The sequence below is a fragment of the Streptomyces sp. T12 genome, assembly GCF_028736035.1.
Lineage (GTDB): Bacteria > Actinomycetota > Actinomycetes > Streptomycetales > Streptomycetaceae > Streptomyces.
In genome coordinates this window covers 4404774-4461903 of the sequence record NZ_CP117866.1, presented here as the reverse complement: position 1 = coordinate 4461903, position 57130 = coordinate 4404774, and the positions used below count along the sequence as shown (strand labels likewise).

Below are 57130 nucleotides of genomic sequence, written 5' to 3'. Positions count from 1 at the left end.
CGCGGGGCATCGCGTCGCGTACCACGCGGACATCCGCGAGCGCGGCGGCTTCGCGGAGTACACCTTGGCGGACGCCACTGTCCTGGCGCCGGTGCCGATCGGCCTCGATCCGACGGAAGCCGCTGCTCTGCCGTCGGCGGGCCTGACGGCCTATCAGGCGGTGGCGCGCCGTCTGCACGTCGCCGCGGGGGACACCGTTCTCGTCACCGGTGGTGCCGGGGGAGTCGGCGGCTTCGCGGTCCAGCTTGCCGCACTGACCGGAGCAAGGGTGTTCGCCACCGCGTCCGCCCCCAACACCGCGCATGTGAAGGGACTCGGCGCGGAAGCCGTCGTCGACCACCGCACCGAGGACATACCTTCTCGTGTCCGGGAGTTGACCGGCGGCCGGGGTGTGGACGCGGTGGTCGACACGGTGGGCCCGGACTCAGCCAATGCCTGCCTCGGTCTCCTGGTGCACGGTGGCGGCCTCGCCGCGATCGCGGGACGGCCGGACCTGAGCGTTGTGCCGCCGTTCTCGATGGCACCCTCCCTTCACGAGATCGCGCTGGGCGCCGCGTACACGGTGGGAGACGAACGATCCCGTAGGCAACTGTCGACGATGCTCACCGAGTTGCTCGGCATGGCCGCCGACGGACGGCTGGACCCGATGGTGACCCGAACCCTGCCCCTGGAAGACGTGCCGGCGGCGCTGACCGAACTGGCGGGCCGTCGGGTCCGGGGCAAGCTCGTCCAGGTATTCGCCTGACGTGCCGGGCGAGGCAAGGGACATGACGGTGCCGGCACCGGCGCACGGGACGCTGAAATCCACTAAGTGGATCAGAGCCTCCCGGCAGAGAGCGATCCTGCGCGCGACGTACGAAGTGCTCGCCGAGTCGGGTTATGAGGGTCTGCGCTACGAGGCAGTGGCGGCCCGCGCCCGTGCGAGCAAGGCCACGCTGTACCGTCACCGGCGTACCAAGGGCGAGCTCGTCACCGTCGCCGTTCGCGCCTCGCATGTGACGAGCCTTGCGGTGCCGGACACCGGCACACTGCGCGGCGACCTGGTGGCCTCCGTGGACGGTCTCGCCGAGCTGGCGTCCGGCCAGAAGGGTGCCGTGATCGCCGGTCTCTTCCTCGCGGTGCGCCATGACGCCGAACTGGCAGCAGGAATACGGCCGTTGGCGATGTTGGAGGAATCGCCCGGCCGAGTGATCTGCGCCCGGGCCGAGAAACGCGGCGAACTGCCACCCGGCCACGACGCCCGCCTGGTCGACGAGATCGTCCTGCCGCTGCTCACCGTGAAGCAATCATGTGAGGAGACACCGTGAAACCGACACCGCCCCCCTTCGATACCGAACTCGGCGCTGTTCTGCAGGCGATGGCAGCCCAGGGCAGCACATTTCCCGAGCTCACCGCGGAGGGGATCGCTGCCGCTCGCCAGATGCTGGGCGGCGCGGCCTCGGACGACGAACAGCTGAGTCACCACGGCTTCTTCGAGGTCGAGGACCGGGTCGTACCGGGACCTGAGGGCGCCCCCGACATCTCGCTCCTGATCTGCCGCCCCGCGGCAGTCGGCGGCCCGCGGCCCGTGATCTACCACGTCCACGGCGGAGGCATGGTGATCGGCAACAACCGGTCTGGTGTGGACATGATCGTGGACTGGGCACGGGAGCTGAATGCGGTGGTGGTGTCCGTCGCGTACCGGCTCGCACCGGAACACCCGCACCCCGCGCCGGTCGAGGACGTGTACGCCGGCCTGTCGTGGACGGCCGACCACGCGCGGGAGATCGGCGGTGACTCCCAGCGGATCGTCGTAGCGGGAGCCAGCGCGGGCGGTGGCCTGGCCGCCGCGCTCACGCTGCTGCTCAGGGATCGCAAGGGGCCGCAGCCCCGCGGACAGTTGCTCATGGGTCCGATGCTGGACGACCGCAACGACACACCGTCCGCCCACCAGATGCAGGGCCTTGGCATCTGGGACCGTACGGCCAACGAGTCCGGCTGGACAGCGCTGCTGGGCGGACAGCGTGGTGGCTCGGACGTGTCCCCTTACGCGGCGCCCGCCCGTACGGGGGATCTGTCCGGGCTGCCTCCGGCCTATCTCGACGTCGGCTCGGCGGAGACCTTCCGGGATGAGGTCGTCGAGTACGCCTCCCGCATCTGGCAGGTCGGCGGAGTGGCCGAACTGCATGTGTGGCCGGGTGGCTTCCACGGTTTCGAGGGCTTCGCCCCGCAGGCGGCCCTCGCCCGCACGGCCCTGGCCGCACGCCTGAACTGGCTGCGGCGGCTCCTTGCCGAGTGAGCGCGAGTCATCTGCGGCAACCACGCGGCCAACTCCTGCTGTGTCGGCTGCGACCGCGAAGCGGAAGTGATCTGTGATCCGACAGCCGTAAGGAATCCGTCCGCGTCTGCCGCTGACCTCCACCGTGACACCTGAGGGGACGGGAAGACCTGCGCGCGGTGCGTGATCAGTGCGCCTCGCCCTTGGCAACCAGGTGCTCTCGCAGCCACCGCTCCGTGTTGCTGACGTGCAGCAGTGCGGCCGCCTGGCTCAGGGGGGCGTCCCGGGCCGAGAGAGCGGCGAAGATGGCCTCGTGTTCCTCGAGCGTCCTGCCCGCGGCCCGGCTGTCGACCAGGCCGCGCCAGATACGGGCGCGCAGAGTACGGCCCGAGACGCCCTCCAGGAGGGTCAGCAGGGACTCGTTGCCCGTGGCCGAGACGACGGCGTGGTGGAAGGCCGCGTCGTGGGCGTTCAGCGCCTCGACGTCATCGCGGGCATCTCGCATGGCGTCGAGGTGCCTTTTCACCTGGGCCAGTTGTTCGTCGGAGATCCTCGTGGCGGCCAGCGCGGTGGCCGCCGGTTCGAGCAGCCGCCGCACCTCCATCAGGTCGAGCAGTGCTCCTGAGTCGCCCTGGAGGAGTTCCACCGCACCGCCGAGGCTCCCGAAGAGGAGGCTCGGCTGGAGGCTGGTGACGTAGGTGCCGTCACCCCGTCTGACCTCCAGCACCCGGGCGACGGCCAGCGCCTTCACCGCCTCCCGCGCCAGGTTGCGGGAGAGCCCCAGCTGGGCGGCCAGCTCCGGTTCCGGCGGCAGCTTGGAACCCGGCGGCAGGGCGCCGGTCTGGATCAGCTCACGGATCTGTTCTATGGCCTTGTCCGTCAGAGACACTGCGAACCCTCTCCATGCGTGTGCTCCTCGGGCACGTCCGACCTGATTAGGCCTCGCGCACGAAGGTCTTCCCAGAGACCCTCCGGGACACGGCGACCCTGGAGTTTCACGTTCCGTGCGACCTGTCCCGGGTTCCGCATACCGAGAGTGACGTTGATGATACTGGGGTGGGTGAAGGGGAACGCCATCGCCGCGGCGGGAAGGCTGGTGTCGTGGCGTGCGCAGACCTCGGCGATCGCGAGGGCTCGGGCGACGAGCTCGGGCGGGGCGTCCTGGTAGTCGTACTTCATGCCCTCGGCGGGCCGGTCACGGGAGAGCAGCCCGGAGTTGAACACCCCAACCGCCACGACGCTCTTGCCGTGTTCCAGCGCGGCGGGCAGGACGTCGTCCAGCGCCGATTGGTCGAGGAGGCTGTAGCGCCCGGCCAGCATCACCACGTCGGCGGCGGTCTCGCGCAGGAACCGGGCGAGCATCGCCGACTGGTTCATGCCGGCGCCGATCGCGCCGACCACGCCCTGGTCGCGCAGCTCCGCGAGCGCGGGCATCGCCTCGTCGGCCGCCTGCTGCCAGTGGTCGTCCGGGTCGTGCAGGTACACCACGTCCAGCCGGTCCAGGCCAGTGCGCTCCAGCGTGTCCGCGACCGAGCGGAGCACCCCGTCGCGGCTGAAGTCCCACTGGCGGCGCAGGTCGTCCCGTACGACGAAGCCCTCGCTGTCAACGCCCTGCGGGCGCTCGTTCGGGACCAGCAGGCGGCCCACCTTGGAGGAGACGGCGTACGCGTCCCGCGGACGGTCCCGCAGCGCCGCGCCAAGGCGTCGCTCCGACAGGCCCAGGCCGTAGTGGGGCGCGGTGTCGAAGTACCGGATGCCGGCCCCCCAGGCCTTGTCGACCGCGGCGGCCGCGTCGGCGGCGGGGGTGACCCGGTAGAGGTTGCCGATCACCGAGGCACCGAATCCGAGTTCGGTGAGTTCGACGCTTGTGTGGTGGATCTTCCGGAGTTGCAAGACGTTCTCCTGGGGGATGTTCGATCGGCGTACGGTCAGCGTCTGACGTGGGCGGAGCCACCCGCGACGAGCGCCTCGACCTCGGTGAGCGTGGCCATGGACACATCGCCGGGCGTGGTCATGGTGAGTGCGCCGTGGGCGGTGCCGTAGGCGAGGGCACGCTCCAGGCCGGCACCGGTCAGCAGGCCGTAGATCAGCCCGGCGGCGAATCCGTCGCCGGAGCCGATGCGGTCCAGGACGTGCAGCCCCGGCATCCGCGGGCCGCTGACGAAACCGGTCGCGGCGGACCAGGCGGCCGAGGACCAGTCGTTCACGCCGGCCGACGGCACGTTCCGCAAGGTCGTCGCCAGCACCCCCGCCCCGGGTGTCCGGCCGGCGACCTCCGACAGCGCGTCCGGGACCTCGTCGGCCTCGATGAGCACCGCACCGGGGTACTTCCCGGCCAGGCCCAGCGCCCCCACCACGACGTCGGCGTACCGGGCGAGCCGCAGATCGACCTCGCGCGCCCGCTCCGGTCCGCCTCGGTCGGCCCAGAGGCTGGGGCGGTAGTTGGGGTCGTAGGAGACGGTCACGCCATGGCGCCGGGCGGTGGCCATCGCCTCCTCGGCCACCTCCACCGTGGTGTCCGAGAGCCCGGCGAAGATGCCGCCGGTGTGGAACCAGCGGACGCCGGCGGTGAAGACCGCGTCCCAGTCGACGGCGCCGGGCCGCAACTGGGAGACCGCGGTGTTCGCGCGATCACTCACGCCCAGTGCTCCCCGGATGCCGAAGCCCCGCTCGACGAAGTTCAGCCCGTTGCGGGCGGTACGGCCGATGCCGTCACCAGGCACCCAGCTGATCAACGAGGTGTCGACCCCGCCCTGCAGGACGAGGTCCTCGGTGAGGTGTCCCACCGCGTTGTCCACCAGAGCCGTCACCACAGCCGTGCGCAGGCCGAAGCAGCGGCGCAGACCGCGTACGACGTTGTACTCGCCGCCGCCCTCCCACACCTGGAACGTCCGCGCGGTGCGGATCCGGCCCTCGCCCGGGTCGAAGCGGAGCATCACCTCGCCCAGGGCCACCACCTGCGGAGTCCGCCCACTCATGGCGCGCTCCTCTCCACGGCTTCGGCCGTCAGCTTCCGGATCTCCGCGAAGTCGCCCCGCTCCAGGTGTTCGGCGGTGGCCATCCAAGTGCCGCCGACGGCGACGACCGCCGGGTGGGAGAGGTAGCCGGACAGGTGCGCGGGGCGGATGCCGCCGGTCGGCACGAACCGCGCCCGCGGGAACGGAGCCGCCAGGGCCCGGAGCATCGACGTGCCCCCGAGTGGCTCGGCGGGGAACAGCTTGACCGTGTCCAGGCCGGCCCGCAGGGCGCGCATCAGCTCGGTTGCGGTGGCGATGCCCGGCACGACCGGCACCCCCAACTCACGGCATTTTTCCATGACTTCGGGATCGAAGCCGGGCGACACCACGAAGCGGGCACCGGCGCCCACGGCACGCTCCGCCTGCTCGGTGGTGAGCACGGTACCGGCTCCGACGACCAGTCCACCGTGCGCCGCCATCGCCTTCACGACCTGTTCGGCATCCGGGGTGCGGAAGGTGACCTCGGCGCACCGCGCCCCGCCCACCGCCAGGGCGTCGGCGAGCGGGGCGGCCATCGTGGCCGACGGCACGGTCAGCACCGGCAGGATGCGGGCGCCGGACAGGGCGGCGGCCAGGCTGGCGGTCATCGGCCGAGCCATCCGCCGTCGACGGGCAGGACGGTGCCGTGGACATACGCGGCAGCGTCGGAGGCAAGGAACACGGTGGCGCCCGCCAGGTCGTCGGCCGTGCCCCAGCGTCCGGCCGGGATGCGTTCCAGGATGGCCCGGCTGCGTGCCGGGTCGTCCTGCAGTGCCTGGGTGTTGTCGGTGGCGATGTAGCCGGGGGCGATGGCGTTGACGTTGACGCCGCGCGGGGCCCATTCGTTGGCCAGTGCCTTGGTCAGGCCGGCGATGCCGTGCTTGGCGGCCGTGTAGCCGGGGACGGTGATGCCGCCCTGGAAGCTGAGCAGAGACGCGGTGAAGATGACCTTTCCTCGGCCACGGGCCACCATGGTGGCGCCCACGGCCCTCGTCAGCGCGAACTGGGCTGTGAGGTTGACCTGGAGGACCAACGCCCAGTCGGTGTCGGTGTGTTCGACTGCCGCCGCGCGGCGGATGGTGCCCGCGTTGTTGACCAGGATGTCCACCGGACGCTCGCGGCCCGCGAGGTTCGCGCCCAGTGCCCGGACGGCCTCGGGGTCGGCGAAGTCGGTCCGGATCGCCTCGAAGGTACGGCCCGCGGCGGTGACGTCCTTCTCGACGTCGCTGCCGGACTCCTCCAGCGAGGCACTCACGCCGATGACGTCCGCGCCGGCCTCGGCGAGCGCGCGGGCCATGGCCCGGCCGATGCCGCGCCGGGCACCGGTCACGACGGCGAGCTTCCCGGTGAGGTCGAAGGCGGTCATACGGCGGCTCCCTGAGCGTCGTCGGTGCAGTCCACGAGGATCTTCATCACGTCCCCGCCGCCCTCCAGGGCTTCGAACGCGGCGGGTGCCTGGGTGAGCGGCACGACCTTGCTGATCAGCCGGTCGGCCGGGATCGTGCCGTCGGCGACCAGGGTGACCGCCCGCTCGAAGTCGGAGCGGTCGTACAACCGGGCGCCAACGAGGGTGAGTTCACGCCAGAAGAACCGGTGCAGGTTGATCTCGCGGGGGCGGGGATGGATGGCGACGAGGCACAACCGGCCGCGTACGCCGAGCACGTCGACCGCCGTGTCCACGCCGCCCGCCGCACCGGACACCTCGAAGGCGACGTCCGCGCCCGCGTCTTCGGTCCACTTCCGCACGAGCGCCGGCACGTCGTCGTCGGCCGGGTTCCAGACCGTCAGCCCCAACTCCTCGGCGAGCCGCCGTCGGTGGGCGCTCAGCTCGACCAGCCGCACCTCGGCGCCGGTGGCCTGGGAGACCAGCGCGATCAGCACGCCGACGGGCCCACCGCCGACCACGACGACCTTCTCGCCGCCTCGCACGCTGGCCCGGCCCACGTCGTGCACGGCGACCGCCGTGGGCTCGACGAGCGCGCCCCGGTCCAGCGGCAGCGAGTCCGGCAGCCGGACGAGCGTCGAGGCGGGCACGGTCCAGCGCTGCTGCATCGCGCCCGGGGAGTCGATGCCGATGAAGTCGAGGTGCTGGCAGATGTGCTGGTGGCCGGCTTGGCAGGCCGGGCAGGTGTCGTCCCAGCGCAGGGGCATCACGGTGACCGCGTCGCCGGGCCGCCAGTCCTCGACGCCGGGCCCGACGCGGACGACCCGGCCGGACATCTCGTGTCCCAGGACGGCGGGCGTGCTGACCCGGGCGTCCATGTCGCCGTGGAAGATGTGCAGGTCGGTGCCGCAGATGCCGACGTAGGCGGGGGCCAGTTCGACCTCGCCGGGGCCCGGGGGCGAAGCCTGTGAGGGCGCCGTGTCCAGGGTGCGGGCAGCGGTATAGCGAACGGCGAGAGTCATCGTGTTCCCAGGGTCCCTTCAGCGCGGACGCCGATGGTCAGCAGCAGGTTGGCGTAGGTTCGGGTGTCGGCGGTGACGATCGCCAGCGCCAGGTCGGGGGAGCGGGCGGCGTCGTAGAAGGCGAAGCGGCCGAGTGTTTCCACGGGGGCCGGTGCGAGCCGTGTGCGGTACTCGGTGATGGCCGGCGGCTCCGGTTCACCCTCGGGTGGCACCATCACGTGGGCCGACTCGACGGGGACGGCGCGCAGCAGGACGTCGAGCACGGTGGTGACGTCGAGCAGACCGGGGGACAGGTTGAGATGCACGGTCCTCGCCCGTGAACCGGTGGCGGTGCTCGCGGGGTAGTGGCCGTCGGCGAGCAGGACGCGGGCGCCGTGGCCGGCTCCGGCCAGGGATTCGAGGATTCCGGGGTGCAGCAGTTCGGTCAGGAGCACGGCGGTGTCCTTTCGCGTGTCGTCTCCGGTGGGCTGAGTCGGTAGAAGTCGGTCGCGGTGCCGGCGAGGATCGACCGGGTCTCTCTCTCGGAGCAGTCCGCCAGCAGTTTCTCGACGGTTTCCGCCCACCGGTTCCAGCCACCCGCGAGTGTGCAGACGGGCCAGTCGGAACCGAACATCAGCCGCTGCGGGCCGAACGCGGAGAGCAGTACGTTCCACACCGGCCGGATGTCGACGGTGGTCCACTTCTCCCACTCGGCCTCGGTGACCAGGCCCGACACCTTGCACCGCACCTGCGGATGTCCGGCGAGCTGCCGCACCTGTCGTTCCCAGTCGGCCAGGTCACCGCCGACGATGGGGGGCTTGCCGGCGTGGTCGAGGACCAGCGGCAGTTCGGGGAGGCGCTCGGCCAGGCGGACTGCCTGGCCGAGCTGGTGGCTGCGGACCAGGACGTCGTAACCGAGCCCGCGCTCGCCGACCGTCCGCAACCCCCGTTCGACGACAGGGCGTTGCAGCCACTCCGGGTCCTGTTCGCCCTGGACGACGTGCCGCACGGCGCGCAGGTACGAGCCTCCTGGTCCGGCACACAGTTCGTCGAGGATCTCCCCGATGGCGAGGCTGGTCAGGTCCACCCAGCCGACGACCGCGCCGACCAGCGGGTCCTTGTCGGCCAGGGTCAGGAGTTCGCGCGTCTCGGGCAGGGAGGTCAGGCACTGGACGACCACCGTGGTGTCCAGACGGTGGCCGGCGATCGGCCGGGTCGCGGCCGATCGCAGGCCAGCGGTGTCAAAGGTGCGGCGGATGGGCTCGTGGCCGGGATCCTCCAGCCAGGGCTGGGGGCGGTGGCCGAGATTCCACACATGGTGGTGGGAATCCACGAGTTCAGCGGTGTCAGACACGGGAGATCCAGACCGGGCCGTCGGGGTAGGTGTACTCCTTGAGCGACTCCGGGTGCATCTGGGCGCCCAGGCCGGGGAGTTCGGGTGCGAGGTAGTGGCCGTCGGCGATGCGAACCGGGTCGACGAAGTGCTCGTGCAGGTGGTCGACGTACTCGATGACCCGGTCCTCGAGCGTGCCGGAGACGGCGACGTAGTCGAACATCGACAGGTGCTGGACCATCTCGCACAGGCCGACTCCGCCCGCGTGCGGGCAGACCGGCACGCCGAACTTCGCGGCGAGCAGCAGGATCGCGATGTTCTCGTTGACGCCCCCGACCCGGGCGGAGTCGATCTGCACGATGTCCACCGCGCCGGCCTGCAACAGCTGCTTGAAGACGACCCGGTTGGCCACGTGTTCCCCGGTGGCGACCTTGACGGGGCTGACGGCCTTGCGGACCGCCGCATGGCCGAGGATGTCGTCGGGGGAGGTGGGTTCCTCGATCCAGTACGGTTCGTAGGGGGCCAGCGCGCGCATCCACTCGATGGCGGGCTGGACGTCCCATCTCTGGTTGGCGTCGACGGCGATGCGGATGCCGTCGCCGACCGTCTCGCGGGCGGTGCGCATCCGCCGTACGTCGTCCTCCAGGTCGGCGCCCACCTTCAGCTTGATCTGGGTGAAGCCGTCGGCAACGGCCTCGCGGGCGAGGCGGGCCAGCTTCTCGTCGGAGTAGCCGAGCCAGCCCGGTGTGGTGGTGTAGGCGGGGTAACCGCTCTCCAGCAGGCGGGTGATGCGCTGCTGGCGGCCGGGTTCGGCGCGGAGCAGGATGTCCAGCGCCTCCTCGGGGGTGAGGGCGTCGCTGAGCCAGCGGAAGTCGACCTGGGCGACCAGCTCTTCGGGCGACATCTCCGCGAGGAAGCGCCAGACGGGCTTGCCGGCGCGCTTGGCCGCCAGGTCCCAGGCGGCGTTGACGACCGCGCCGGTCGCCATGTGGATGGCGCCCTTCTCCGGTCCCAGCCAGCGCAGTTGGGGGTCGTGGACCAGGGTGCGGGAGAACGCGCCGAGGTCCGCGCAGACTTCCTCGACCGAGAGCCCTACCACATGCGGGGCGAGGGTCGCGATGGCGGCGGCCTGCGCGTCGTTGCCGCGGCCGGTGGTGAAGGCCAGGGCGTGGCCCTCCAGTCCGTCTCCGGCGTCGGTGCGCAGGACGACGTAAGCGGCCGAGTAGTCGGGCTCGGGGTTCATCGCGTCGGACCCGTCCAGGTGCTCGGACGTCGGGAAACGTACGTCGAGGACGTCCAGGGCGGTGATGCGGGCGGATGCGGGCACAGCGGAGGACATGGCAACTCCTGTGGGGGCAGAGGGCGGGAACGCCCCTGCGACGAGATGGGGAACGACGGGGAGTCCGGCGGCCGTGCGGGTGAGGCGGATCCGGCGGCGGCCGCCCGGAGTCACTCCTGGACCTTGCCGCCGGTGATGCGCGAGATGATCAGGGCGACAAGGATGATCAGGCCGTTGAGGGCGCCGATCCACTGGGCCGGGACTCCGGCGAGGGTGAGCACGTTCTGGATCATGAAGAGCAGCAGGATGCCGGTGAAGGCGCCGAACATGGTGCCCTTGCCGCCGTTGAGACTGATGCCGCCGATGACGGCCGCTGCGAACACGGTGAAGATGTAGCCGTTGCCCTGCGCCGACGCGACCGAGGCCAGGCGTCCGGACAGCAGCAGTCCGGCGAGAGCGGCGAGCAGGCTGCCGGCGACGATGACGATCCACAGCACCCGGTCGGTGCGGATGCCGGCCGCCTTCGCGGCGTCGACGTTGCCGCCGATGGCGTACAGGGAGCGGCCGAAGCTGGTCCAGCCCAGCACGACGATGGCAACGGCGAACAGCACCAGGCAGACCCAGATCGACGCGGGCATCCCGAACCATTGCGCGGTACCCAGGTAGAGCATGGACTCCGGCAGCTGGAAGAAGGTCTGGCCACCGGAGATTCCGGTGAGGATGCCGCGCAGCACGATCAGCATGCCGAGGGTGACGATGAAGCCGTTGAGCCCGAAGCGGATGATCAGCAGGGCGTTGACCACACCGATGAGCACGCCGACGGCGAGGGTGACGGGGACGGACCAGGCGCCGGGCAGCAGCCCCAGGCCGTGTCCGGCGCCGGTCGGCACGACCAGCCACGCCGCGACGCCGGGCGCTAGGCCCATGGTCGACTCAAGCGACAGGTCCATCTTCTTGACGATCAGGACCATCGTCTGGGCGAGGACCAGCAGGGCGATCTCGGACATGGTCTGCAGGACGTTGATGAGGTTGTCGGCCTGCAGGAAGACCGGGTTGACGATCTGTCCGACGATCGCGATGACCACGATCGCCGGTACCAGCGCGAGGTCGCGCAGCCGGGCCAGTGGGATCCGGCCGCCGATCAGACCGGGCTGCTTGACGGCCGCGGGGGCGGCGTCCGGCGGTGTGGTGTCCGCGAGGACGGTCTCAGGCATCGAGGTCGACTCCTTCCATGGCGGCCACCAGATCGTGGTCGTGCCAGCCGCGGGCGATTTCGTTGGTCACACGGCCCTGGAACATCACCAGAACCCGGTCGCACATGCGCAGGTCGTCGAGTTCGTCGGAGGCGATGAGCACTCCGGTGCCGGCGTCCGCGGTCTCCTCGACCTTGCCGAGGAGGAACTCCTTGGAGCGCACGTCCACGCCCGCGGTCGGGTTGATCAGGACCAGGAGCTTCGGGTCGTCGGCGAGGGCGCGGGCCATGACGACCTTCTGCTGGTTGCCTCCGGAGAGGGCGGAGACGGGCAGTTCGGGACCGGGGGTCTTGATCGCCAGCCGCTCGATCATCTCCCTGGCGAGTCCGTCGCGACGGCCGCGGCTCAGGAACCCGTTGGCCCCCAGCCGCTTGGGCACCGACAGCGTGGCGTTGTCCGCGATCGACATGTCGGGGACGAAACCCTGGTGGTGCCGATCCTGCGGGACGAACCCGGCGCCGGCGGCGAGCGCGGCGGGCACACTGCCGGAGCGGGGGCGGTTGCCGGCGATCTCCACCTCGCCGGTTTCCGCGGCCCTCAGTCCTACGACGGTCTCGGCGACCTCGGTACGTCCGCTGCCGGCGGCTCCGGCGAGTCCCACGATCTCCCCGGCGCTCACCTGGAAGGTGACGTCACCGTAGGTGCCGGCGCTCAGGCCGCGGACGCTCAGCGCGGCCGTGGCACCGGGGTCGAGTGTGCTCGCCCGATCCCCGCGCGGACCGGCCGCCGTCTCGCCGGTCATGGCGGCGACGAGCTCGGTGCGGGGCAGTTCAGCGACCGGCGCCGTCACGATGTGCCGGGCGTCGCGGAACACCGTCACCATGTCGCAGATCTCGTAGATCTCCTGAAGATGGTGGCTGATGAACAGGAAGGTGACGCCCTGGCGTTGCAGGTCGCGAATCCGGTCGAAGAGCCGCTGGATCGCGGCCCCGTCCAGCTGGGCGGTGGGTTCGTCGAGGATGATGAACCGCGCACCGAAGGACAACGCACGCGCGATCTCCACGAACTGCCGCTGCTCCACGCTGAGATCGCCCGCGGGCGTCTGCGGATCCACTTCGACCGACCACGTCGTCAGCAACTCCTGGGCCCGGCGGCGTACACCCTGCCAGCTGATGAGCCGGTTGCGTCCGTGGTCGTGCCGGTTCAGGAAGATGTTCTCGCCGACGGTCAGCGTGGGGATGATCGTCGACTTCTGGTAGACGCAGGCCACGCGCTGCCGCCAGGCGTCGCGGTCGCCGAGCCGGGGGACCGGCTCGCCTCCGAAGGTCACCGTCCCCTCGTCGGGGGCCTGGAGCCCGGTGAGGACGGACACCAGGGTCGACTTGCCGGCGCCGTTGCGGCCGACGAGCGCGTGGGTCTCGCCCGGCCTGATGACGATCCGGGCGCCGTTCAGGGCCACCGTCGGACCGAATCGCTTGACTATGCCCGTCGCCTCGACCACGGGCGGGCCCGCCGGGGCCCGCCCGCTGTCCACCGGGCCGGGCGCGGGGGTGACTGCTCGTTCCCCGTCGCTCATCTCAACCACCTTGTACTAGTCATGAGTTGATGACGCCGGTCAGCCGAGGTTGTTGCCCCACAGCGACGTGTCGTCGCTCTTCAGGCTGGGTACACCGCCGTAGGTGCCGCCGTCGGCGGTGACGAGCGGTGCGGAGAGCTGGTCCTCCAGCAGGCCGTCGCGGACCTGGATGATCGTGCTGTCGTGATCGGTCTTGCCGGGCTTGAACGTCTTCCCGTCGATCGCGGCCTTCAGGTAGTACAGGGCGTACTTGGCGTAGAGGTCGGCCGGCTGGGAGACGGTGGCGTCGATCTTGCCCTCGGCGATGTTCCTGAGTTCCTCGGGGATGCCGTCGTTGGAGACGACGAAGACGTGCTTCTTGTCCTTGGGGTCGACGAGAAGGCCCTTCTGCTTGAGGACCTGCAGCGTGCCGGACAGGGCGAAGCTGGACTGCATGTAGACGCCCTTGATGTCCGGGTGCTGGGTCAGGCGCGTCTGGAGCTTCTGGGCGGCGACGGCGCCGTCCCAGTTGGTGGCCTCACCGAAGACCTTGATGTCCGGGTAGTTCTTCTTCATGCAGTCGTTGAACGCCTCGGTGCGGTCACGGCCGTTGATGGAGTCGAGGCCGCCCTGGAGCATGACGACCTTGCCCTTGCCGCCGAGCTGGGTGCCGAGGTACTGGCACGCCTTCTCGCCGTACGCCCGGTTGTCGGCCCGGACCACCATGTAGACCTTGCCGGTGTCGGGCCGGGTGTCCACGGTGACGACCGGGATCTTCTTCGCTTCCAGCTGCGCCAGCGTCGGCGCGATCGCGGCCGTGTCCTGCGGGGCCATCGCCAGGCCCTTGACGCCCTGGCTGATGAAGGTCTGGGCGTTGGCGGTCAGCTTGGCGACGTCGTTCTGCGAGTTGGTGGTCTTCAGGTCGAGGCCCAGCTCCTTGGCGAACTGGGGGGAGTACTTGATGTACGAGTTCCAGAAGTCGGTGTCGGAACGCGGGTAGTCGACGCCGACCAGCGGCTTGTCGCTCGCCGTGGTCGAGGTCTGCGCGTCCCCGCCGCAGGCGGTGAGCAGCGCCAGTGCGGAGAGGGCGGCGGCGACTGAGCAGGCGGTGGTTCTGAGTCTCATCGGGTGTTCCTCGGGCTGAGCGGATGGATGACGGGCGACGCCGCGCTGTGCGGCGGGTGAGTGCCACTCCCGTCGAGAGATGGGATGTATGTAATCGATGCACGAGGGACGTGTCTAGGGTCTCAAGAGGGGCTTTTGTGAATGCCCAGGTCAGAAGACATTCCATTTAAGTCACGTGCCTTACTGGATCTTGATCCATCCCATCAATGATGCGGATCGTGACGTCGGCATTGCTGTGCGTGCGGGTCCCGGGAGTGCTGCACGCGGAGACATGGCATGTCTCGGGGCGAGCAAGTAGGACAAATCAGTATCGAAACCATCAAATGGCTTGCAAGGGACGGCTTTTCATCCCTTCGAACCGTTGACATCGGCCGGATACGTGCCCGACCTTCGTCCGTAACACCGGGCACCCGAGCCCCACGGCCACCGCGCCCCGGTGTGTCCTCTGCCTTCCCCTTGGACGAAGAGGGATCCTCCATGCATCTCAGAAGTCGTTTCCGCACGGTCGGTGCGCAGATCACCGCGCTGACCCTGGCCGCCACAGGCGGCATGGCCGTGCTGGCGACACCGGCCCACGCCGCGGACACCGTGATCGGGGTGACCCTGACGACGTCGGACCTCAGTCAGGCCCTGACCCCGCAGCCCGGCATCACCCTGGGTCCGGTGTCCTTGGGCGCCGTGAACCTCACGGTGGACGACTCGAAGACGTTCCAGACCATCGACGGTTTCGGTGCCTCCTTCACCGACACCTCCACCTACCTGCTGCAGAACAAGCTCGACGCGGCCACCCGGGACCGGGTGATGAGAGACCTGTTCAGCAGGGGCTCAGGCATCGGCCTGTCGCTGATGCGGGTACCGATGGGCTCCTCGGACTACACCGCGACCCCGCCCTCCAGCCCCGGCACCTACTCCTACGACGACAACGGCGGCGTCGCCGACCCGAACCTCACCAACTTCTCCACCGCGCACGACGACGCGTACGTCATCCCGGTCATCAAGCAGGCCCAGGCGCTCAACCCGCAGATGAAGCTCTTCGCCAACAACTGGAGTCCGCCGGCCTGGATGAAGACCACCAACACGATGCTGGGCGCGGGCAACGGCACCCTGAAGGCCGACATGTACGGCCCGCTCGCGAACTACTACGTGAAGTTCCTCCAGGAGTACAAGGCCAAGGGCGTCAAGGTCTGGGGCGTCACCCCGCAGAACGAGCCGACGATCTCGCCGCCCTCCTACTCGGCGATGCTGTGGCCCGCCGCCGACGAGGCACGCTTCATCGCCGACCACCTCGCCCCGGCGCTGAAGCAGGCCGGCCTGGACGACACGAAGATCCTGGGCGCCGACGCCGACCACGTGAACGTCAACTACGCCAACACGCTGATGGCCAACCAGGCAGCCCGCGACGCGACGTACGGCACCGCGTGGCACTGCTACCGCAATGACCTGCGCAACATGACCACCATCCACAACTCCTACCCCGACAAGAGGCTCTACGAGAGCGAGTGCTCCACCGGGCCGGGCATCGCGCCGATGAACGCCGCCCAGCTCACCCTGGAGTCCACCTTCAACTGGGCCAACGGCGTACTCCTGTGGAACCTGGCCCTGGACACCAACGGCGGCCCCAAGATGGGCGTCGGCTGCGAGAAGTGCACCGGACTGGTCACCATCGACCAGGCGACCGGCAAGCCCACCTACACCGACAACTACTACCAGCTCGGCCAGTTCTCGAAGTTCGTCGTCCCTGGTGCCACCCGCATCGGCTACAGCGACGGCGGCAACGTCTGGGCCCAGGCGTACAAGAACCCCGACGGCAGCGAAGTGCTGGTCGCCCACAACAACAACTCCAGCGCGACCACCTTCACCACCACGTGGAACGGAGACGGGTCCTTCCAGTACACCCTGCCCGCCGGTGCCACGGTGACCTTCACCAAGAGCGCCCAGAACGGCGCCGCGCAGCTCGTCGGGCAGGGCTCCAACCGGTGCCTCGACGACCGCGGCAACCCGGCCAACGGCGTGCAGCAGTACATCTGGGACTGCGGCTCCGGCAACACCAACCAGTCGTACCTCTACTCCGCCGACCGTGAGCTGCGGATCGCCGGGAAGTGCCTGGGCGCCTCGGGTAACGGTACGGCGAACGGCACCAAGGTCATCACCTGGGACTGCAACGGCCACACCAGCCAGAAGTGGACCTTCCACGCGGACGGCAGCGTCACCAACGACCAGTCCGGTCTCTGCCTCGACGTGACCGGCCACGGCACGGCGAACGGTTCCCCGGTGCAGCTGTGGAGCTGCACCGGCAACCCCAACCAGAAGTGGTCCGCGACCGCCCCCGGCTGACGGTTCCCGCGGGCGTGCCTGAGCAGGCGCGCCCGCACCCGTGCCCCTCCTTCCCCGCCCCGCACTCACGACCGCACCAACCAGCCGCCTTGGAGGCCCCCGGTGTCACACATCAACAGACGTCAGTTCCTGGCCGGTGCCACGGCCGTAGCGGCGGCGACCGTCGCCGGGGGCGTGTTCGGCGCCGGCACCGCCCAGGCCGCACCCACCACCTACACACCCACCTGGGACTCCGTCGACCAGCACCCGGCGGCCCCCGAGTGGTTCAAGGACGCCAAGTTCGGCATCTACTTCCACTGGGGCGTCTTCAGCGTGCCGGCGTTCGAGAGCGAGTGGTACCCGCGGCACATGTACCAGAACAACAGCAACGCGAACCAGCACCACGTGGCCACCTACGGCAGCCCGTCCGCGTGGCCGTACCACAACTTCATCAACGGGGCGAACGACCTGGCGGACAACCACAGGGAGTTCGCGCCGAAGCTGAAGTCGGCCGGCGGCAACTTCGATCCCGACGAGTGGGCGCAGCTGTTCGTGGACGCCGGGGCGAAGTACGCCGGGCCGGTCGCCGAGCACCACGACGGCTACTCGATGTGGGACAGCCAGGTCAATGAGTGGAACTCGGTGGACAAGGGCCCGGGGCTCGACCTGCTGGACCTGTTCACCGACGCCATCCGCGCCAAGAACCTGAAGCTGCTGGTGGCGATGCACCATGCCTACAACTTCACCGGCTTCTTCCAGTACGCGCCGACGCAGTCGGACCCGAGCCTGAAGAAGCTCTACGGCCAACTGGGCTCGGCCCAGGAGAACCAGCTCTGGTACGACAAGCTCAAGGAGGTCATCGACCGGGCGCAGCCGGACATCCTCTGGCAGGACTTCAAGATGGACGCGGTCGACGAGACACAGCGGCTGAACTTCCTGTCGTACTACTACAACCAGGCCAACGCGTGGGGCAAAGAGGTCGTCGCCACCTACAAGGACGGCTTCAACCCCAAGGGCGCCGTCTTCGACTACGAGCGCGGTGGCCCGGCCGACCTCACCGCGCCCTACTGGCTCACCGACGACAGTGTCTCCAGCACCAGCTGGTGCTACACCGAGGGCATCGGCTACTACACCGTCAAGCAGCTGCTGCACTCGTTCATCGACCGGGTCAGCAAGAACGGCAACGTGCTGCTGAACATCGCCCCCAAGGCCGACGGCACCATCCCCCAGGCACAGCGCGACCTGCTGCTCGGCATCGGCGACTACCTCCAGCGCTTCGGGGAGTCGGTCTACTCGACCCGCGCCTGGACCGCGTACGGCGAGGGCCCCACGAAGATGGGCGGCAGCACCTTCGCGGAACCGACGTCAGGCACCGCGCAGGACATCCGCTTCACTCGCAACAAGGCGAACAACGCCCTCTACGCCACCGTCCTGGGCTGGCCCGGCAGCTCCCTGACGATCAAGACGCTGAACTCCGGCAGGATCAACCTGTCCACGCTGACCTCGGTGAAGTTGCTCGACTCGACCGCCGGCACCTACATCAACCTCGCCACCCCGACCCAGAGCGCGTCCGGACTGCAGGTCACCCTGCCTTCCTCGGCACCCTTCTCCGCCGAGGCCTACGTCCTGAAGTTCACCTTCTCCGGCCAGATCCCCAGCCTGCGCCCGGTCGCGGGCGCCGTGGTGTTCGGGGACGTCGGCTACTCCGGGGACACCGCCGTGCTCGCCCTCGGCAGCTACACCGCCGACCAGCTCGCCCTCGCCGGGATCTCCCCGAACAGCATCTCCTCGCTGCGCCCCGCTCCGGGACACCAGATCGTCGCCTACTCCGGGGACAACTTCAGCGGCACGTCGTGGACGTTCGCGGCCGACAACGCCGACCTGCGGGTCACCGGCCAGAACGACAGCATCGAATCACTGAAGGTGATGTTCAACCCGTCGACGTGGTTCAGGATCACCAACGTCACCAGCGGCCTGGCCCTGGACAGCGGAGGGAACGTGGCCGGCGGGTCCAACCTCAAGCAGTGGACCTGGGACGGCAGCAACAACCTGCAGTGGCACGCGATCGACCTCGGTAACGGCTACTACAAGCTGGAGAACCGCACCAACGGCATGGTCGCCGACGGCTGGGGCGCGACCAGCAACGGCGCGGCGTGCAGACAACTGGAGTGGAACGGCCACACCAACCAGCAGTGGACGATCACCCACCGCGGCGACGGCCAGTACTCCATAGCCAACCGCACCACGGGACGGGTCCTCGACAGCGGCGGCAACGTGGCCTCGGGGTCCGTCACCAAGCAGTGGACCTGGAACAACAGCAACAACCTGCTGTGGACCATCACCGCACTATAAGCACACCGCCCCCCGTCGCTGCGGCTACGGGGGGCCCTCAGCCGAGGTGTCGGACCACTGCCTCGGCGACGGCCTTGGCGCTGCCGGGGTTCTGCCCGGTGATGAGGCGGCCGTCCTCGACGACGTGGATGCCGAAGGGCTGTTCCGCGATGCTGTAGAAGGCTCCGAGTTCCTTGAGCCGGTCCTCGAGGCTGTAGGGGACGGCGTGGTCCCGCTGGGCGAGTTCCTCCTCCCGCCAGGAGAAGCCGGTGACGTTCTTGCCCTTCACCAGGGGCTCGCCGTTGCTCAGTGTGACGTCGAGCAGACCGCACGGCCCGTGGCATACGGCCGAGACGATCCGGCCGGTCTCGTAGAACCGTGCGATGACGGTCTCCAGCGCCTGGCTCTGGTAGAAGTCGAACATCACGCCGTGACCGCCGGTGAGGTAGACGGCGTCGTAGTCGTCGACGCCGGTTTCGGACACGGCGACGGTGTCCTGGAGCTTGTCCATGAACTGGCGGTCGGTGTACCGCTTGTCGGTGCCGAGATCGCCGACGATGTCGTGGGTGAGGCTTTCCGGGTCGAGTGGCACGGGTCCGCCCTCGATGCTGGCGATGGTGAGGTCGAATCCGGCCTGTTCGGCGACGTCGTAGAAGTGCGTCAGTTCACCCAGCCAGAGTCCGGTGCGGTATCCGACCGTCTCGTACTCGCCGGTGCTGGTGACGATGACGAGGATGCGGTTCTTGCGGGACATGGGGCTCCTTTTGCTGATGATTGACGGTGACGGCAAGGCTCCTGGAAAACCTAGGAATGATTTCCAGGCATCCCCCAGTACCCCGGAAGTGAATCGGGACTGGGCGTGAAGTACTGGAGTACCACTGGTCCTCATCCCGAAGGTCCAGGACGTCCGGTGCCGAGTCGTTGCTCGGTCGGCCGTCCGCGGGTGAGGACGCCCTTTTCTGTTGCGGGTTCCTCAGCCCTGAAAGGATGCGGCCGGTGCCGGACAGGGCAGGGTGTGGAATCCATGACGGAACTGAGAACGACCCGGAATCCAGAGGCCCGCTTCGAAGCGCTGGCGCATGTGGTGGTGGAGCCGCTGCACCGGTATCTGGTGCGGCGGGCGGATGCCGACATGGTCGATGACGTCCTCTCGGAGACGCTGCTCGTGCTCTGGCGTCGTCTCGACGATGTGCCCGGGCTCGGGTCAGGCCCTGCGATCGATCCCGATGACGTGCTGCCCTGGTGCTATGGCGTGGCCCGCGGCTGTCTGGCCAACGCCCGCCGGGCGGACAGCCGCCGGCTCCGGCTGGTGGAGCGGCTGACCCGGACGCGCGAGGCACTCCCGACCGCACCACCTGACCACTCCGACCTGCACGCCGCACTCGACAAGCTCAGTGTGCTGGATCGCGAGGTGGTGCTCCTGTGGGCGTGGGAGGAGCTGGCGCCGCTCCAGATCGCGGAGGTGACCGGCATGACCTCCAACGCCGTGAGCATCCGGTTGCACCGGGCGAAGAAGAAGCTCGCCGGACTGCTCGAGCGAAAGAACAGCACACCGGCCGGACATGAGACGAGTGAAGGAAGGAGCAGTCGGTGAACGACGACGAGCTGCTGGCCCACCTGAAGGCCGTGGACCCGGCACTGACCTCGAACGCTCCGCTGCCGGACATCAACCGTCTTGTGGAGGTTGCGATCACCCACGACACCACCCACGACACCACGACCCGGCCGGCGCCCGGCGCCGCCACCGTCACACGTCTGTCGCCGCAGCGTCTCCCGGGCGCAGGCCGCCGTAGGCTCCTCATGCCGGCAGCGGCCGTCGCACTACTCGTGGGAGGCGGTATCACCTGGGGCGTCGCGACGAACCAAGGCCAGTCGCCCTCGGCCGGCCCGCTGGCCCTGACTGTCGAGGACCTCGACAGCGGGGCACCCTCATCCGCGTGCGCGGAGCCCACCGCCGACACCCTGCGCCGCAACGCGACCGCTTTCGAAGGCACGGTGACCTCCGAAGAGGGCGACCGGGTCGAGTTCCGTGTCGACCACTGGTATCGCGGCGGCGACACGACCACGACCACGGCCCGACTCGGCAACGACGAGGACTGGCCGGAAGGATGGGTGTTCGAGGTCGGTCAGCATTACCTCGTCACCGCCGAGAACGGCGTCGTGCCCGTGTGTGGCGGCACCATCCGGGCCACGGACCAGGGCAGGGACCTGTTCCGCCAGGCCTTCGAGAAGTGAGCGAATCCGGGTAGGCGCCTGCCGCCCGGCTCGCGGGGCGCAGCGGGCGCCGCCGCGACACCGCACCTCACCCTCGTACGTCGGCACATCACATCCGACGCGCGGCAGGAGCATCCGGCCACCGCGTGGCGGCACCAACTCATGGTCTGCATCACGAAGGCCGTACCTCTCGGCACGGGAAACGTCCCCGTCCGCCGAACAGCGATCAAGGAGACAGAACGATGACCAGCGCGATCAGCCCTGCCCGAAATGTGAAGAAGATCCTGCTGGCGACGGCTGCTCTCGCCGCTCTCGCCGTCGGATGCTCGCCGACGGCGCCGGACGACGCGAGCTCGAAGTCCCAGTCGGGCAAGGCGGTTTCGAAGACCAAGTCGGAGAACTCGGCACAGCTGGCCCCCGCTGCCTGCGCGGAACCGCTCGACGTGGAGTTCCACGGCCGCGTCTACAGGGCGGTCGAGAACGTCGATTTCAGGATCGGGAACAAGGTGGGCAAGGCCGTCTCGGTCATGTGCGACGACACGGACCGGAAGAGCGACGCTCTCGTCCCTCAGCCGGAATCGCCCGCCTATGAGATCGACGGTGTCGACCCCGGCATCGCCATCGCGGTCGACGACATGTTCTTCGTGGTCAATTCCGGCAAGAAGCTGCCCGCCAGGGTTCAGAAGCTCATCGACGACGCGACCGCGGAGACCGAGACGGAAACGCCGATGATTGAAAACGCGTGCGCGGAGGAGGTGGAATTCGCTGGCAAGGTCTACACGGGCATCACCGGCCACCGCGACTTCAAGGCCGGGAACAAGGTGGGCAAGGCTGTCCACGTCGCCTGCGTCGACACACCCGACGACTACAACGACGGCCTGGTCCCGCAGTCGGAATCGCCCGCGTACAAGATCCCCGGTGTCGAAGCCGGCATCGCCATCGCGGTCGTCGATTCCTCGGACACCATGCAGATCTACGTGGCCGACCTCGACAAGCCCTTGCCCGCCGTGATCCAGAAGCTCACCAACGCCTCGTAACTTCCCCCACAGCTGCCGGATCCTGCCCCTGCGGGTCGGCGACCCGCCGTCGCCCAGGGGGAGGCCCTCCGACGCGACCGTCGCCCGGACCGAGGCGCGTGACGACTCAGGTGATCAAGAAGGGCGACAAGTCCGTCGTGGTCGCCCACCAGTGCTGCGGAGCGACGTTGCGAGACGGCGCTACGAGGTGGTCTTCGCCGGCTCCGACGGCTTGGCCGCCCCATGCGCCGATACCGGGCCGGACTCCTGGCGGGGCAGGAAGGCGGCGAGCGCGCAGCACAGCAGGGCAGCGGCGGCGCCGATGAGCAGGACGGTCCTGAAACCGTTCTCCGACGGGAGGGCGTGACCGGCGAAGTCGGTGGTCATCTGTGCCAGGAGCACGCCGATGACCGCACTGGAGGTCGAGGTCCCCAGCGAACGCATCAGCGTGTTGAGGCTGTTGGCCGCGGCGGTCTCCGACACGGGTACGGCGCTCATGATGAGCGCGGGCATCGAGCCGTACGCCAGCCCCACGCCCGCGCCGACGATACAGCCGACCACGACCAGCTGCCAGATCTCGGCCATCAGCACGACGCCGGTCGCGTATCCGGCCGCGACGACGGAGGCGCCGATGATCAGTGTGACCTTGGGGCCGCGCGCCTTGGTGATACGAGCGGAGAACGGCGCCGTCGCCATCATCACCAGCCCCATCGGGGCCATGACCAGACCGACCGTCAGCAAGTCCCGGCCCATGCCGTAGCCGGTCTGCTCGGGCAGTTGCAGCAGCTGCGGCATGACCAGGGACAGCGCGAACAGCGAGAACCCGATGGCGATGGACGCCAGGTTGGTGAACAGCACCTGACGACGGGCGGTGATGCGCAGGTCGACCAGCGGCGCGCGGGTGCGCAGCTCGTACCGTCCCCACAGGAGCAGCACGACCGCCGAGGCGGCGAACAGACCGAGCGTGGTACCGCTGCTCCAGCCCCAGTCGGCACCCTTGGACACGGCAAGGAGCAGACAGACCAGCCCGGCCGAGAGGCCGGCCGCGCCCATGAGGTCGAAGCGGCCGCCTGTGCGGACCTCGGACTCGGGGACCATCGTCACGACGAGTACCACGGAGAGGACGCCGAGGACCGCGGAGGTCCAGAACAGCAGGTGCCAGTCGAAGTGATCGGCGATCAGGGCCGCCGCGGGCAGCCCCAGAGCACCGCCGATGCCGAGGGACGCGCTCATCAGGGCGGTCGCGCCGGGCAGGCGCTCGGCGGGCAGTTCGTCGCGCATGATGCTGATGCCGAGCGAGACGGCGCCGGCGGACAGACCTTGCAGAACCCTGCCGATGATCATCGGGGTGAGTGAGTTGCTGAGGCCGCAGACCACCGAGCCGGCCACGAGGAGGGCGAGGCTGATCAGCAGCATGCGCCGCTTGCCGTACATGTCACCGAGCCGTCCCATGACCGGGGTGGCGACGGCGCCGGCGAGCAGTGTCGAGGTGATGGCCCATGCGGTGTCCGCCGCGGAGGCGTCGAGGAGTGCCGGAAGCTCGGGGATCAGGGGGATCACAAGGGACTGCATCAGCGAGACCGCGATCCCGCTGAAGGCCAGGACCGCCACGACGGCGTTCGCGCGCGGAGCGGCGGACGCCGTCGTGGCGGCTGGCCTGGATGATGCTGCGGACATGGGGGGCCTCTCGGGTGGGGCGATGGGCAGGGACATGCGAACTCGGGGAAGTGACACGGCGCATGGGTGAGGCGGCGCTCCCCGGGGAAGACGGGGGAGCGCCGCCGGACGCCGGGCGGCGGCCCGGCTGCGGCCGCAGGAGTGCGCGGCTACTCCTTCAGACGGATGGCTGCCGCCGGACAGATCGCCGCGGCCTCCCGCACGCCCTCGTGCAGCTCGGCGGCGGGGGTCTCGGTCAGCAGGATGGCGATGCCGTCCTCGTCACGCTGGTCGAAGACCTCGGGTGCGGCCACGACGCACTGTCCGGCGGCGACGCACTTGGGCTCGTCGAATTCGATGTGCATGGTTCTCTCTCCTTGTGTGTGTGGGGGTCAGGGCTGGTCCCAGGCGACCGGCAGGCGCTCCGGACCGCGGGTGAGCACTCCGGACTTCCAGACGACGTCCGCCTCGGACTCGTGGAACCGCAGGCCCGGGAAGCGGGTCAGCAGGGTGTGCAGGGCCACCTGCAGTTCCACCCGGGCGAGCGGGGAGCCCAGGCAGTGGTGTGCGCCGTGTCCGAAGGCGACGTGCGCGGCCTCACGGCGCTCCAGGTCGAGTTGGTGGGGGCAGGTGAACACGGACTCGTCCCGGTTGGCCGAGTGCAGGGCGACCATCACGGGCTCGCCGGCCCGTACCGTCACCCCGCCGACCTCGACGTCCTCCAGGGCGTAGCGGGCGAAGGTGGTGCCGATGGTCAGCGGGACGAAGCGCAGGAGTTCCTCCACCGCCTGCGGGATCAGGTCCAGGTCGGTGCGCAGGGCGGCGAGCTGTTCGGGGTGGGTGAGCAGCACGTACACGAAGTTGGTGATCTGGGTGGCGGTGGTCTCGAAGCCGCCGACGAGGATGCCGGAGAGCATGGTCTGCAGCTCCCCCTCGGAGAGCCGGTCGTCCTCGTCCCGCGCGGCGACGAGATCGCCGATCAGGTCGTCGCGGGGATTCTCGCGGTGCTCGGCGATCAGACCGGCCATGTACGCGGTCAGGCTCTCCCGGTGCTTCGCCGCCTCCTCCGCCGTGTACTTGGTGGTGGAGATGAACGCCTCGGCCCAGACATGGAACTTCTCCCGGTCCTCGAAGGGCACCCCGAGCAGGGCGCTGATCACGCTGATCGGCAACGGCAGCGCGAAGTCGGTGACCAGGTCGGCGGGGGCACCCTTGGCGAGCATGCCGTCGGCCAGATCGGCGGCGATCCGCTCGGCACGGGGCCGCCAGTCCTCGACCCGCTTGACGGTGAACGCCTTGGCCGCGAGCCGGCGCAGGCGCGAGTGCTCCGGCGGGTCCATGATCATGAGCGCGTCCGGCGGCGTGGGGAAGGGCCTGAAGCGCGGCTCGTCATGCCTCAGGCTTTCGTTCCGGCTGAAGCGAGGGTCGGCGAGGACCAACCGCGCGTCCTCGTGGCGGGTGGCCAGCCAGGCGGGCTCGCCGTAGGGGAGCTGGACCCGGCTCAGTGGCCGCTCCTTCCGCAGGTCGGAGTACAGAGGGCTGAGATCGAGCTTCTCGGCTGCGAACGGGTACGTGGCTGGCTGGTTGGCCGGCATGGACGACTCCTTGGTGGGGGCAAGGCAAGGGCACTCGCTTTAACTGAGATGATGCTATCGGTTATACGGGTCGGTGTACGAACTCAATAGATAGTGGACTATTGGTTGGTAAGGTGGGGCGGTGACTGCTGAAACTCCGCGTCGACTGCGCGCCGACGCCGCCCGCAACTCCGAGAAGATCCTCCGGGCCGCGCGCGAGCTCTACGCCGAGAGCGGCCCCGACGCCTCGCTGGAGGAGATCGCCCGCCGCGCCGGTGTGGGCATCGCGACGCTGTACCGACGGTTTCCCAACAAGGAGGAACTCGTCCGTGCGGCGCTGGACCAGAAGGTCGGCGAGGAGATGTCGCCCGCGATCAGCCGGGCACTCGAGGACAGCGATCCCCTGCGGGGGCTCGTGACCCTGTGGGAGGCCGCGGTCTCCTTCGCGGCCCGGGAACAAGGCCTCCTCGGCGCGGTGCGCAATGCGGGCTCCCTGGCGTCGGAAATCTCCGAACCCTTCTACGAGGCACTGATCCTGGTCACGCGACGGGCCCAGATCGCGGGACGGGTGCGCGCCGACATCGTTCCCGACGATCTCCACCGGATCACGGTGATGCTGCTGAGCGTCCTGACCACGGTGGATCCCGACGGCGACGGCTGGAAGCGTTACATCACCCTGGTGCTCGACGGCCTCGCCCCTGCGCAGCCGACCGTGCTCAAGGCGCCGGAGCCGCTCCGGCAGTGGCCGAAGCGGGGTGCCCGGCCTGCCTGACCGCGCGGTCGCTCTCACTCCCGCAGGCTCGATCCACCGCAGACCGACCACGTCTGGCCGTTGACCCACGCTCCGTCGTCGGAGAGCAGCAGGGCCACCGTGGCCGCGATGTCGGCCGGCCTGCCGACCCGGGTACTGCGGACATCCTGTCCCGGCTGCGGCGCGGGAGCACCGTTGCGTTGCAGGGACTCGGTCACGACCCGTCCGGGTGCCACGGCGTTGCACCGAATCCCCTCCCGGCCCCAACGCGAGGCGATGTGCCGGGTCAGTGCGTTGACCCCGGCCTTCGAGGTGGAGTAAGCGGGCAGCACGGGCAGGCCGGACCACGCACCCCCGGAGGAGCAGTTCACGATCGAGCCCCCGCCCGCGGCGAGCAGATGCGGGATGGCCGCCCGGCAGGCCAGGGTGTAGCCGAGCAGGTTCACCTCGAAGGTACGGCGCCAGAGCTCCACATCCATGCCGAGCAGATCGGTGTCCCGGTCGGGCACCGCGTCCGGAACATTGGCACCCACGTTGAAAAGGCCGTCCAGACCGCCGAGTTCGGCCACGGCACGATCGATCAGCGCCTGCACGGAGCTCTCGTCGGCCAGGTCGAAGCGCACGGCCACGGCGGTCCCTCCGCCCTCGGCGACGCGCCGCGCCGTCGCCTGCGCACCGGAGAGGTTCAGGTCGCCGATCACCACCGACGCGCCCTCCTCGGCGAGCCGTTCGGCCGTGGCGGCGCCGATCCCGGTGGCGCCGCCGGCGATGACGATCCGCTTGCCACGCAGGCCCTTCATGTCCGTCTCCTTGATGTGTGGTGAGCGACGAGCCGTCGTCTGATCGGCCCTGTGAGCAGGGCGGGCGAAGTCCACCGCGCATCGGGCCGCGCCCGAAGGGGAGCGGGGCGGCAGCGCATGCGGTTCCGCGGGGCCGGCTGTCGGGGGTGGCGGCGACCGCCGGCCCCGCGGTGCGCCGCCAGACCTCCCAAGGTGGCGGCGCTGGGGGCGCCTCCGCTGTGGAGGGCGCCCGTATGTAGGTCCCTCGCCTACCAGGTGACCGGCAGTTCGTGGACGCCGAAGGCGGCCATGGTGCCCCGGAACGGGACCTCCTCCAGGGGCACGGCCAGGCGGAGGCCGGGCAGCCTGCGCAGCAGCCGGGGCAGCGCCTCCGTCAGTTCCACACGGGCCAGGTTCTGGCCGAGGCACTGGTGGATGCCGTAGCCGAAGGCGATGTGGCCGCGGGTGCTGCGGGTGATGTCGAGGGTCCCGGCGTTGTCCATGAACGACGGGTCGTGGTTGGCGGCGGGCAGGTTGACGGCGATGATGTCCCCCGCCTTGACCTCCTGGCCGCCGATGACGAGGTCCTCGTGGGCGGCGCGCCAGATCATGTCCTGGGCGATCGAGAGGTAACGCAGCAGTTCCTCGATGGCGTTCGCGACCACCTTGGGGTCGTCGCTGTCCCGGACCAGGGCCGCCTGTTCCGGATGCTCCAGCAGGGTCAGCGTGCCCAGGCCGATCATGTTGGCGGTGGTCTCGTGGCCTGCGATGAGCAGGACGAGGCCGTTCATGGCCACGTCCTCCGGCTTGAGCTCCCCCGTCTCGACGCGCTCGGCGATCAGCCGGCTGATCAGGTCGTCGCCGGGCTCGCGCTGCTTGCGCTGCACGAGCTCCATCAGGAATCCGAACAGCGCGGCACTCGCCTGGCTCTTCTCCTCCGGTGTGACGTCCGGCTGGTTGATCGTGATGCTGTGCTTCTGGAAGAACTCGTGGTCCTCGTAGGGCACCCCGAGCAGCAGGGAGATGACCAGGGACGGCATCGGAAGCGCGAAGGCCGAGACGAGGTCGGCCGAGTCGCCCTTGGCGGTCATCTCGTCGATGAATCGGTCGACCATCGCCCGTACCTGGGGGCGCATCGCCTCCACGCGCTTGACCGTGAAGTCCTTGGTCATCATGAGGCGGATCCGGGCGTGCTCGGGGTCGTCCATGCGTGGGAACGCGGGCACCTGCATCTGGTCCGCGCCCGGGTGCATCCGGGGGTAGCGGACGGTGTCGGCGCTGATCCGCTGGTCGGACAGGACGAACTTGACGTCCTCGTGGCGGGTGACCACCCAGGCGGTCTCGCCGTTCCACAGCCGGACCTTCTGCAGCCCGTCGCCCAGGCGCCACTGCTCGTACTCGGACGGCAGATCGAGCGGACAGCGCGCGGAACGTGCGGCGGGGTAGGCCGGCAGATCGCGGTTGCCGGTCGGATCGGTGGCTGTGCTCATGGGTCCTCCAGTGGGGGTGTGGGGGGTGTGGGTACAGGGCGTTCGCGGACGTGGCGTCATGCCGCGGGGGCGCCGATGACGGCTTCCGTCCAGGCGGTACCGGCCGCGACGAGCGAGCGCCAGGCGCGTACGTCCTTGGGCGGCAGCCCCGCGGCGAGCACGCCGGTCAGCAGCTCGCCCCGGCGGTAGGCGACGAGGAGACGCCGTGCGTCATCGGCCTGCAGGACGAGCGCCTCGTCGTGGCCGCGCAGGTGGCCGTACGCGTGGATCTTGACGTCGTACTGGTCGGACCAGAAGTACGGCACCGGCGCGAACGGCCGCCGCTGGTCGGGGGTGAGGATGTTGCGGGCGACGGCCATGGCCTGCTCGGCGGCGTTCGTGCGGTGTTCGATGCGCATCGACGTGCCGAAGAACGGGTTGTGCCAGCGGGCCACGTCGCCGACTCCGTGGACGTCGGGCGCGGCGGCGCAGTACTCGTCGCACAGCAGCCCGTCCTGGAGGGCCAGTCCGCTGCCGTCCAGCCACTCGGTGTTGGGCAGGGAGCCGATGGACACGAGGACGTCGTCGGCGGGCAGGACGCTGCCGTCGGACAGCAGGACACCGGTGACCCGGCCGGCGGCGCTCTGGATCTCGTGGACCGAGGTACCGGTGCGCACGTCCACGCCGTGGGCCTGGTGTATCCGGGTCAGGAACCGTCCGGTCTCGTCGCCGACGGCCTGGCCCATGGGGACCGTGCCCGCCTCCAGGAGCGTCACCGCGATGCCCAGCGCGCGGGCCGTGGCGGCCACTTCCGCCCCGATGAACCCGCCTCCGACGATCACCAGGCGCCGGTCCGGGCGCAGCCGTTCCTTCAGTGCCAGCGCGTCCTCGACGGTGCGCAGCACGTGCACACCGGACACGCCGTCACAGCCCGGCAGGCGGCGGGGACGGACACCGGTGGCGACGACCAGCGCGTCGTACGGCACCAGGCCGCCGTCGGCCAGCCGCACCTGGCGGGAGTTCCGGTCCAGCCCGACGGCGGTCGCGCCCAGGCGCAGGTCCAGGCCGAGGGCGTCGATGTCCGCCGCGGGACGCAGCGTCAGACGGTCGGGCTGCCAGTCGCCCTTGAGGAGTTGCTTCGACAGGGGCGGACGGTCGTAGGGGGCGTAGGGCTCGTCGCCCACGAGCGTGATCGCACCCTCGTAGCGCCCCCGGCGCAGTGCCTCCGCCGTGGCCAGTCCGCCCGCCGACGCGCCGACGACCACGATCCGGTTCACGAGGCGGCCCCGCGGCCGGGTGCGCCGATGCCGGCTGTCAGTTGCATCAGATGTCTCCTTTGCTGAGCCGTTGCGATGCCCGCTCGACTCCTCGAACTGATAGCCACTCTCACCTAGTGCGGGTCACGGGACAACATACTTGAGAAGTAAGTGCCATTGGATTCGTCATCCCTAGGTCGCATCCGGGAGAACGAACCGAAAATAGCCACGTGAAGTGCGGTTTTTGCTCGTTGACGCCCGCTTCCACCAAGCGATAGCTTCCAATCGCTTGAGTCGTTTCACGCTCTCGACGTCATGACGTGCGCCCCTGCGCCCCATGGCGTTCCGCCCCGCCCCTCTCGTGGGCGGAGGCCAGTTCACTCCCGGAAAGAGGCGAAGCATGACTGAGGCGTATCGGAACCTGATCGGCGGAACCCTGCGTCCACCCGCATCGGGGCGATGGCTCGACGTGGAGAACCCGGCGACCGGCGAGGTCTGGGCGCGGATCCCCGCGAGCGGCCAGGCGGACGTGGACGCCGCGGTCACGGCCGCGAAGGAGGCCTACCCCGGCTGGTCGGCGTTGTCGGCGGTGGTCCGCAACTTCTATCTGCAGCAGGTGGCAAAGGTCTTCATCGAAAACGGTGAGGAACTGGCCCGGCTGGAAACCCGCGACAACGGCCGTCTCCTCGGCGAGAACATCCAACGCGCCGGAATCGGCATGGCGTTCGTATGGAACCAGGCCGCGGGCCGGACGCTGGAGGGGGTCACCGGCGACAGCGTCGTACTGGACCCGACCAGCCTCGGCTTCACCCGGCGTGAGCCCTACGGCGTCGTCGCCGCCATCGTCCCCTGGAACGCTCCGCTGGCGATGCTGTCCAACAAGGCGGCCATGGCGCTCGCGGCCGGCAACACCGTGGTCGTCAAACCCCCGGAGCAGGCGAGCGTGTCATCACTGCGCTTCGCCGAACTCGTCGCCGAAGCGCTGCCGCCCGGGGTCCTGAACATCGTCTCCGGCACCGGCGAGGAGACCGGCGACCCCCTCGTCCGGCACCGGGACGTCCGGAAGATCACCATGACCGGGTCGACGGAGACCGGCCGGGCCATCCAGCGGGCGGCGGCCGACACCCTCACCCCGAGCATCTTCGAACTCGGCGGGAAATCCCCCAACATCGTCTTCGCCGACGCCGACCTCGACGCCGCCGCGCAGGGCGTGACGGTCGAGTCCGTCTTCACCGGCAACGCGGGACAGGTGTGTGTGGCCGGCTCCCGGATCCTCGTCCAGCGGCCGGTCCTCGACGAGATGCTGAAGCGCATCCGCGCGGTCGCCGAGGGAATCGTCCTCGGCGACCCGGCCGACGACACCACCACCATGGGCCCCCTCATCTCCCGGGAGCAGTACGACCGCGTCGTCGGTTACCTCAAGTCCGGTGCGGAGGAAGCGGAGTTGGTCTTCGGCGGCCGGCACGGCCCGGACCTGGTCCCCGAACTGCCCGGCGGCCACTGGGTCGAACCCACCCTCTTCACCACTACCGACAACTCGCTGCGCATCTGCCAGGAGGAGATCTTCGGCCCCGTCGCCGTGGTCCTCCCCTTCGACACCGACGACGAGGCCGTCGCCCTCGCCAACGACAGCCGTTACGGCCTGGCTTCCGGGGTGTGGACCCGTGACCTGGCCCGCGCCCACCGCTTCGTCCGCGACCTCGACGCGGGCAACGTGTGGGTCAACGCCTACCGCCAGACGCGGTACGAGCTGCCGTTCAGCGGCGTGAAGGACAGCGGCTACGGCCACGACGCCGTCCTGGAGTTCACCCGGGAGAAGGCCGCCGTCATCAAGGCCTGACACTCCGGCACGCATCCGTACCACACCTGCCGACCAGCCCGTCGGCAGGTCCGCCCCAACCACCACCATGAAGGAGAAGTCACATGGGTGACATGGACGGCAAGGTCGCAGTGATCACCGGAGCCGGCGCCGGCATGGCCAAAGCCTGCGCGGAGCTGTTCGTCCAGCACGGAGCCAAGGTCGTCGCCGCCGACATCAGCGGAAAGGAGAAGGACACCGCGGCGGAGCTCGGCGAGGCGGTCGTACCCGTCCACTGCGACGTCTCGCAGGAGGACCAGGTCGTCGCGATGTTCGAGACGGCGGTACGCGAGTTCGGCCGCGTGGACGCCGTACTGAACGTGGCGGGCATCGCCGACGGAGCACCGCTCGCGGACTCCAGCCTGGAGATGTACGACCGGATCATGGCCGTGGACCTCAAGGGCGTGTTCCTGGGCACCAAGCACGGAATCCGTACGATGCGCGCCACCGGCGGCGGCTCGATAGTCAACTGGGCCTCGCTGGCCGCCCTGGCCACCTCCGGCGCCTATGCCGGCGTCTACTCGGCCGCCAAGGCCGGCGTCATCGCACTGACCCGGTCAGCGGCGACCGAGTACGCCACCGACGGCATCCGGGCCAACTCGCTCTGCCCCGGCATCATCCTCACCGACATGGGCCAGAACGCGGTCCAGGCGGCACCGGAGAAGCTCCAGAAGCCGGCGATGCAACGCGGCGGCACCCCGCAGGAGGTCGCCGAACTGGCTCTCTTCCTCGCCTCGGAACGCTCCTCGTACCTCACGGGGCTCGCCATTCCGATCGACGGCGGCTGGGGCGCGCTGCTCCGCTGACCGCACACCACATGCTCCCGGGGAGTTCTCCGGGCCCCGTGGCCTGCGCCGCGGGCTCCCGGAGAACTCCCCGGACCTCTCCGAAACGCAGAGGAGTACCTCTGAGATGTTCGGCAGCGACATGGGCGGCACCCAGGCGGAACTCAGTGGCAGCGTGCCGCTGGCCGCACTGCTGGGGCTGCCAGCCGGAACAGCGGCCGGCTTCGTCGGCAGTCTGCTGCACGGCCTTGACGGCGGGAAGACACACCGATTCCGTACGGCACCGCGCCCCCTGGAGACCTCACTTGGCGACCGCTGACCGACCTTCCCCGCCCCGGCCGTGCGGGAACCGCTGAGCCGTGCGGTCGGCAGCGGGCCAGGCCGCTACGTTCCGCGCGCTTCTGCCCCCTCACGCGGACCCTCACGCAGACCCTCGCACCGAACCGCGCACCTCCGTGCCGCCACCGGCACATGCCTGGGCCGCCCGCGCGGCTCACTGCCGAACCCCCCCACTGCCCCCCCACTGCCCCCCCCCACACTCAAGGAGATCCCATGAAACGACGCCGACTACTGGCCCTCGTCCTCGGCACCTGCCTGGCCGTCCCGGCTGCGGCGGCGATGGCGACGGGGACGACGCCCGCCCCAGCGGGCGAGGAACGCTCCTCGCGCATCACCGACGTCCAGGTGACACGCAAGGAGTCGCTGGGCACCTTCGGCGGCCGGCCCTACGAGCGGCTGGCCGGCACCGTCTCCGGGCTCGTGTCGGGGAAGGAACACGTGGCGGGGCTCGACTCCGTCGCCGGGACCGACGGGGACCACACCTACACCTCGGGCTTCGAGCTGATCCGCCCGGTCGGGCAGGACGACCGCAGCGAGGTCGTGGTGGAGGCGGAGAACCGGGGAATGCCCCTGCTGCTCCACGGCTACAACTCGATGCAGGACGCTCCGCCCACAGGAGCCCCGCAGGACGTTTCGTACTCGCCGGGCATGGGCGACGGCTTCCTGTTCGACGAAGGTCGCTCCTACGCCCGGGTGCAGTGGCAGACCGGCATCTCACCGGGAGTGCCGGAATCGGCCCAGGGCGTCGGCCAGGTCATCGTCCGTGACTTCGGGCGACTGCTGCGCACCGGATGGCTCGACGGTGCCGACTCGCCGCTCGGTGCGTACGAGCACCGGTTGCTCGTGGGGCTGAGCCAGGCCAGCTGGTTCGTCACCAGCTTCGTTGCCGAGGGCTTCAACGACGCCGGCGGACGCGTCTTCCAGGGCGCCTACGCCCAGGACGGCGCCGGCAACCAGCTCGCGATCAACGGCGTCGCAGCGGCGGACGGCGAGCCCCAGGTGCCGTATGTGAGGCCGGACGGTGTGCCGCTCACCCCTGAACAGGTGCTGCGTCGGCCGGCGACGGACCCCGTCTTCGTAGACGTGGCGGCCTACACGGACTACTACCGGCTCCGGGCCGGCATTTCCCGGCAGGCCGACCCGGTCCACAACTACTACCGGTACGACTGGCCGGCCGCCCACAACCCGGTGCTCAGCGCCGCCTCGGCGGACATCGCGTTCCAGCAGTTCGGCTGCAACAACGGCAACCCCATCCCGCTCAATCCCCTGCACAGCCAACCGTACGGTCGGGCCCTGCTCGTGGCGTTGGAGCGCCGCCTCGGCATCGGCGGCCCGCGCGGGACGATGCCGCCCGAGCAGCTGGTCACGGCCGGCGCACGTCCCGCCGATCCGGCGCTCCTCAACGGCCTGCCCGGCCGGGAGGTGACGGTGCCTCAGACGAACGCCGACGGTTTCCCGATCGGCGGAGTGCGCTTCCCCGCAGCCGACCTGCCGCTCGGCTCACCGATCCCGCCCGCGGTGGCACCGGTCTCCACCGCGAGCATCACCGCGGTATGCGGTAACTACGGCGGCTGGCAGCCCTACACGGCGGAGGAACTGCGCCGACGTTACGGTTCGCTCGACGACTACCTCAGTGCCTACGACGCCCGGGTCACCAGCCTGATCGGGAGCGGACTGCTCCTCGAAAGGGACCGCAAGACCCTGCTCGACCGGGCTGCCCACGAATGGTCGAAGGCCCCGACAAAGTCGTGACCGTCGGGACCTGCCCCGCCCGCCGGATGCCCCCTACGCGCAGGACTCCTAAGCCGCGCGTAGCCGGGGGGCCCGGCGGGCGTGGGCGGACCCCGGCTGCTGCGAGGAGCCGGTGATGCCCCGTCAGACGGCCGACCAGCCGTTGTCCACCGGGAGGATCACACCGTTGATGTTGCTCGCGGCGGCGGAGGCCAGGAAGACGATGGCGGCGGCCTGTTCGTCCGCGGTCGCCGCGCGTCCGATGTTGCCCCTGTACGTGCTGAGCACGCGCGGCCCGAGCGACTCGATGTCCAGGTCGGCCGTGATACCCGTCTTCGTGCCGCCGGGCGCGATCGCGTTGGTCCGGACGCCCAGGTCGCGGTACGTCACCGCGAGGGACTTGGTCAGGCCGGCGATCCCGTGTTTGGAGGCGGTGTACGCGGCACCGGCCGCGCTGCCCCGCAGGGACGCCTCGGAGGCGGTGAACACGATCGCGCCGTCGCCCGCCGCCAGCAGGTGAGGCAGAGCGGCGCGGGTCATGAGGAAGGGCGCGGTGAGGTTGATCCGCAGGACGCGCTCCCACTCGTCGTCGCCGGTGTCGGCCACGGCGGACATCCGGTCCATGATCCCGGCGTTGTTGACCAGGACGTCGATACCGCCGCAGGCGTCCACGGCCGTGGTGACGACACGGTCGACGACCTCCTGGTCGCTGAGATCGCCGACCGCGGTCACCGCGGTGCCGCCCGCCGTCGCTATGGCGTCGGCCGCTTCCCCGGCGCCGTCGCCGTTGATGTCGGCGAGGACGACACGGGCACCCTGTGCGGCGAAGAGCAGGGCGGCGGCTCGGCCGATGCCCGAACCGGCGCCGGTGACGATCACGGACTTGCCGGACAGGCCTGTGGTGCTGTTCATGGGTGGGTGCTCCCTGGGGGTGTCGACGACGGCGGGGCCGGGACCGGCTCACGGACCGTGCGTCGAGACTAGGGAGAACGAAGCCGCGCCCTGAGCTACCACAGGACCCAAAACCGCCGGATCGATGAGTACCGGGGTACTGCTCCGCTTCGTCCGAAAGGTGGTCGCACAGCGTGCCGCGCCAGGTGCGCCGAGGCCCTGGCCATGGGTGGGCGCTGCCGTGCCAGCGTTCTCCGCGTGCTTCGGGAGGAGGGCGACCAGTACCGGAGGAGGAGGCGACGGCACCGGATTCGCTTCCCGGGTGCCGTGGGCGGCTCGATTTTCGCGCCTAGCTTGATGGCCGGGTCACGCAGACCCACTCCGTTCTCGTCATCCATCCCGTTGTTTTCCCAGGTGGGAGTAACTCCTGTGGCCACCTTCCTCTACAGACTCGGCCGGTTCGCGTTCAGGCGACGACGCCTCGTGGTGATGCTGTGGATCGCCGTACTGGCGGTCGTCGGCATCGGCTCCGCGAGCGTGTCCGGCACGACGTCGGACCAGTTCACGATCCCGGGCACCCAGTCGCAGAAGGCGCTGGACCTGCTCGACAAGGAGTTCCCGCAGGCGTCCGCTTCCGGCGCGACCGCCCGCGTCGTCGTCGAAGCCCCCAAAGGGCAGAAGCTGACGTCCGGGGCCAACAAGACCGAGGTCAAGTCGCTCGTCGCCGACCTCAGGAAGGCCCCCCAGGTGGCGAGCGTCACCGACCCCTACACCAGCCGTCTGATCAGCAAGGACGGCACCATCACCTACGCCCAGGTCACCTACGAGGTCGCCCAGGCGGACGTAACCAGCGAGGCGCGTGACGCCCTGCACGCCGTCGCCGACAAGGGGGAGAAGGCGGGCCTCGCCATCAGCCTGGGCGGCAACGCCGTCAACGAGAAGGAGGGCGCGAAGGCCGCCGAGCTGATCGGGCTCGCGGTGGCCGCCGTGGCGCTGGTGATCACGTTCGGGTCCCTGCTCGCCGCCGGTCTGCCGCTCCTGACCGCGCTCCTGGGCGTCATCATCGCGATCCTCTCGATCACCATCGCGACCGCGATCTGGGACATGAGCTCCTCCGCGTCGACGCTCGCGCTGATGCTGGGCCTGGCGGTCGCCATCGACTACGCCCTGTTCATCGTCTCCCGCTACCGCAGCGAGATCAGGGCGGGCCACGATCCGGAGGACGCCTGTGGCCGAGCCCTGGGGACGGCCGGCTCGGCGGTCGTCTTCGCCGGCCTGACCGTGGTCATCGCGCTGGCGGGACTCAGCGTCGTCGGCATCCGGCTGCTGACGGACCTGGGCCTGGCGGCGTCATTCGCGGTCGTCGTGGCCGTGGTCGTCGCCCTGACCCTGCTGCCCGCGGTGCTGGGCTTCGCCGGGACGCGCATCATGAAGGGCAACCTCCAGACCAAGCGCATGCGAGCGCTGGAGCGCGGCGAGGGCGAGCCGATGGGCGTGCGCTGGGTACAGCACGTCATCCGCCACCCGTGGCGGGCGCTCGTGGTCTCGGTCGCGGTCCTCGGTGTGCTGGCCATCCCGGCCCTGTCGATGCGCCTGGGCATGCCCGACGACAGCACGGCTCCCGCGGGCAGCACCCAGCGGGTCGCCTACGACACGCTGAGCAAGGGATTCGGCCCGGGCTACAACGGCCCGCTCACGGTCGTCGTCGACGCCCGGGACAGCAAGGCCCCGAAGGCCGCCGCCGAGCAGACGGCCGCCGCGCTGGGCAAGCTGCCCGACGTCGCCTCCCTGAGCCCGGCCGTGTTCAACACCTCGGGTGACGTGGCCCTCATCCGGGCCGTCCCGAAGGGCTCCCCGAACAGCCAGGAGACGGTGGACCTGGTCGGGAAGATCCGTGACACCACCGCCCCTACCGTGCTGAAGGACACGGGCGCGGAAGTCGTGATCACCGGCACGACGGCCCTGAACATCGACGTCTCCGACAAGCTCGGCGACGCTCTCGTGCCCTACCTCCTGGTGGTCGTCGGCCTCGCGCTGATCCTGCTCCTGCTCGTCTTCCGCTCGATCCTGGTGCCCGTCAAGGCGACACTGGGCTTCCTGCTCAGTGTGGTGGCGACCCTGGGTGTCCTGGTCGCGGTCTTCCAGTGGGGCTGGCTCAAGGACGTCTTCGGCGTCGACACCACCGCGCCTATCGTGAGCGTGATGCCGATCTTCATGATCGGCGTGGTCTTCGGCCTCGCCATGGACTACCAGGTCTTCCTCGTCACCCGGATGCGGGAGGAGTACGTCCACGGTGCCGACCCCACCGAAGCGGTGGTCGCCGGCTTCCGGCACGGTGCCCGCGTGGTGACCGCCGCGGCAATCATCATGATCTCCGTCTTCGCCGGATTCCTGCTCGCCGACGCCGCACTGATCAAGTCGATCGGCCTCGGGCTCGCCTCGGCCGTCCTCTTCGACGCCTTCGTCGTCCGCATGACGATCGTGCCCGCGGTCATGGCCCTGCTGGGCCGCCGGGCCTGGGCCCTGCCTCAGCGGCTGGACCGCATCCTGCCCAACGTGGACGTCGAGGGCGAGAAACTGCGGCACGTTCTGGACGGGCCGACCGCGAAGACAGGGCCGGACGGGGAAGCCGGGCCGGGAAACGATCAGGACAGGCCGCTCGCGCCCGCCCGTGGAGGCCTGGACTGACCAGCGCGCCGCCTACAGTGGGCCGGCACACGTGATCCCACAGCGTGGGAGCCGCCCCTCCAGTCGCCGTCCGTCGGCCCTCACTCCCCCCAGGGGCTGACGGACGGTCCGCCCGTACCTCGGAGACGCCTCGTGACCTCGGCATCGAAGGACTCTCTCGTCGACCCCGGCACTCTGCTGGGCGGCTCGGAACACCGTACGGTCGTCCGGCTCCTGACCCTACTGGCCTCGGTAGGGCGGGCGGACCAGAGGCATCCCCACGTCAGGAGGTGGGGCATGCCGATCCTGTGTGCCGCGCTCGGCGTCCAGCCCCTGCTCGAGTACGACGGCCCCGGGCCCGCTGTCCCCGTCTCACTGGTTCTGCTGGCCGGGATCACCGTCCCCCTGCTGTGGCGCCAGAGCCGTCCCGTCCCGGTGTTCGCCGTCGTCACGGCCTTCTCCCTGGCGGAGGCCGCATGCGGAGTGCTGACCAACGCACACTTCCTCGCCCAACTGATCATGCTGTACAACCTGGCCCGCTTCGCCACTCCCGTCGCGTTGGCCGGGGCCGTGTCGGTCGTGGTGCCTCAGACGCTGGTCACCGTCCTCGCGTTCTCGTCCGACGTACAGCTCCAGCGCATCACCACCGCCCTGGCGCTGGCCGTGATGCTGGTGCTCGGCATGATCGCGATGGCCGGACTGGGGCTGGGCGGCCGGGTCGCGCGCCTGTATATCACCGCTCTGCAGGACCGGGCCGTGCGGCTGGAGGTGGAGCGGGACCAGCGGGTCCGGCTCGCGGAAGCGGCGGAACGGGCCCGCATCTCCCGGGAGATGCACGACATCCTCGGACACACCCTCGCCGTCATGGTCGGTCTCGCCGACGGTGCGGCCGGGCTGGCCGAGGCCAAGCCCAAGCGGGGCGCCGAGACGCTGCAGCTCATCGCCGACAGCGGGCGTGGTGCGCTGGCGGACCTGCGCCGGCTCCTCGGTACCCTCCGCGAGAACGCAACCGCGTCCTGCGACTCCCCGCTGGCGCCCCAGCCCGCCCTGACCGACCTCGACGCCCTCCTGGAGAGGGTCCGGGCCGCCGGCCCCACCGTGACCCTGACCACCGAGGGGGATCTCGCCGCCCTCCCTGCAGGACTGCAGCTCACCGTCTACCGCATCGTGCAGGAAGCCCTGACCAACACCCTCAAGCACGCGGCTCTTACCACGACGATCGACGTGGCCGTCGTGGCGACCTCCGCGACGGTGCGTGTCGCTGTCGAGGACAGCGGTCCGCCACACACGCCACGCAAGCGCCCCCGGGACGACAAGGGGCAGGGGCTCCTCGGTATGCGCGAGCGCGCCGCGCTCTACCAAGGGACGGTGTTCACCGGCCCGAACGCCCGGGGCGGCTGGAGCGTCCGGGCGCAGCTGCACCTCCTCCCGCCCACCAACCCGCCTACGCCTACGGAGAAGCACCCGGCATGACCACTGTCCTCATCGTCGACGACCAGGCGCTGCAACGCCTCGGCTTCAGCATGCTCATGGAACAGCACCCCGACCTCAGCGTGGTCGGCGAGGCCACACACGGCGCCGAAGCGGTACGCATGACGGCCGAACTCCACCCGGACGTCGTCCTGATGGACGTACGCATGCCCGGAATGGACGGCATCGAGGCGACCCGACGCATCGTCACCTCCGGTGGCCGCTCCCGCGTGCTGGTCATGACCACCTTCGACCTGGACGAGTACGCCTACGACGCCCTGCGCGCCGGAGCCAGCGGCTTCCTCCTCAAGGACGCCCTGCCCGAGGAGCTCGTCGCCGGTATCCGCGCGGTCGCCGCCGGGGACGCCGTCATCTCACCGGGTCTGACCCGCAAGCTCATCGACGCGTTCACCACGCGCCTGCCCGGCCACACCGCCGATCAGACACGACAGCTGGAAGCCCTCACCGAACGCGAGATCGAGGTCCTCACTGCGGTCGCCACCGGCTGCAGCAACGCCGAGGTCGCCGAACAGCTGCACCTGGCCGAGACCACCGTGAAGTCCCATGTCAGCCGCATCCTGGCCAAGATCGGTGCGCGGGACCGGGTCCAGGCGGTCATCTTCGCCTACGACGTGGGGCTCGTGAGGCCGGCATGAGCGGCCAGACGGTGTGGAGGCACGAAGCAGGATCCGGACAGCGGTCATCGGAGTCGGCCACGTGGGAGTGGAGAAGAACGAAGTGAGCACGCACATTCAGGAGCCTGGTAGAGCCCGTCCGGGAGCGGTGCGGGGACGGCGGGGGCCGCTGCACAGGGCGCGTCCGGTGATCAGGACCACGGGCGCGCCCATGAACAGGCCGGGGCCGACAGAACGGCTCCGAACGGAACGCCGATACGACCCACTCCCAGAGATCGCCCGACGCGTGGCCGTGGGGAGCGCGCTGGTACTCCTCGTCAGCGGTGTCGTCTCCGTGGTGGTGTGGTTCTGCGTCGCGTTCGAGACCGTCGTGACGCCGGTTCTGCTCGCGCTGCTCGGTGCGGCCCTGCTCGGCCCGCTGTATCGGCGGCTGATCGCGATGAGGATCAACAAATCGCTCGCCGCCGGGCTGACCTGTGCCGCCGTCGTCGTGGTCATGGGCGGGGCGGCGTACATCGTGGTGACCGCCCTCATCGACACGGGGGACCAGATCGTCTCCTCGCTGCGCGACGCAGCCGGGTCGATCGAGGAGAGGTTCGCGGTGGCGGGGACGTCCCTGGACGATCTCGCCGCGAACGCGAAGGACCTGCTGTCGAAGTTCGGTGGCACCGCCGTATCCGGCCTGCTGAGCGGCGTGAGCGTGGTCGTCGAGATGGCCGCGACGGGCACACTCGCGATCCTGCTGATGTTCTTCTTCCTGCGTGACTCCGACCGGGCCGTCGCCGCACTGCACTCGCTCGCCCCTCGGGGCTCCGGTGAGAGCCTTGAGGTGATGGCCCGTCGCGCCTTCCAGGCGATCGAGGGCTTCATGCGCGGCACCACGATCGTCGCGTTCGTCGACGCCGTCTGCATCACTGTCGGTCTGCTCGTCCTGGACGTGCCGGGGGCGGTCGGGCTCGGGGCGCTGGTGTTCATCGGCGCGTACATCCCGTACCTCGGTGCGCTCCTGTCCGGCGCGGTCGCCGTCCTGGTCGCCTTCGCCGACGGTGGTTTCGGTACCGCGATGTGGGTCCTGGGCATCGTCTTCGTGGTGCAGCTCCTCGAGGGCAACGTGCTCCAGCCGATGATCCAGAGCCGCACGCTGCAGATGCACCCCGCGGTGATTCTGGTGGCCCTCACAGCCGGCGCCTCGGTCGCCGGGGTCCTCGGCATGCTTCTCTCCGTGCCCATGACCGCGGCCGTGTTCGGAGTGGTGTCGGAGCTGCGGGGCCGCTACCAGCAAGAAGGCAGGGGTACGGAAGAAGCGGCGGTCAAGACTCTCGTCGACCCCGGAACCGATCCGGGAAAGCCGCGACGGCGCTCACGCAGGCTCAGGGGCGCGGTGTCCGAAGCCTGACCCGCCGACACGAGTGGGGTACCAGCCAGAAGCGGTCGGCTGGTACCCCACTCGTCTGTTCCGGTCGGGCGGTACGCGATCAGTCGGGGTACACCGCCTGGCGCATGTGCTGGGCCATCAAACCGTAGACGCTTCGGGCTGTTTCGGCGTCGTTCTGGTCGTAGCCGTGGTCGGCGCCGGGCACGTCGCAGTGGTCGTGGAGCGATCCGGCCCTGCGCAGTCGCTCGGCGTAGCGGGTGCCTTCCGCACGCAGGAGGTCGTGCTCGGGCGTGATGACGAAGGCGGGGGCGATACCGGTCAGGTCGGCGGTGTCGGAGGGATGGGCGGGGGAGACCAGCGGATCGCCGCGCAGGCTGAGGTCCGGTACGTAGGAGGTGTCGAAGACATCCGCCATCCACGGGCGCAGCAGCGGTTTGGCGATGACCGAGCGCTTGTCCCTGGCAGAGGTGACGAGGTCCAAGGGGGGATAGTGCAGGATCTGCAGAGCGATGGAGGGGCCTCCTTTCTCCAGTGCCTGGCGGGCCACCGCAGCCGCGAGGGCTCCTCCGGCGCTCTGGCCTCCCACGGTGAGAAGGCTGCCGTCCCAGCCGTGTTCCGCGCCGTGTTCGGCGACCCACGCGACGACCTCGTACGCCTGGTGAGGCGGCGCCGGAAAGGGGTGCTGCGGCGCGACGACGTAGTCCACGTTCACCACCACCGCACCCGCCTCGGCCGCGAGGAATCGGCACAGCGGGTCGTCCAACTCGACAGGCGGCAGGACGAAGCCGCCACCGTGGAAGTTCACATGGACCGGCGGCAACGGCGCGTCGGCGGGACGGTCGGGTACGTACACGACAGCGCGGGCCGGGGCGACGGAGGTCGGGACGGTCAGCTCAAGGGTGTTCCGCGGGTACTCCGGATAGCGCTTGTACAGGGAGGACGCGACATGCCGGTCCGCCAGCAGGGCATTCAGACGCTGCATCACTTTGGCGGCGGGAAAGGCGAGCGCCGGCCGGGCCAGGAGAGACATGACAGCTCCGTTCGGTGAGATCGCGCGCCGGGCTCACCGCTTCGAGAGGGCCGCCGCTGCGCAACGCCCAGGCTAGTGACCCCGTGCGCGAGGAGCAGAGCACCAAAGCAGCGAACAGGACCGGGCCGACTGGTACTTGAGGAGGAGGCGTGTTCCTCCTCAAGTACGGATGCGGGCCACGTGCGCGGGGAGTGTCCCTTCGGAGGAGGACGACCACTACCGCGGTAGGGGCCGTCGTCCCCGATTTGGGTTCTCCAGTGCCGCGCGCTGTCGAGACGACGCCCTTAACGTGACATACGGGCGGCTCAACGGCCCCCTGCGCACTTCTTCCGCCACCGTCCGCCGGCCCTCTTCACCCGGGGACGGCGGACGGTCCGCAAGCACCCCGGAGACGCGTTCTGTGACCAACACCCCCTCGCGGGTCCGTCCGGTGGAACCCGGCAGCCTTCTGTGCGGCCCGGAGCATCGCACGGTCGCGCGGCTTCTGGCCCTGCTGATCTCGATGCAGAGGGCCAACCAGAGGCACCCCCGCGTCAGGCTGTGGGCGGCGCCACTGATGTGCCTGCTTCTCGGCGTCCCGGGTCTTGTGGACAGTGCCGCCGGGGACGGGCCCGATTTCCCCACGGCTCTCATGGTGCTGATGGGATTCACCGTCCCGCTGCTCGCGCGGCAGCGCCATCCGGTTGCGGTCTTCGCCGTCATCACGGTCTTTTCCCTGGCGGAGGCCGTGTCCGGGCTTCTCACCAACGCTCATTTCCTCGCGCAACTGATCATGCTGTACAACCTCGCCCGGTTCGCCCCACCGGTTCATTTGGCCGTCGCGGTCGCGATCACCGTCCCCCAGACCATCGTGACGATCATGACCTTCGCGCAGGACACCCAGATGTCACGGATCGACAGCCCGCTGGCGGTGACAATCGACCTGGTGCTCTGCATTCTCGCCATCGCCGGTCTGGGACTGGCCGGCCGGGTGGCGCGCTCGTACATCATCGCCCTGGAGGACCAGGCGGCGCGTCTGCAGGTGGAACGCGATCAGCGGGCTCGTCTCGCGGAGGCCACGGAACGGGCACGTATCTCCCGGGAGATGCACGACATCCTCGGACACACCCTCGCCGTCGTGGTCGGTCTGGCCGACGGTGCGGCGGGGCTGGCCGAGACCAATCCGAAGAAGAGCGGGGAAACACTGCGGATCATCGCGGACAGCGGGCGCGGCGCCCTGGCCGACCTGCGTCGGCTCCTCACCGCGATTCGTGAGGAGGGACGCCATGAGGCGCCCTTTCACCCCCAGCCGGGTACGGGCGATCTCGGGGCTCTGCTGGAGCGGACCCGTGCGGCCGGCCCCGACGCCCGTCTCGAAACCGCCGGGGACCTGACCGGCCTGCCCGCAGGACTGCAACTCGCTGTGTACCGCATAGTCCAGGAAGCCCTGACGAACACCCTCAAGCACGCCGCCTCCGACACCGCGGTCCGTGTCGCCGTGATAGCGGAGCAGGACGCCGTGCACGTCACCGTCGAGGACACGGGTCCGCCCGCCCTCGAACGGGCTCGTTCCTCGGAAGGCGGTGGACAGGGGCTTCTCGGCATGCGGGAACGCGCCGCGCTCTACCAGGGGACGGTCACCGCCGGTCCGAACTCCGCCGGCGGCTGGAGCGTTCGCGCCGTCCTGCATTCGACGCCGCCGGTGAAGGCGGGCCTGGACGCACACCAGGCATGATGCCTGGCCGGCTTGGCGGCACGAGCGCCTGCCGTCCTCGCGCCTCGGTCGGTGCCGACGGTCAGAACATGGTGTTGTCGTTCTTGGAGGTCGCTGGGATGAGCTGGAGGACGTCCCAGTGCTCGACGATCCTGCCGGCCGCGTCGAAACGGAAGATGTCGATGCCGGCGTACTCCTCGGCGGGCCAGGTCTGGTGGCAGTGCAGGATCACGTGGTCGCCTTCTGCGAAGGCGCGCTTGACCTCCACCCGCTTGCCCGGGTACTCGGCGGCCATCCGCTCGAAGTAGTCGATGAACGCCTGCTTGCCGTCGCCGACGTGGGGATTGTGCTGGATGTAGGTGTCGCCGACGTACCGGTCGATGGCCTCGGCGGGACGGCACTGGTTGAACATCAGGTCGTAGAACGCCTTGGCCGTGGCCTTGTTGGTCTGCGGGTCGCTCACGGTGTCTCCGTAGTGTCGGGTGTCAGGTGCGGCGAAGTGAGTGCGTCGAGCAGGTCGTCGGCCCCGACCGGGACGGGCAGAGCCCGGCCGGCGAGGTCGGCGGGGGTTTCGGGGTGAGTGGGGTTGACGCGTACGAGACGTGAGTGGGAGAAGCGGCGGGTCAGGTGTTCACCAGGCCATCGAATCACGCCCGGGGTGTTGAATCCGGCGCCGAGTTCCAGGATGAGCAGGCGAGTGTCGGCGGGTGCCGTTCCCAGCCAGTGCTGGAGGCGACGGCCCGCCGGGAGGTAGGGGGCGTCGACGAACTCGGGGCCGGTACGGACGTTGATCTCGACCTCCCCGCCGCAGTTCGGGCAGCGGGGCAGGGCGCTCGGGTCCATTACAGCACCGGTGGCCGGGTCGTACGCGGCGAGGAGCCGCTCGACGAGGGGGCGGCTGTCCCAGGTGGTGGGTGTGCACGGGGTGACGCACTGGTAGCGGCCGTAGTCGCCCTGCGGTGTGAAGACCCGGTCGGCGGCGAAGCCGCCCCGCGCGAAGAGGGCATCCACGTTGGATGTCATCACCCAGTGGTCCTTGTTGCCGACGAAGGAGCGCAGACGCTGGTAGAGGGGGTTGGGGTCCGGGGAGAAGCGGATGTCGTCGACGTGGACGGCCCAGTAGCCCCACAGCAGGGCGGGCGGCAGGGGGACGCCGACCAGGTAGCGGGAGCGCAGGCCGAGGCGGTGCAGGGCGGGGAAGAGCTCCTTGAAGCGGTCCTCGTCGCCGTAGTCGTATCCGGCGGCGGCGCTGAGTCCGGCCCCGGCGGTGATCAGGACCCGGTCGGCCTCGGTGAGCCAGGTGCGTATCGTGTCGGCGGCGGCTGCCATCTCGAAGGCGGGGTGGTTCATCGGGGTCGGGTTCTTTCGGTCAGGGCGTGGAGGTAGGCGGCGAGGTCGTGGTCCGTGTACACGTTGAAGATCACGCGGTCGAACCGTTCCGGGTGGAGGTCGAGCCAGTCGGCCACGGTGTCCAGGGCGATGCGGGCGGCCGGTGTCCTGGGGTAGCCGAAGACGCCGGTACTGATGCCGCAGAACGCGACGCTGTGGATGCCGTCCACTTCGGCCGCGAGGTCGAGGCAGGCACGGTAGGAGGACGCCAGTGCCTGCTGGTGGAGCGGGCGCACGGGGCCGTCGACGATCGGGCCGACGGTGTGCAGGACGTAGCGGGCGGGCAAGTGGTAGCCCCGGGTGATCTTGGCCGTGCCGGTCGGCTCCGGGTAACCCTGCAGGGACATGATTGTGTGGCAGTCGGCACGCAGGCCGGGGCCGGCGGCGGCGTGGATGGCGTTGTCGATGCACGGGTGCATAGGGGCGAAACAGCCGAGCAGGGCGCTGTTGGCGGCGTTCACGACGGCGTCCGCGCCGAGGGCGGTGATGTCGCCCTGCCACAGCACCGTCCGGTCGGCGGCCCGGTACGTGGTGTGGGGAAGCGTGTCGCGGACGGTGGGCAGCGAGGTGGCGTCGACGGTGTCGCGTGCCAGGCGTTCGCCGGCCAGCAGCGTCTCCAGCACACGGGCGGCCCCGGTGGGCAGCGGGCCTGGCTCCCGGACTGTCAGCACGGCGCGCAGGAGCTGCCGGGCGGCGGCATCGTCGATCCGGTCCGCCGCACCGGGGCGCAGCCCTGCCCTCAACGCCACCGGGTCGTCGGCCAGCAGGCCGAGCGCCTCGCGGACCAGGTCGGCGGGCCGATCCCCTGGGACATGACCGACGTCGGACCGGAAAGGCTCGTCGAGAGCGATGGCGGGGCTGTAGGCGGCGAGCGGCAGCGGGGTCGCGTACACGGTGGTCCTCCCGGCGGGTGGGCGCACGCCGCCGTGCCCTCACCCGCGGGCTGGTGGGGGCACGGTGGCGTGTGAGGGCAGCCTTCAGGCGGGTTCGAGGGTTCCGGTGTGGAGTTCGGCGACTCGGCCGTTGTCCGTCTCGTAGGTCCAGAAGGCGTGGATGGTTCGGGTGTTGAGGTTCATGAGGTGGGTGACCGTCATGCCGGAGGCTTCGACCCAGCCGACGATGAACAGGCCGGGGGCCACCTCGGCGGTGTGGAGGGTGACGGTCTCCTCGGCGCCCTTGGCCGGGCCCTCCAGGGTCTCGTAGCGCAGGCTGATGCCGTCAGCCGAGTAGGTGTTCCGGAAGACAACGCCGTTGTCGACGCGGAAGACGAACGTCTTCCCCGCATAGGTCAGGCCACTCAACGTATCTCTCCTTGCTGGTGCCGTGGTGTGTCAGAACAGGCCGTTGGAGTGCGGGAGTTCGGCGGGCACGGGAACTACGACGTCCCAGTGCTCGACGATCTTGCCGCCCTGGACGCGGAAGAGGTCGTAGTAGGCGACGGGGACGCCGAACTCGCCCTCGGACTGGAGCAGGACGAAGTCGCCCTCGGCGATGACCTTGTGGACGGTCTTGTAGACGAGGTTCTTGCCCTGTTCGGCCCACTGCGCGGCGGCGGCGCCGAAGCCGTCGAGTCCGTCGGCTGCTTCCGGGTTGTGCTGGTGGTAGGTCTCGGTCGAGATGTAGTCGGTCAGGACCGAGTAGTCGGCGCCCTTGAGGACCTTCTCGGCGAACTCCGCCACCAGGGCGCGGTTGGCCTCGGTCCTGTCAAGGTCGGCGGGCTCGGTGGGGCCGTCAGTCTGGGAGCGGCCGGAGGCGGTGTCCTCGACCAGTGGGGTGAGGGCGTCCCAGTGCTCGGCGAGCTTGCCGTCGGCGTCGACGCGGAAGATGTCGAAGGCGACCAGCGGGTCCGGGCCGAAGCCGTGGTACGTGCCGTGCAGGGCGACCAGGTCGCCGTCGGCGATCACCCGGGCACCCTCGTACCGGAAGCCCTCCGGCAGGCCGGCGACCAGCTGACGCAGGGCCTCGGGGCCGTCGGCGGCCAGCGCGCTGTGCTGGGTGTAGCCGGCAGCGACCCAGCGGTCCACCGCGCTCGGGTCCTTCTGGCCGAACAGCTCGCCGGCTGCGGTCAGGACGGTGTTCCTGGCGTTGCTCATGATGGTTCTCCTCAAGAGGACAGGTTGTGGATGGAGGCCTGGGGGACGGCCGCAGCCAGACGCTGGTCGAGGGCGGCGGTCAGGGAAGCGGCCGTGGAGGCCGCGCCGCCCATCTGGTCGGCACCGTGTGCGGTGTGCAGCAGCAGCGCCGGGTAGGAGGTGACGCCGAGGCGGCGCAGCGCAAGGAAGGCGGCGCGAGCCTCCCCCCGGCCGGCCGGGGCGCTGTACGCCGAGGTGACGGCGTCCGCGTCCAGGCCGAACTCGTCGGCTATGTCCCGGTAGACGTCCACGTCGGACAGGCTGCGGCCATCGACGAACCACGCCCGCTGTATGGCCTCGGCCGCTTCCAGTTCGCTGACTCCGGGCTGGTCGCGCAGCGCTGCCAGCCCCGCCGCCGCGGCGGCGGAGTCGAGCACGGTCGTCCCACGCGACAGCGCACGCTCGTAGCCCACGCCGAAGGCGGCTCCCGTCAGCTGCGTGATGCGGCCGCGTTCGGCCGACAGGTGCGGATAGGCCGCCACCGGCAGCGCCCGGGCACCGGTGTAGAGGCCGGCCGACACGACGCTGAGCCGGATGCGGTGTGCGTTGTCCTCGGCGAAGGCCCGCACAGTGGGGCCGAAGCCGTAGCACCAGGCGCAGTACGCGTCGAAGGCGTACGTCAACGAGGCCCGTTCCGCCGAAGGCATCACACTCCTCCTCTCTTACCGCTTTCCGACATCGATCGATGTCGGTGAGGCGCCGACAACCCCAAGTTATGGTCGTCGAACGGGCCGAATCGGATACGCTGGCGACTAGTGATGGTCAAAAACCGACATGATGCCGTCCGAGGAATCCCGGCGGTCTCCTTCGCGGCGCCCGCCGGCACCCCCGCCGGTGTCGAAGTACTGTCCCTGGCCGACCTGCGCCACCGCGTGCCGGGCGAGCGGCTCACGGCCCCCCAGCGCCCGGACTTCCATCACCTGATCACACTCGCCGGCGGAACCCTGTGGCACACGGTCGACTTCACCGCCTACGCCCTTGAACCCGGCTCATGGCTGTGGGTTCGCCCCGGCCAGGTTCAGCAGTGGGGCGACCTCACTCACGCAGAGGGCACCTTGATTCTGTTCCGTCAGGACTTCCTCGACCCGGCCACCACGGCCGGCGCCGGCATGGAAGACCAGCACGCGCCGATCCTGCGTCGGCCCCTGTCCGGCGACGACCAGGCCCTGCGACAGGCCGTCGACCATCTCGCTGGCGAGTTCCACGCACTCGGGCACCTGCCCCTGGAGATCCACACCGCGGCCCTGCGCCACCTACTGGCTGTACTCGTCCTGCGACTGGCCCACCTCACCGCGCCCATCGGCAGCCCCGCCCCCGAACCCGACGCCACCTACCTGCGCTTCCGCGACGCCGTGGAACAGGACTTCGCCCGCACCCGCCGGGTCGAGGACTACGCCGACGCGCTCGGCTACTCGCCCCGCACCCTCTCGCGCGCCACCCTCGCCTCGGCCGGCCTGGGGGCCAAGGAGTTCATCGACCGCCGGGTCGTCCTCGAAGCCAAGCGCCTCCTGGCTCACAGCGATCAGAGTGCCGCCCGCATCGCCGACCGTCTCGGCTTCTCCAGCGCCACCCACTTCAGCAAGTACTTCCACCAGCGCACCGGACAGACCCCGATCAGCTTCCGCGACGCGGTCCGCGGGCACACCCCGAGGTGAGAGTCGTCCGTCCCGCCGTAACACCCGCCCTTGGTGGACGATGGGCGCCGAGCATGTGACCCACAGGCACACTCCGGTTCAGACGCGATGCCGATCGCTCCAGGCCGCCAGTCCGGGCCACAGACCCGTGCCCAGTGCCACTTCCAAGCGGGCGAGAGTCCCCATGTCGGGCAGGACCATTCCACGGAGCAGTCGGCTGATGGTTGCGTGCGAGACCCCGGCCTTGTCCCCCAGGGCCCTGAGGCCGATCTCGGATGCCTCCATTGCCTCTGTCAGGTTCCGCGCGAAGGCTTGGCCGTAGTGCGCGCTGATGGGAGCGTCCTGCACGAGCCGGGCATACGGCCAATTGCCGGAGGCGACGTAGGCCATCGGCAGTTGGTCGTTGTTGCTCCGGGGCATGCCGAGATGATCCCACGTCCCCATGGGTCCCGTCCCTCCGTGTCGCTCGGGTCGGCACACGCCGCCGCGCTGGTGTAAGTACACACCACTCTAGGGGTGGAAGCCTGGCCGTGTTGCGGAATCGGTCCTTGGGCGTGTCGCACTCTGCGAAGACGTGAGCGGACCTATGGTGTCGGACCCGGATCTTCTATACCTTTCGGGGTTTCCCGCAGGCCGGCGAGGATCCGCTTGATGTCTGCAGCCAAGTTCGTAGGTGTGGGGACGCGTGCGGCGCGGACGGTAAGTGCGCCGGCTGGATCGGTCTCCACCAGGTATCCGACTTCCGACAGGATGCCGAACAGGGCCGCGTGCAGGTGGCGTCGGGCGGCCTCGTGTGCGCGATCCGCGGCGGCCATGGGTAGACCCCGCAGCTGCTCGTCGGCGGCCGTGCGGCGCAGACTGCGGGAAACGAACCATTCCACGCCCATCGATTCATCGCGATCGGTCACCGCGACACCATAAGAGCGATAGCGGTCGTTGTCGTCCGCTTCGGGCAGCCCGGCGGCGGCCAGAAGCGTCCGGATTTCCAGGCCCAATGGACCGCGAGCCGGAGGCCGACGTCGATGCTGAGCGCTTGTCACTGGGTACGCTCCTGGGTGGGACCAGGTATCAGGAAATGAGGAGGGCTGCGCTGCCGGTAGCCGATACAGGGCGGCGGGATTCGAGATCACTCGACAAGGGTGATGACGCCGTCGGGAATCCAGCCCTCCAGGTATCCACGCAGAAAAGGGCCGAGCTCGCGTGGATACACATCAAAGTCCTCGTCCTCCACATCGGACAGGGGATGCCAGACATAGTCGGCATCCAGAGAGGCATGGGCCCGAGCGCGAAGGCTGATCGGACTCATCCTGTCGCGACGGGTGATGAAGATGCGCATCAAGCGTGCGTGGCCGTCCCGCTCCGGCACGGGAACGAACCTGCCGACCACTGGAGTAGCGGCAAGGAACCAATGAGAGAAGATCGGGTCCACAACTCGAATGGCTGAGAATCTGGAAGGCCGGAGAGGGATCACTCGCGCCTTGATCGGCTGCCAAGGAGACTCGCCGTGAATTCGGCAGAGCAGTACGCGCTCTAGGCGGTCAATCACAGCCAGCACCGTAGACGACGATTTCCATCGGAGAATGCTCATGCGTTGAGCGTCCGTCAGAATCGGTGCGCACGCCTCCCGCTGAGTTGCAAGCGAATGAAGCCGATAAGAATGGGGCGATTTACTGAAGTGAGGCGATGGCGAGATGCCTGTAGTGCATCGCTCCTGCGCGATGCACTACAGCTGTCGGTTTGGGAGGGCGGCCCCTCTGTCGGGAGAGGGGGCTGCGATTCTCAGGGGAAGCCGTGGTCCCAGTCGCCTCAGTGCCGGTTGCTGACGAGGTAACAGGCCCTGGCCTGCGCAGATGCGTTGGGCGTTCCCAGATCACCCCCGGCGTGTTTTGGCCGCGGTGCGCGCACCCGCTCTGACCTGCAGCGAGCGACTTTCGCACAAGCCCCACGAAGGCGGGGATCTGTCGGAAAATGTGTCTGAAATTCGCCTGAAGTTGGACGAATCTCGTTCACTTGGACCCCGACAGGTCTGCGGCGGCGCGACCTGCGACAGCTGCGCCACCGCCGTCAGTGTAGCGGGTGGCCTGGTGGTGGCAGGTGCCTCTTGGTCGGCGAGGCTGTCTGTGCTGGTCGGGCGGGAGGGTGAGTGAGTGGCGCTCAGCCACGATGACCCCTTCGGGGTGTCCCGGCCGAGTCCCGGGTGGCCGTCATGTGGCACGGCGTCCGGTGATGCGTGCGACGAAGCGGGCGACGGAGTTGCTCGCCCAGGCGTAGCCGATATAGATGAGGAGGGCTGCCTTCGCGCCGTATGCGGGGACTCGTTCGTGTGGGTATGCCTGGTCGAATCGGGAATGCTGGGACTCGCTGTCCTGGCGGAATCCCTTGAGCCGTCGCCCTGCCGGAGTGTCGGGCGGGATTTGGCGCAGGTGCTCGGTGCGATTGAACCGCTTCCGCTTGGTGGAGGGGTCGATTTCCCGGTCTTCCTTGGTCTCGTCGACGCGGATGCGGACGGCGTGGGGTCCGTGCGGGCAGGGGATTTCGAGACGCTGGTAGAAGCGGGCCTGTGTGCCTTTGCGGAATTCCAGCTCGTGGACGGGAAGCGGGGTGTAGAGGGTTTCGCCTTCGACGGTGATGTGGCGCTCGCAGACCCGGCCGGCTGCGGCGTAGAGGTCGTGGTGAGAGCGACCTTCCTCGCATTTGTGTTTCTGGAGGGGCTGGGGCTCAAGGCCGCTGTGCTGCTTGGTGTACACGACCAAACCTTCGGTGATAAGTGGTGCGCGGTGGACGCCGCGCAGGGCGGTGTCGTACGTGATTGCGCGTACGCCGGGGGCTTTGGCGAGGATTTCCTTGACCAGTCGCACCGCTGCTTTCCCTTCGTCTTCGCGGTGAGGGTCGTGTTTGCGTGCTTTGTGTCGTACGGATTCCAGGGCGAGGATGACGCGGCTGTGCGGGATGTGTGCGGCGCGGACGGCGATGGAAAGGAATTTGTTTCCGTAGACCGGGCGACCGCCGCCTTCTGTCGTGTGGCTGGCGTCGGGGTCTACGCGGTGTCGCCGGATTTCTCCGGTCTTTTCGTCGGCTTCTTCCATTTTGGTGTGGTCTGAGGGAGGAGCGGCGACGGTTGCGTCGCCGTGTAGGACCTGTTCGCGTGCCGGGTGGATCCAGCTGCCTCGGGGGCTTACGGCGAGCATTCCTTGAGCGACGGCTTGTTCGATCCATTTGGCCCGGCTGATGTCGTGAACGGCGTCGACCGCTGCTTTGAGGTGGCGTTGGAAGAAGTAATTCCACTGGCTACGGGTGGGGCCGGTCGGCGGGAGTGCGGCGGCTTCCTCGGGGCCGACGAAGTCGTGGATCGCGCGCCGGATGGGATCCCACCACAGGGGGCGGGCGAGGTGCGCGGCGGTGCTGCGGGCGGAGCCGAAGACGGAGATCGCGCAAAGGAACACGAAGTAGATGTACGGCGGGTAGACGGGCGGGCGGCCCACTTGCCCTTCGTCGCGGGGTGGGAGGGCTTCGAGCGCGGTGGCGTAGAGGTCGGGATTGCGGATGAGGTACTCGAAGCGGAGGTCGATGGTGATCGCCGGTGCTTCGGGGCCGCGTGGGGGCGGGGCGTCGGAGGCGGAGCCGAAGGCGTCGTCGGGGGTGGGGCCGAGGACGTAGCTCGTGCCCTCGTCGGTCTTCTTCTTCGCCGTGCGCCGACGCTTCTTGGGGGCGCTCATGCGGTGTCCGCCTCGGTGGACAGCCAGTCCAGGGAGGCGAGTGCGGCGGCACCGTCGAGGGAGGACAGACCCAAGCGGCGGGCGACTTCCGAAAGCTGTCCGGCTCTCCTCGAGGATGCCGCGGGCGACGTATCGGGTGACGTCCTTGGGCTCGATGCGGCGCTGGACGGTGGCCAGTCCGCTGCGCCGGGCGATGTCGCCGAAGCCGGAGCAGACGCTCGCCTGTGCGCGGTAGGCGGAGGATGCCCCGGTCACGATGGGCCGCGCCGTGCCCGGCACGGCGTCGCGCAGCAGGTGATTACAGCGCAGGAGCAGGACACGGGCAGCCCAGTCGTCCAGCGGGCAGTGGCGGCCGTTGGTGCGGGTGGCGCCGAAGGTCCACACGCTCGCGCCTGCGAGATCGAGATCCAGGTCGTCCGTGGTCGCCTTGGCGATCTCGGCGGTGTGCAGGCCGGCCAGCAGCAGAGCGAGAAGGGCGGCCTGGCGGGTGGCGGGCATGCCGCGTTCGGCGTGGAAACGCAGTTGCTGGATGTCGCCGTCGTCCAGATGGACACCATGCTTGCGGGGGCTGCGCGGAATGGGCGGGAGATCGACCAGCGGGGCCGCTGTGGTGTAGCCGAGGGCGCGGGCCTCGGTGAACAGCGCCTGGAGGCCGGCACGCCGCTGGCGCTGGGTGCCGGTCGCCGGATTGAGGATCAGCCCTTGGTGGCGGTCGTTGCCGGGGGCCTCGATGAACGCCAGTGCGAGGGTGTGGGTGAAGTCGTCGAAGCAGAGCACGCCATGGATCTGGGCATAGCGTTCGGCCCGTTCGCAGATCTGGGTGTACAGGTCGGCGGTCTCCAGGCTCATGTGCCCGGCCAGCGCGCGGTCCTGCCAGATACGGGTGATGTGCGGGAGCGCGGTGCGGATGCGGGTCTTAGCCACGGTGGCCTCCGGTGAGGCGTGCCGCGTGCGGGTGACGGCCCTTGGAGAGGGGGACATCGGTGGATGCGGACGCGCTACGGTGGGCGCAGCCCGGTGCGGTGACGTATCTGGGCATGCCGAAGCCCTTCGGTTGTGCCTGCGGCGCTGCCGCAGTGAGGACCTGATGGGTGAAGGTGGGGGTCCGGCGGCGCTGTACCGGCCAAGGAATCGGCGCTGCCGGACCCGTATGTTCGCGGGCGAGTCAGTGGGGCGAGGAGCGGCTCCTGAGTTTGACGGCTACGGCGGCCAGCGCGGTGATGTGGCCGTGCATGGACAGGACCTCGTCGGCGGAGAGCCTGGCGAGATCGGCCAGCTGTACGGGGCGGCTGAGCAGTGCCAGCAGGCTGTCACCGACCTCTGTACGCGGCGGCGGAACGCCTGCGCTACCGGCTGCATGGGGCGCGGGTTCCTCCGCCTCGGGGGGTTCGGGGTCTTCGGGTGAGGGTTCCGGTTCGGGTTCAGGCGATCCAGCCGGAGCTTCCTCGTCGTCGGCATGGTCCTGAGTTGCGGCATCGGGCTCGGCGGCGCTCCGGCTGGGGCCATCCGCCGGGTTGGGCGTGGGCGTCGTGTCCTCGCACCAGCTCAGCTTTTTGCCCGGCTGAGGCTGCAGCAGGCCGAGTTCGACCATCAGGTCGATGAGCATCTCTACTTCGAGCCGGTACTCGTCGCCCACCTGGGCCAGCCGCATGATCCGGGTGACGAGCCCGGTGCGCAGGGCCGGGCCGTCGAGCAACCGCGCTTTCACCGACCGTGCGAACCATTGGCCCCTGATGGCCCTGCCCAGGGCTCGGCAGCCGTGCACGTCGCCCTGGCGCCAGGCTGCGGCGAGAGAACGGGCGATTCGTGTGGGACGGTAGGTGGCCCGCTCCGGGGCACGCTCGATGAGGCCGCAGGAGCGCCAGAAAGACAGGGTCAACTGGATGCGGTCGGCTCGAATGCCGATGACGCTTTCCAGGGATTGGGCCGTGAAGGTGCCCTCGGCGAGGCAGATCCCGCGGATGATCACCACTTGCTGGTCCGAACGGGCCCGCCGAGTCGGCAGGGGCCGGGCAGAAGGGCCCCGGGCGGGCTGACGCTTCGTCACTGGTCTCCTCCGAATCCGACAAGGGCCGCGCCCCCAAGGGCGCTCACTCGAAAGTCACTGGGACGGGTGGGCAGGGACTGTGTGCCCGTCGCGCTTCCGGGTTGCTTTTTTGGTAGCACCCCCCGGCGTGTGGTGCATCTCGGGGGACGCCCACACCTTGCGTGCACCCCGCTCCCGTGAGGACACCGAGGCCTGGCAGTAGTGGAGTGCAGCAGGCGGGCAGGTCTGCTCGGCGAAGGCGGCGGGGCCGGTGAGATACCGGGCAGCCCAGCGAACCTGCTTCCGGGCGGAGCGAGTTTGAAAACACGCGCGAGGGACGAAGCGCGCGAAGTGGAGAGCGAAAGAGGCACGGGTGTTCGGCTCCCTGGTACGTGGACAGGGTGAATCCGGCCGAACACACGCGATGTCCGCGGCGAGAGCCGCTAACGTCATGGGTGTCGACCGTTCGTTTATGTAACGGACGGGAGGTCGCCGCCTCGGCACAACTGTCGGTTCCAAGGCCAATGGGTTCGTGCCGGGCGGCGGTTTTTGTGGGGTGATGGGGAGCGCGGGCGATTACGCACGCTAACCCTGGCTGGATATTCGGGTCACGCACGCTCCCAGCGTTTGACGATGAGGTATCGCACCGGCGGAGCGCCGGGTCCGGTGGGCTCGGGCGCGCGGCGAGGATCCGTCTTCCCCAGCTTTTCCAGTACTCCCTTGAAGGCGAGATAGGTGAGCCCGGACCGCACCCGGCGTACTTCGCGGCGGTCGGTGTTTCCGAGTGCGGCTGCCACCTCGCGGGCGCTCCACGCGTGGCCGGGCTTGCCGGTCATCGTCTCGAGCAGTCGCTGCGACTCCTCGCCCTGGATCTTGACGGCATCGCCCTCGTGGTCCGTTGTGGTCTGTGCGGAGCTGTCCGGCGTGTCCTCGCCCTGCCTCTGCGGGGGGATGTCTGATGCCGGCGTCTCGTCCGGCCGAGGGCGGTCGGCGTCCTGAGGATGGCCGGAGGCGGTGTCGTGGGGGGAGGAGCCCGCCCGAGCCTTCACGGTGGCGAGGATCTCCAGCAGGCGTTCGGCGCTCTCGCGTGCCTCGTCGAGCAGATCCCGCTCGTCCTGCGTGCTGGCCACCGATTCCTTCAAGCGGTGGAGGGTCTCGTCGCGCTCGGCGACGGCCTGACCGACGGTCTGAACGACGCCTGCCAGAAGAGGCTCGAAGCCGTCGAAAGCTGTGGGGGCGTCCCCCTCCACAGTGTGGTCAGTGCGCGGCCTCATGGCCTATAGCCTAGGGCCGGATAAGGCCGGATGGGTGTCCCCCAGGAGTGAATTTACGGTGGGGCCAGAATGCGGCCTGATGACTGGTCAGAACAGTGGCTGAGGGGGCGGATTCCCGTCCGCGTATTCGGTCAATGCTCTGCATGCAGAGCATCAGTGCGAAATATCTGGTCGGAAGTCTCGAGCGGTTTCTGCTCTGTCTTACTGAACGAGGTTCTGACAGCGTTCTGTACGCGTGCGCGTCTCATGGAATCTGGTCCGCGGCGGGCTGACTTCCGGCAGACCTCTGAGAGGGTCTAGGCGGTTATGGCACGTGGTCGAACGTCTCCCGGGTGATGCTCTCGCTGCCGTCGAGAATGGCCTGGACGGCAGCAGAGCGGACCAAGTGCGCCAGGCCGCCGACGAGTCCCCGGCTGCGCTCGTGCAGGTAGGCGCTGGCCGCGGACAGGGATCCGGGCTGATGCGCGGTCAGGTCCAGGACGTCCTCTGTCTGCCGCACCAGGTGCCGCCACACGGCCATGTCCGTGATCGGGCCGCTTTCGACGTGGGTGGCGCGGCGGCGCAGGTGGCCGCGCTCATCGGTCCCCCACAGCGTGTTCAGGTCCGGGGTGTTGGCCGTGTAGGCGAACAGGCACGGCACTTGGTCGCTGAGAAACCGCAGAACATCCCAGCTGCTGGGCCGTGCGGAGGACGTCGCAGGGCGCAGACCGTGGGCATCGTCGATCACCACGAGTGCCGTGCCGGCCGCGACCAGCGCCTGCTCGACGGCGTCCGACAGCGCGGCGGTGCGGGCGGGCGGGGCGACATCCAGGCGGCGGGCCAGCCGGACCAGCACCTCCCGGGCGGTTGCCGCGGGCGGGACGAGGACGTGCACCGTGGCCGGTCCGGGAGCATCAGGGCGCCGAGCACGCGAGGTATCCACGAGGCGATGGGCGAGTTCCCGCACGGCATGCGTCTTGCCGCAGCCCGAAGGCCCCGTCACCACCAGCATGCGCCGGTCTGT

The 57130-nt window shown here is 69.5% G+C and carries 53 protein-coding genes (2 of these 53 only partly in view); 19 read left to right on the top strand and 34 right to left on the bottom strand.

Annotation, left to right across the window (positions count from 1 at the left end):
- The 3 genes in view from PBV52_RS19775 to PBV52_RS19765 are tightly spaced (at most 22 nt apart) and all read left to right on the top strand, a layout consistent with a single transcriptional unit that may run on beyond the window.
- A protein-coding gene (locus PBV52_RS19775; RefSeq protein ID WP_274239843.1) for a zinc-binding dehydrogenase crosses the window boundary here: on the top strand, positions 1–745 show its 3' portion. Its footprint begins 236 nt before the window's first position; 745 of the gene's 981 nt are visible here — the last part of the coding sequence; its start codon lies off the left edge, out of view; it ends in the stop codon at positions 743–745.
- A gap of 22 nt (positions 746–767) precedes the next feature.
- Positions 768–1307, top strand: coding sequence for a TetR/AcrR family transcriptional regulator (locus PBV52_RS19770; protein ID WP_274239842.1), 540 nt, complete (start codon positions 768–770; stop codon positions 1305–1307).
- Positions 1304–2278: an alpha/beta hydrolase gene (locus PBV52_RS19765; RefSeq protein ID WP_274239841.1), complete on the top strand. Its 975-nt coding sequence runs from the start codon at positions 1304–1306 to the stop codon at positions 2276–2278. The genes PBV52_RS19770 and PBV52_RS19765 overlap by 4 nt, the downstream gene beginning before the upstream one ends.
- A 166-nt stretch (positions 2279–2444) precedes the next feature.
- Here the strand turns inward: PBV52_RS19765 and PBV52_RS19760 are convergent, their stop codons facing one another.
- The 12 genes from PBV52_RS19760 to PBV52_RS19705 all read right to left on the bottom strand — a co-directional run bounded on the left by PBV52_RS19760 (position 2445) and on the right by PBV52_RS19705 (position 14123).
- Positions 2445–3146, bottom strand: coding sequence for a FadR/GntR family transcriptional regulator (locus PBV52_RS19760; RefSeq protein WP_274239840.1), 702 nt, complete (start codon positions 3144–3146; stop codon positions 2445–2447).
- Positions 3137–4150 carry an aldo/keto reductase gene (locus PBV52_RS19755; protein ID WP_274239839.1) on the bottom strand — a complete coding sequence of 338 codons (1014 nt, stop codon included), beginning with the start codon at positions 4148–4150 and terminating at the stop codon, positions 3137–3139. Before PBV52_RS19755 ends, PBV52_RS19760 begins: the two co-directional genes overlap by 10 nt.
- A 35-nt stretch (positions 4151–4185) precedes the next feature.
- Entirely contained in the window at positions 4186–5235 is a 1050-nt protein-coding gene (locus PBV52_RS19750) for a sugar kinase (protein WP_274239837.1), read from the bottom strand.
- A complete protein-coding gene (locus PBV52_RS19745; RefSeq protein ID WP_274239836.1) occupies positions 5232–5861 on the bottom strand; it encodes a bifunctional 4-hydroxy-2-oxoglutarate aldolase/2-dehydro-3-deoxy-phosphogluconate aldolase in 630 nt (209 codons plus the stop codon). The genes PBV52_RS19750 and PBV52_RS19745 overlap by 4 nt, the downstream gene beginning before the upstream one ends.
- Positions 5858–6619: an SDR family oxidoreductase gene (locus PBV52_RS19740; protein WP_274239835.1), complete on the bottom strand. Its 762-nt coding sequence runs from the start codon at positions 6617–6619 to the stop codon at positions 5858–5860. The genes PBV52_RS19745 and PBV52_RS19740 overlap by 4 nt, the downstream gene beginning before the upstream one ends.
- The gene (locus PBV52_RS19735) at positions 6616–7659 is read right to left on the bottom strand and encodes a zinc-binding dehydrogenase (protein ID WP_274239834.1); all 1044 of its coding nucleotides are present in this window, start codon (positions 7657–7659) and stop codon (positions 6616–6618) included. The genes PBV52_RS19740 and PBV52_RS19735 overlap by 4 nt, the downstream gene beginning before the upstream one ends.
- Complete coding sequence (locus PBV52_RS19730) at positions 7656–8093, bottom strand: RbsD/FucU domain-containing protein (RefSeq protein WP_274239833.1); 438 nt, start codon at positions 8091–8093, stop codon at positions 7656–7658. Before PBV52_RS19730 ends, PBV52_RS19735 begins: the two co-directional genes overlap by 4 nt.
- Positions 8084–8992 (bottom strand): amidohydrolase, encoded by a 909-nt coding sequence (locus tag PBV52_RS19725; RefSeq protein ID WP_274239832.1) that lies wholly within the window; start codon positions 8990–8992, stop codon positions 8084–8086. Before PBV52_RS19725 ends, PBV52_RS19730 begins: the two co-directional genes overlap by 10 nt.
- Positions 8985–10310 (bottom strand): L-fuconate dehydratase, encoded by a 1326-nt coding sequence (locus PBV52_RS19720; protein WP_274239831.1) that lies wholly within the window; start codon positions 10308–10310, stop codon positions 8985–8987. Before PBV52_RS19720 ends, PBV52_RS19725 begins: the two co-directional genes overlap by 8 nt.
- Before the next feature lie 110 nt (positions 10311–10420).
- Positions 10421–11464, bottom strand: a complete 1044-nt coding sequence (locus tag PBV52_RS19715) for an ABC transporter permease (protein ID WP_274239830.1) — start codon at positions 11462–11464, stop codon at positions 10421–10423.
- Complete coding sequence (locus tag PBV52_RS19710; protein WP_274239829.1) at positions 11457–13019, bottom strand: sugar ABC transporter ATP-binding protein; 1563 nt, start codon at positions 13017–13019, stop codon at positions 11457–11459. The genes PBV52_RS19715 and PBV52_RS19710 overlap by 8 nt, the downstream gene beginning before the upstream one ends.
- Positions 13020–13058: 39 nt before the next feature.
- Positions 13059–14123 carry a sugar ABC transporter substrate-binding protein gene (locus tag PBV52_RS19705; protein ID WP_274239828.1) on the bottom strand — a complete coding sequence of 355 codons (1065 nt, stop codon included), beginning with the start codon at positions 14121–14123 and terminating at the stop codon, positions 13059–13061.
- Positions 14124–14600: 477 nt separating this feature from the next.
- Here PBV52_RS19705 and PBV52_RS19700 point away from each other — a divergent pair, with 477 nt between their 5' ends.
- Positions 14601–16457, top strand: a complete 1857-nt coding sequence (locus PBV52_RS19700; protein WP_274239827.1) for a ricin-type beta-trefoil lectin domain protein — start codon at positions 14601–14603, stop codon at positions 16455–16457.
- Between the two features lie 102 nt (positions 16458–16559).
- Positions 16560–18788 (top strand): alpha-L-fucosidase, encoded by a 2229-nt coding sequence (locus PBV52_RS19695; RefSeq protein ID WP_274239826.1) that lies wholly within the window; start codon positions 16560–16562, stop codon positions 18786–18788.
- 37 nt (positions 18789–18825) lie between these two features.
- Here the strand turns inward: PBV52_RS19695 and PBV52_RS19690 are convergent, their stop codons facing one another.
- On the bottom strand, positions 18826–19521 hold the full coding sequence (locus PBV52_RS19690; RefSeq protein WP_274239825.1) for a type 1 glutamine amidotransferase domain-containing protein: 696 nt from the start codon (positions 19519–19521) through the stop codon (positions 18826–18828).
- Positions 19522–19791: 270 nt separating this feature from the next.
- On the opposite strand from PBV52_RS19690, the gene PBV52_RS19685 reads away from it, so the two are divergent.
- The 3 genes from PBV52_RS19685 to PBV52_RS19675 all read left to right on the top strand — a co-directional run bounded on the left by PBV52_RS19685 (position 19792) and on the right by PBV52_RS19675 (position 22018).
- Positions 19792–20361, top strand: coding sequence for an RNA polymerase sigma factor (locus PBV52_RS19685; protein WP_274239824.1), 570 nt, complete (start codon positions 19792–19794; stop codon positions 20359–20361).
- A complete protein-coding gene (locus tag PBV52_RS19680; RefSeq protein ID WP_274239823.1) occupies positions 20358–21002 on the top strand; it encodes a hypothetical protein in 645 nt (214 codons plus the stop codon). Before PBV52_RS19685 ends, PBV52_RS19680 begins: the two co-directional genes overlap by 4 nt.
- A 221-nt stretch (positions 21003–21223) precedes the next feature.
- A complete protein-coding gene (locus PBV52_RS19675; RefSeq protein WP_274239822.1) occupies positions 21224–22018 on the top strand; it encodes a DUF6281 family protein in 795 nt (264 codons plus the stop codon).
- 180 nt (positions 22019–22198) lie between these two features.
- Here the strand turns inward: PBV52_RS19675 and PBV52_RS19670 are convergent, their stop codons facing one another.
- The 3 genes from PBV52_RS19670 to PBV52_RS19660 form a co-directional block, all read right to left on the bottom strand.
- Positions 22199–23674 carry an MFS transporter gene (locus tag PBV52_RS19670; RefSeq protein ID WP_274239820.1) on the bottom strand — a complete coding sequence of 492 codons (1476 nt, stop codon included), beginning with the start codon at positions 23672–23674 and terminating at the stop codon, positions 22199–22201.
- A 149-nt stretch (positions 23675–23823) separates the two neighbouring features.
- The gene (locus PBV52_RS19665) at positions 23824–24018 is read right to left on the bottom strand and encodes a ferredoxin (RefSeq protein ID WP_274239819.1); all 195 of its coding nucleotides are present in this window, start codon (positions 24016–24018) and stop codon (positions 23824–23826) included.
- A gap of 27 nt (positions 24019–24045) precedes the next feature.
- Positions 24046–25248 (bottom strand): cytochrome P450, encoded by a 1203-nt coding sequence (locus PBV52_RS19660; protein ID WP_274239818.1) that lies wholly within the window; start codon positions 25246–25248, stop codon positions 24046–24048.
- Positions 25249–25369: 121 nt separating this feature from the next.
- Between PBV52_RS19660 and PBV52_RS19655 the strand changes: the two genes are divergently transcribed.
- A complete protein-coding gene (locus PBV52_RS19655) occupies positions 25370–25999 on the top strand; it encodes a TetR/AcrR family transcriptional regulator (RefSeq protein WP_274239817.1) in 630 nt (209 codons plus the stop codon).
- Between the two features lie 14 nt (positions 26000–26013).
- On the opposite strand, the gene PBV52_RS19650 is transcribed toward PBV52_RS19655, so the two are convergent.
- The 3 genes from PBV52_RS19650 to PBV52_RS19640 all read right to left on the bottom strand — a co-directional run bounded on the left by PBV52_RS19650 (position 26014) and on the right by PBV52_RS19640 (position 29503).
- On the bottom strand, positions 26014–26778 hold the full coding sequence (locus tag PBV52_RS19650) for an SDR family NAD(P)-dependent oxidoreductase (protein ID WP_274239816.1): 765 nt from the start codon (positions 26776–26778) through the stop codon (positions 26014–26016).
- Between the two features lie 248 nt (positions 26779–27026).
- Complete coding sequence (locus tag PBV52_RS19645) at positions 27027–28247, bottom strand: cytochrome P450 (protein ID WP_274239815.1); 1221 nt, start codon at positions 28245–28247, stop codon at positions 27027–27029.
- 56 nt (positions 28248–28303) lie between these two features.
- Positions 28304–29503 carry an NAD(P)/FAD-dependent oxidoreductase gene (locus PBV52_RS19640; RefSeq protein WP_274239813.1) on the bottom strand — a complete coding sequence of 400 codons (1200 nt, stop codon included), beginning with the start codon at positions 29501–29503 and terminating at the stop codon, positions 28304–28306.
- Between the two features lie 379 nt (positions 29504–29882).
- Here PBV52_RS19640 and PBV52_RS19635 point away from each other — a divergent pair, with 379 nt between their 5' ends.
- The 4 genes from PBV52_RS19635 (at position 29883) to PBV52_RS19620 (ending at position 34216) form a co-directional block, all read left to right on the top strand.
- Positions 29883–31322, top strand: coding sequence for an aldehyde dehydrogenase (locus tag PBV52_RS19635; protein ID WP_274239811.1), 1440 nt, complete (start codon positions 29883–29885; stop codon positions 31320–31322).
- Positions 31323–31405: 83 nt separating this feature from the next.
- Positions 31406–32146 carry an SDR family NAD(P)-dependent oxidoreductase gene (locus PBV52_RS19630; protein ID WP_274239809.1) on the top strand — a complete coding sequence of 247 codons (741 nt, stop codon included), beginning with the start codon at positions 31406–31408 and terminating at the stop codon, positions 32144–32146.
- 106 nt (positions 32147–32252) lie between these two features.
- A complete protein-coding gene (locus tag PBV52_RS19625) occupies positions 32253–32444 on the top strand; it encodes a hypothetical protein (protein WP_274239808.1) in 192 nt (63 codons plus the stop codon).
- A gap of 233 nt (positions 32445–32677) precedes the next feature.
- Positions 32678–34216, top strand: a complete 1539-nt coding sequence (locus PBV52_RS19620; RefSeq protein ID WP_274239807.1) for an alpha/beta hydrolase domain-containing protein — start codon at positions 32678–32680, stop codon at positions 34214–34216.
- Positions 34217–34339: 123 nt separating this feature from the next.
- On the opposite strand, the gene PBV52_RS19615 is transcribed toward PBV52_RS19620, so the two are convergent.
- Complete coding sequence (locus PBV52_RS19615; protein ID WP_274239806.1) at positions 34340–35107, bottom strand: SDR family NAD(P)-dependent oxidoreductase; 768 nt, start codon at positions 35105–35107, stop codon at positions 34340–34342.
- A gap of 408 nt (positions 35108–35515) precedes the next feature.
- Here PBV52_RS19615 and PBV52_RS19610 point away from each other — a divergent pair, with 408 nt between their 5' ends.
- The 4 genes from PBV52_RS19610 (at position 35516) to PBV52_RS19595 (ending at position 41254) form a co-directional block, all read left to right on the top strand.
- Complete coding sequence (locus PBV52_RS19610; protein ID WP_274239805.1) at positions 35516–37774, top strand: MMPL family transporter; 2259 nt, start codon at positions 35516–35518, stop codon at positions 37772–37774.
- Positions 37775–38050: 276 nt separating this feature from the next.
- Positions 38051–39226 carry a sensor histidine kinase gene (locus tag PBV52_RS19605; protein ID WP_274239804.1) on the top strand — a complete coding sequence of 392 codons (1176 nt, stop codon included), beginning with the start codon at positions 38051–38053 and terminating at the stop codon, positions 39224–39226.
- Positions 39223–39879, top strand: a complete 657-nt coding sequence (locus PBV52_RS19600; RefSeq protein WP_274239803.1) for a response regulator transcription factor — start codon at positions 39223–39225, stop codon at positions 39877–39879. The genes PBV52_RS19605 and PBV52_RS19600 overlap by 4 nt, the downstream gene beginning before the upstream one ends.
- Positions 39880–40069: 190 nt before the next feature.
- A complete protein-coding gene (locus tag PBV52_RS19595) occupies positions 40070–41254 on the top strand; it encodes an AI-2E family transporter (protein WP_274249459.1) in 1185 nt (394 codons plus the stop codon).
- Positions 41255–41333: 79 nt separating this feature from the next.
- Here the strand turns inward: PBV52_RS19595 and PBV52_RS19590 are convergent, their stop codons facing one another.
- The gene (locus PBV52_RS19590) at positions 41334–42263 is read right to left on the bottom strand and encodes an alpha/beta hydrolase fold domain-containing protein (protein ID WP_274239802.1); all 930 of its coding nucleotides are present in this window, start codon (positions 42261–42263) and stop codon (positions 41334–41336) included.
- A gap of 640 nt (positions 42264–42903) precedes the next feature.
- Between PBV52_RS19590 and PBV52_RS19585 the strand changes: the two genes are divergently transcribed.
- A complete protein-coding gene (locus tag PBV52_RS19585; RefSeq protein ID WP_274239801.1) occupies positions 42904–43977 on the top strand; it encodes a sensor histidine kinase in 1074 nt (357 codons plus the stop codon).
- A 61-nt stretch (positions 43978–44038) separates the two neighbouring features.
- On the opposite strand, the gene PBV52_RS19580 is transcribed toward PBV52_RS19585, so the two are convergent.
- The 6 genes from PBV52_RS19580 to PBV52_RS19555 form a co-directional block, all read right to left on the bottom strand.
- The gene (locus tag PBV52_RS19580; protein ID WP_274239800.1) at positions 44039–44419 is read right to left on the bottom strand and encodes a nuclear transport factor 2 family protein; all 381 of its coding nucleotides are present in this window, start codon (positions 44417–44419) and stop codon (positions 44039–44041) included.
- On the bottom strand, positions 44416–45306 hold the full coding sequence (locus PBV52_RS19575) for an NAD-dependent protein deacetylase of SIR2 family (protein WP_274239799.1): 891 nt from the start codon (positions 45304–45306) through the stop codon (positions 44416–44418). Before PBV52_RS19575 ends, PBV52_RS19580 begins: the two co-directional genes overlap by 4 nt.
- Positions 45303–46238: a protein-ADP-ribose hydrolase gene (locus PBV52_RS19570; protein WP_274239798.1), complete on the bottom strand. Its 936-nt coding sequence runs from the start codon at positions 46236–46238 to the stop codon at positions 45303–45305. Before PBV52_RS19570 ends, PBV52_RS19575 begins: the two co-directional genes overlap by 4 nt.
- Before the next feature lie 84 nt (positions 46239–46322).
- Positions 46323–46646, bottom strand: coding sequence for a hypothetical protein (locus PBV52_RS19565; RefSeq protein ID WP_274239797.1), 324 nt, complete (start codon positions 46644–46646; stop codon positions 46323–46325).
- Between the two features lie 30 nt (positions 46647–46676).
- On the bottom strand, positions 46677–47438 hold the full coding sequence (locus tag PBV52_RS19560) for a nuclear transport factor 2 family protein (protein WP_274239796.1): 762 nt from the start codon (positions 47436–47438) through the stop codon (positions 46677–46679).
- Between the two features lie 11 nt (positions 47439–47449).
- A complete protein-coding gene (locus tag PBV52_RS19555) occupies positions 47450–48124 on the bottom strand; it encodes a DsbA family protein (protein ID WP_274239794.1) in 675 nt (224 codons plus the stop codon).
- A gap of 111 nt (positions 48125–48235) precedes the next feature.
- On the opposite strand from PBV52_RS19555, the gene PBV52_RS19550 reads away from it, so the two are divergent.
- Positions 48236–49132: a helix-turn-helix transcriptional regulator gene (locus PBV52_RS19550; RefSeq protein ID WP_274239792.1), complete on the top strand. Its 897-nt coding sequence runs from the start codon at positions 48236–48238 to the stop codon at positions 49130–49132.
- A gap of 78 nt (positions 49133–49210) precedes the next feature.
- Here PBV52_RS19550 and PBV52_RS19545 read toward each other — a convergent pair whose 3' ends face one another.
- The 7 genes from PBV52_RS19545 to PBV52_RS19515 all read right to left on the bottom strand — a co-directional run.
- The gene (locus tag PBV52_RS19545) at positions 49211–49531 is read right to left on the bottom strand and encodes a helix-turn-helix domain-containing protein (protein WP_274239791.1); all 321 of its coding nucleotides are present in this window, start codon (positions 49529–49531) and stop codon (positions 49211–49213) included.
- Between the two features lie 164 nt (positions 49532–49695).
- On the bottom strand, positions 49696–50106 hold the full coding sequence (locus tag PBV52_RS19540; RefSeq protein WP_274239790.1) for a hypothetical protein: 411 nt from the start codon (positions 50104–50106) through the stop codon (positions 49696–49698).
- Between the two features lie 131 nt (positions 50107–50237).
- Entirely contained in the window at positions 50238–50699 is a 462-nt protein-coding gene (locus PBV52_RS19535; protein ID WP_274239789.1) for a hypothetical protein, read from the bottom strand.
- 616 nt (positions 50700–51315) lie between these two features.
- A complete protein-coding gene (locus tag PBV52_RS19530) occupies positions 51316–53751 on the bottom strand; it encodes a hypothetical protein (RefSeq protein ID WP_274239788.1) in 2436 nt (811 codons plus the stop codon).
- A gap of 241 nt (positions 53752–53992) precedes the next feature.
- Positions 53993–54799: a hypothetical protein gene (locus PBV52_RS19525; RefSeq protein ID WP_274239786.1), complete on the bottom strand. Its 807-nt coding sequence runs from the start codon at positions 54797–54799 to the stop codon at positions 53993–53995.
- Positions 54800–55461: 662 nt separating this feature from the next.
- Entirely contained in the window at positions 55462–56127 is a 666-nt protein-coding gene (locus tag PBV52_RS19520; RefSeq protein WP_274239785.1) for a hypothetical protein, read from the bottom strand.
- A 304-nt stretch (positions 56128–56431) separates the two neighbouring features.
- Positions 56432–57130 carry the end of an AAA family ATPase gene (locus PBV52_RS19515; RefSeq protein WP_274239784.1) on the bottom strand. The gene runs 1893 nt beyond the window's last position, so only the last 699 of its 2592 coding nucleotides appear in the window; its start codon lies off the right edge, out of view; the stop codon is at positions 56432–56434.

Excerpts from the sequence above, each read along its gene's own strand:
- PBV52_RS19770 (WP_274239842.1), top strand. The coding sequence starts at position 768 with ATGACGGTGCCGGCACCGGCGCACGGGACGCTGAAATCCACTAAGTGG.
- PBV52_RS19750 (WP_274239837.1), bottom strand. The coding sequence starts at position 5,235 with ATGAGTGGGCGGACTCCGCAGGTGGTGGCCCTGGGCGAGGTGATGCTC.
- PBV52_RS19745 (WP_274239836.1), bottom strand. The coding sequence starts at position 5,861 with ATGACCGCCAGCCTGGCCGCCGCCCTGTCCGGCGCCCGCATCCTGCCG.
- PBV52_RS19740 (WP_274239835.1), bottom strand. The coding sequence starts at position 6,619 with ATGACCGCCTTCGACCTCACCGGGAAGCTCGCCGTCGTGACCGGTGCC.
- PBV52_RS19735 (WP_274239834.1), bottom strand. The coding sequence starts at position 7,659 with ATGACTCTCGCCGTTCGCTATACCGCTGCCCGCACCCTGGACACGGCG.
- PBV52_RS19720 (WP_274239831.1), bottom strand. The coding sequence starts at position 10,310 with ATGTCCTCCGCTGTGCCCGCATCCGCCCGCATCACCGCCCTGGACGTC.
- PBV52_RS19715 (WP_274239830.1), bottom strand. The coding sequence starts at position 11,464 with ATGCCTGAGACCGTCCTCGCGGACACCACACCGCCGGACGCCGCCCCC.
- PBV52_RS19710 (WP_274239829.1), bottom strand. The coding sequence starts at position 13,019 with ATGAGCGACGGGGAACGAGCAGTCACCCCCGCGCCCGGCCCGGTGGAC.
- PBV52_RS19705 (WP_274239828.1), bottom strand. The coding sequence starts at position 14,123 with ATGAGACTCAGAACCACCGCCTGCTCAGTCGCCGCCGCCCTCTCCGCA.
- PBV52_RS19700 (WP_274239827.1), top strand. The coding sequence starts at position 14,601 with ATGCATCTCAGAAGTCGTTTCCGCACGGTCGGTGCGCAGATCACCGCG.
- PBV52_RS19690 (WP_274239825.1), bottom strand. The coding sequence starts at position 19,521 with ATGTCCCGCAAGAACCGCATCCTCGTCATCGTCACCAGCACCGGCGAG.
- PBV52_RS19685 (WP_274239824.1), top strand. The coding sequence starts at position 19,792 with ATGACGGAACTGAGAACGACCCGGAATCCAGAGGCCCGCTTCGAAGCG.
- PBV52_RS19675 (WP_274239822.1), top strand. The coding sequence starts at position 21,224 with ATGACCAGCGCGATCAGCCCTGCCCGAAATGTGAAGAAGATCCTGCTG.
- PBV52_RS19670 (WP_274239820.1), bottom strand. The coding sequence starts at position 23,674 with ATGTCCGCAGCATCATCCAGGCCAGCCGCCACGACGGCGTCCGCCGCT.
- PBV52_RS19665 (WP_274239819.1), bottom strand. The coding sequence starts at position 24,018 with ATGCACATCGAATTCGACGAGCCCAAGTGCGTCGCCGCCGGACAGTGC.
- PBV52_RS19660 (WP_274239818.1), bottom strand. The coding sequence starts at position 25,248 with ATGCCGGCCAACCAGCCAGCCACGTACCCGTTCGCAGCCGAGAAGCTC.
- PBV52_RS19650 (WP_274239816.1), bottom strand. The coding sequence starts at position 26,778 with ATGAAGGGCCTGCGTGGCAAGCGGATCGTCATCGCCGGCGGCGCCACC.
- PBV52_RS19645 (WP_274239815.1), bottom strand. The coding sequence starts at position 28,247 with ATGAGCACAGCCACCGATCCGACCGGCAACCGCGATCTGCCGGCCTAC.
- PBV52_RS19635 (WP_274239811.1), top strand. The coding sequence starts at position 29,883 with ATGACTGAGGCGTATCGGAACCTGATCGGCGGAACCCTGCGTCCACCC.
- PBV52_RS19630 (WP_274239809.1), top strand. The coding sequence starts at position 31,406 with ATGGGTGACATGGACGGCAAGGTCGCAGTGATCACCGGAGCCGGCGCC.
- PBV52_RS19625 (WP_274239808.1), top strand. The coding sequence starts at position 32,253 with ATGTTCGGCAGCGACATGGGCGGCACCCAGGCGGAACTCAGTGGCAGC.
- PBV52_RS19620 (WP_274239807.1), top strand. The coding sequence starts at position 32,678 with ATGAAACGACGCCGACTACTGGCCCTCGTCCTCGGCACCTGCCTGGCC.
- PBV52_RS19615 (WP_274239806.1), bottom strand. The coding sequence starts at position 35,107 with ATGAACAGCACCACAGGCCTGTCCGGCAAGTCCGTGATCGTCACCGGC.
- PBV52_RS19605 (WP_274239804.1), top strand. The coding sequence starts at position 38,051 with ATGCCGATCCTGTGTGCCGCGCTCGGCGTCCAGCCCCTGCTCGAGTAC.
- PBV52_RS19600 (WP_274239803.1), top strand. The coding sequence starts at position 39,223 with ATGACCACTGTCCTCATCGTCGACGACCAGGCGCTGCAACGCCTCGGC.
- PBV52_RS19595 (WP_274249459.1), top strand. The coding sequence starts at position 40,070 with ATGAACAGGCCGGGGCCGACAGAACGGCTCCGAACGGAACGCCGATAC.
- PBV52_RS19590 (WP_274239802.1), bottom strand. The coding sequence starts at position 42,263 with ATGTCTCTCCTGGCCCGGCCGGCGCTCGCCTTTCCCGCCGCCAAAGTG.
- PBV52_RS19585 (WP_274239801.1), top strand. The coding sequence starts at position 42,904 with ATGGGATTCACCGTCCCGCTGCTCGCGCGGCAGCGCCATCCGGTTGCG.
- PBV52_RS19575 (WP_274239799.1), bottom strand. The coding sequence starts at position 45,306 with ATGAACCACCCCGCCTTCGAGATGGCAGCCGCCGCCGACACGATACGC.
- PBV52_RS19560 (WP_274239796.1), bottom strand. The coding sequence starts at position 47,438 with ATGAGCAACGCCAGGAACACCGTCCTGACCGCAGCCGGCGAGCTGTTC.
- PBV52_RS19555 (WP_274239794.1), bottom strand. The coding sequence starts at position 48,124 with ATGCCTTCGGCGGAACGGGCCTCGTTGACGTACGCCTTCGACGCGTAC.
- PBV52_RS19550 (WP_274239792.1), top strand. The coding sequence starts at position 48,236 with ATGGTCAAAAACCGACATGATGCCGTCCGAGGAATCCCGGCGGTCTCC.
- PBV52_RS19545 (WP_274239791.1), bottom strand. The coding sequence starts at position 49,531 with ATGCCCCGGAGCAACAACGACCAACTGCCGATGGCCTACGTCGCCTCC.
- PBV52_RS19535 (WP_274239789.1), bottom strand. The coding sequence starts at position 50,699 with ATGAGCATTCTCCGATGGAAATCGTCGTCTACGGTGCTGGCTGTGATT.
- PBV52_RS19520 (WP_274239785.1), bottom strand. The coding sequence starts at position 56,127 with ATGAGGCCGCGCACTGACCACACTGTGGAGGGGGACGCCCCCACAGCT.